Here is a 56,027-nt window from a genome sequence, read left to right as displayed (position 1 = left end):
TGGGACGTGCGCCTCGACGGCCGGGACAAGGACGAGGTCCGCGCCGAACTCGAAGCCCGCGGCGCCACCTTCCTCTGGACCGCCAGCCAGGGACCGCACGAATGGCACACCATGGCCGACCCCGAGGGCAACGAGTTCTGCATCAGCTGAGCCGATTACTAGACTTGGACGGTGAGCAACGAATTCCCCGCCAAGGTATCCGACGTCTTTGACCTGTCCCGCTGGCGCACCGTGTCCGGCTTCGACGACTTCCAGGACCTGACCTACCACCGGCAGGTGGAGCGTTCCGAGGACGGCACCGTCACGCGGGACCTGCCCACCGTCCGCATCGCGTTCAACCGTCCGGAGGTCCGTAACGCCTTCCGCCCGGGAACGGTGGACGAGCTGTACCGGGCCATGGACCACGCACGGATGACGCCGGATGTGGCCACCGTGCTGCTCACCGGCAACGGCCCCTCACCCAAGGATGGAGGGCATTCGTTCTGCTCGGGCGGGGACCAGCGGATCCGGGGACGCGATGGTTACAGGTATGCCGACGGCGAGACGCAGGAAACCATCGACCCTGCCCGCGCCGGCCGGCTCCACATCCTGGAGGTCCAGCGGCTCATGCGGACCATGCCCAAGGTGGTCATCGCCGTCGTTAATGGCTGGGCAGCGGGCGGCGGGCATTCCCTGCACGTGGTCTCGGACCTGACCATCGCCTCGCGCCAGTTCGGCAAGTTCAAGCAGACGGACGCCACCGTGGGAAGTTTCGACGCCGGCTACGGCTCGGCACTCCTGGCCCGGCAGATCGGCCAGAAGGCAGCGCGGGAAATCTTCTTCCTCGCGCGTGAATATTCCGCCGAGGACATGGTTCGGATGGGCGCCGTGAACGAGGCAGTGGACCACGAGCGCCTCGAGGAGGTGGCCCTGGAGTATGCCGCCGACATCGCCCGGCAGTCCCCGCAGGCCATCCGGATGCTCAAGTTTGCCTTCAACCTCGCCGATGACGGCCTCGCAGGCCAGCAGGTGTTCGCCGGCGAAGCCACCCGCCTGGCCTACATGACGGACGAGGCCGTGGAGGGCAAGGAGGCGTTCCTGCAGAAGCGCGACCCCGACTGGTCCAAGTTCCCGTACTACTTCTAAGCCCGCACTCGTCGGAAGGCACCCCATGCCCGCGCACCCCATGCCCACACAACACAGGCGCCCGCAGTGAATATCGAGCCGGCCCTCAAGGCGCTGGCGGCCGCGCTCCACGGTGAGGGTCCCGCCGTCGAACTCTCCGCCGGCCCGGACGGCGAGCCGGTGGTGACGCCGGTGGAGACACCCGGGTTCGAGGACGCCGTCGCTGTGGTCCGCACGTCCGGGTCCACCGGGACGCCCAAGGCGACGGTCCTGACGGTGGACGCGCTGGCGGCGTCGTCGATGGCCACCGCCTTCGCGCTCAAGGGCGAGGGCCAGTGGCTCCTGGCCCTGCCGCTGCAGTACGTAGCCGGCGTGCAGGTGCTGGTCCGGTCGCTGTTCGCAGGCACCCGGCCCTGGGCGATGGACCTGTCCGAAGGCTTTACCGCGAACGCCTTCACCGCGGCGGCACTGGAACTGACCGACAACATCCGTTTCACCTCGCTGGTGCCCACGCAGCTGCAGCGCCTGCTCGCGGACCCGTCGGCGGACACGCTCGCCGTGTTGCGCCGCTTCAACGGCATCCTGCTCGGCGGCGCGCCGGCCTCTGCCGAGCTCCTCGAGTCCGCCCGGGACGCAGGCCTCCGCGTGGTCACCACCTACGGCGCGGCCGAAACCTGCGGCGGCTGCGTGTACGACGGCTATCCGCTCGAGGGCGTGGCCCTGCGGCTCGCCGAGGACGGCCGGATCCACCTCGGCGGAGCCACCCTCGCAGCGGGCTACCTGGACGCGCCGTCGCTGACGGCCGAGGCTTTCGTCGAAGAGGACGGCAACCGCTGGTACCGGACCAACGACCTTGGTGCACTGGACGCCGACGGCCGGCTTACCGTGCTGGGCCGCGCCGACGACGTCATCATCACCGGCGGCGTCAAGGTTTCCGCCGCGCACGTGCAGGCTGAGCTGGAAAAGTCCGACGGCGTCACGGCGGCGTTCGTCGCCGGCGTCACGTCCGCGAAATGGGGCCAGGCCGTAGCGGCTTATGTTGCAGTCGCCCCCGTTTCCGGCGACGGGAGCTCTGCTCCCGCTGCCGGACGGGACGGGGCGGCCTGGGCCGAGGAATGGCACCGGACACTGGGGCTGCTGGCCCCGAAGACTGTCCTTCCGGCCAGTGAGCTGATCATGCTGCCGAACGGCAAGCCGGACCGGCTGGCGATGATTGAACGGCTCAACGCGCTCCATCAGGGAAAATAGAGTAGTTCTGCCGCGCCGCTGCGGCTTCGGTGTGCCCAGCGCATGCCCATGCTTTTCGAACGTACCACCGACCCAACACGAGGTATTACCGTGGCCACAGCCGCACAATGGATCCAAGGCGCCCGGCTCCGCACCCTGCCGGCCGCGATCGCCCCTGTCCTGATCGGCTCGGCAGCGGCCTATGAGATGGGTTCCTTCCTCCTGCTCAATGCGGTCCTGGCTGCCCTCGTGGCGCTGCTGCTGCAGGTCGGCGTCAACTACGCCAACGACTACTCGGACGGGATCCGCGGAACGGACGAGAACCGTGTGGGCCCGCTGCGGCTGGTCGGTTCCGGTGCTGCCCGGCCCGAACACGTGAAGTACGCCGCGTTCGGCGCCTTCGGCCTGGCGATGCTGGTGGGCCTGGTACTGGTCATCATCACCCAGACGTGGTGGCTCCTGCTGGTGGGCGTGGGCTGCGTGATGGCGGCGTGGGGCTACACGGGAGGCAAGAACCCGTACGGCTACATGGGCCTGGGCGACGTCTTCGTGTTCGTGTTCTTCGGGCTCGTGGCCACCCTTGGCACCACCTACACGCAGGCGGGGCAGATCGGGCTGCCCGCGGTGATCGGCGCGATCGGCACGGGCCTCATCGCCTGCGCCCTGCTGATGGCCAACAACGTGCGGGACATCCCGTCGGACATCCAGGCCGGAAAGAAGACCCTGGCGGTGCGGCTGGGCGACAAGCATGCCCGCGAAAGCTACGTGCTGATGCTTGCCGTGGCCATCCTGCTCGTGGTGATCCTCGCGCCGACGCGGCCGTGGATGCTGATCGTGCTGCTGCTGATCCCGGCCTGCCTGATGCCGGCCTGGCTGATGATCAACGGACGGAAGCGCAAGAGCCTGATCCCCGTCCTGAAGCAGACAGGCCTCATCAACCTCGGCTACGCCGTGCTGTTCTCGCTGGGACTCGTGCTGAGCACCGGACTGTAAGCCCGGGCGCCTTCAGGTCCGGGCATCTTCAGAGGCCGGACCCTACAGGGCTGGGAGACTGCAGGCGCGGGCGCCTCAGGGCTAGGCGTCCGCAGGCCCTTTCCAGTGCTAGGCGTCCTCGCCGCGCGGTTCGCGCTTCTTGACTTCGTTGCGGATGGTGACGTCCGGGTGGGTGTCCACGAGGTGGTCCTCGGCCTGGGCATCGTCGATCTCCCCGGCAGTGCGGATGGGCTTGGCCCGGCCGGAGAAGCGGGCGTGCAGTGACGCCGTCGCGGCATCGCGCTGCTTCTGGAAGAAGAGGTAGCTGATGGCAAAGGAAATCAGCCCTGCGCAGACGACTGCCAGGAACCACCCCAACTGCAGGAAGACGAACACCACGAACAGGGGCAGGAAGATCGCGAGCCGGATCAGGGAGTATTTCAGAAAAGCCACTATCCAAGTTTAGCCGTCCTGCCTGACCGTAGCCTGCGTCATCTGCGGCCCCGGTCCGGCGTTTTGCTGGCGCATGACTGTGGGCATACTGTAATCTCCGCCGGGGCATACGGCGGCTAGACTGATTGCATGCCTCGTGTTGTCCTCGCAGTCGTCATTCTCGCCATCTACGTCTACGGACTGGTGGACGTTATCCGAACCGACAAGCATCTGACCCGCGGGTTTTCCAAAACAACCTGGATCATCATGGTTGCCCTTCTGCCACTCATCGGCGCAGCGCTGTGGTTCCTGATCGGCCGCCCCCGTGCATCGGCCACGGCCCGGCCGGTTTACCCGCAGCATCCCACCGCCCCCGACGACGACCCCGACTTCCTGCGCAACCTCGAACAGCGCCGTCGCGAGGCGGAGCGGCTCCGCAAGCTGCGGAACGATGCTGCCGGAAAGAACCAGGCCGACGCCGGGCCGCACCGCACGGGCGCCACGGGATCTGCCCCAGGCACTGGCGCCGGCACCACGAGCAGCGGCAATTCAGGTACGGGCAACCCGCCCGCAGGCGAGCCGGGTCCGCGCAAGCCGGGCGCGGCGGGCGAGGCCAACGCCGAAGGCAACCCCGAGGCGAAGTAGACCCGCTCTTTCGCCAAAAAAGGCCGCCCAGCAGCTAGCTGAGCGGCCCTTTTTGGTAAATCGATGCCGTCGCCCATCTCTCCTGCCCGGCGGCGCCTCGATTACCAAAAACGGCCGCTCCCTAGAGTCGAATTGCCCAAAACGGCCGCTTCAGGGCTTCGGCAGGCGGCCCTTTGTGGCAATACCGCGAAGCATGGTGCTGGCCCGCTGGGGAGCGTGGCCACGGCGACTATCCCTCCACACCGGCCCAAAATTGTGGATATCGGCCTAAAGCCCCGCCCGGGCAGCAGAATCCTTCTATGCCGCGTCCATGCCCTCTGCCGCCCGCACTGCAGGCGCAGCCGTTCACCATCCGCCAGGCCTCAGCTGCGGGCCTGACTCGCAGACGCACACGCGCCCTCGACTTGGCCAGTCCCTGCCATGGGGTGCGCACGTCTGCGGCGGTGGAGATCACCCTCCTTGTCCGGGCGCGGGGGCTTGTACTCGCAACCGGAGCGGTCATAAGCCATCTCTCCGCCGCTGCACTCTGGGGTTTCCCTCTTCCGCTGTGTTTTGAGGATCACGCAGTAATCCATTTGACTAGCCGGGACGGCGCCAGGGCCGTGCGAAGGAAGAACGTCTGCGGCCACCAACTTCCGCTGCCCGAAGAGGACATCTTCGACGGCCGTTACGTGGCCTGCACGTCACCGCTTCGGACGTGGTTCGACCTTGCGGGCCTTCTGTCACTGAAGGACCTGGTGATTGCCGGTGACTTCCTTCTGCGCCGCAGGGATCCGCTTTCAACGCCAGGGGCAATGGACGCTTTCCTCGCTGAGAAGCAGGGCAGGGCCGGGTACCCCAAGGCAATGAAGGCCAGGGCTCTCATCCGCGCAAACACTGATTCTCCAAAAGAGACTGAGCTGAGGCTCCTACTGACGGCAGCCGGACTCCCCGAGCCAGGCATCAACGTACCTATGTTCGATGAGACCGGCGGCTGGGTGCAGGACCCCGACATGTCCTACGAGGAGTTCAAGGTTGCCCTTCAGTACGACGGCGGCCACCACGCAACCCCGGCCCAGCGGAGGAGCGACATCTACCGGGACGAAAAAGCCCGGAGCCTCGGCTGGCTCGTCCTGGTTCTGACGCAGTTGGATCTCGATCCCATCGTGCCGGGCGAGGAACCCACCGCCATCACCAAGGTCCGAGCAGCACTGACAAAGCGCGGCTGGAAACCATCACGCTAGCCTTCGACGTTTCGCCCTCCCCGCAGATACCCGCCTGGCTCCGCCCCGCGAAGCCTGCCGGCCGGCCCGCGTGCTCACCCTTTCGCCAAAAAGGGCCGCCCAGCAAGCAAGCTGAGCGGCCCATTTGGGTAAATGAACGTACCCATGCGGCCCTTTTTGGTAAATCGAAGAGTGCATGCGGCCATTATTGGTAAATCGGCAGACTTCGGCTGATCAGCAGCGGCGACCCGCAGCCCACCCGCCACGCAAAGCCCTCACCCGTCCCGCGGCTTCACCGTTTCGCCAAAAAAGGGCCGCCCAGCAAGCATGCAGGCGGCCCTTTTGGGTAAATCGACGAGCCCAAGCGGCCCATTTCGGTAAATCGGCGCAGGCGCCAGGCGCGACGGGACCCCTACAGCCCCGAGTACGAGTGCAGGCCGTTGAAGAACTGGTTCACGATGGTGAAGTTGAAGATTACGCACAGGTAGCCCACGATCGACAGCCAGGCCGCGCGGGTCCCCGTCCAGCCGCGGGTGGCCCGGGCATGCAGGTAACCGGCATAGACCACCCAGATCACGAACGTCCACACTTCCTTGGTGTCCCAGCCCCAGAAGCGGCCCCAGGCCTTCTCGGCCCAAATCGCACCGAACATGAGGGTGAAGGTCCAGCCGATGAAGGCGATTGCGTTGATGCGGTAGGACAGGTTCTCCAGGCTCAGCGCAGACGGCACCAGGCGCATGAACCCCAGCTTGTCGGCGCCCCCGGCTGCAATGGTCTTCTGCCGGTGTGACTGGACGAGCTGCAGCGCGGACATGGCAAACGTCAGTGTGAACAGTGCCGAGGACAGGACAGCGATGGAGACGTGGATGATCAGCCAGTAGCTCTGCAGCGCGGGCACCAGGTGGCCGACCGGCGTCCAGTACGCCACGGACGCGGCCACCAGCATGATGATCACCAGGCCCACCACGAACGTGCCGAGGAAGCGCAGGTCGCGCCGGACCAGCACCACGAGGAACACGGCCACAGCCACGAACGCGCCGGTGGTCAGGAACTCGTACATGTTGCCCCACGGCACTCGGCCGGCGCCCACCGCGCGGGTCAGCACGGCGGCGGCGTGGATCGCCGCGCCCAGGACGGTCAGTGCCACGCCCACACGGGCCGCCGCGCGGCGCTCCGCCGCGTACCGCATGCTGTCGTCGGCGGTCTGGCCGGCATGTACGGCGCCCGAGGAGTACGACGACGGCCGCTCGGCACGGTCTGCCGGTCCGGCCAGGCGGTCCCCGCCGCTGCCCTCGGTCCCCGAAGCGGCTGCAGCAGTGCCGGCCGCAACCGGAACCTTGGCGGACGTATCCGCGGTCGTTCCGGCGGCTGCGGCCTTGAGGTCGATCGCCTTGAGCGCCTTGCTGCTCCTGGCCAGGTCCCACGCGAACGCGATGAAGGCGACGGTGTACGTGCCGGCAGCAAGCAGCATGAACAGCTCGCTGTACTGGCCCATGGTCTCGTTGATGGGAAGCATTACTGGTCCTTCTTCGGCTCAGGCGAGCCGGCTGGTGAGGAGTTGGAAGGTGCTGTTTCGGGGGTGTCGTCGCCCAGGTTCCACCTGCGGAACAGGAGGCCACGCAGCGCTGCCGCCTCGCCGGCCAGCCGGTGGTCCTCGCCGCGCGCCAGGAGGCCGTATTCCACCATGGTCCGGCCGTCCTCGTGGGTGCCGGTGCGGACCCAGACCCGGCGGCGGTTCACGTAAAGCGAGACGATGAGCCCGGCCACCGCCAGCAGCGCGAAGATCAGCGCCGAGAGCTGGCCGGGGTTGTGGTGGATGTCCACGCCCACATACTTCTTCACGCCGTCGAACGTGATGGAACCCTTGCCCTCGGGCAGCGTGTAGGTGTTGCCCGGCGCCAGCGTGATGCCACCGGCTTCGAGGTTGCGGCTGTTGAGTTCCTTGAGGTCCTTGACGTCGAGCTCAAAGACGTTCTGCGGGGCACCCTTGTTCAGGCCCAGGTCGCCGTAGTACGAGTTCAGGCTCAGCTGCGGGTTGATGAGCTCCGGGTCGCCGCTGAAGGAGATGCCTTCCTCCGTCACGAACGCCGTGGGCAGGAAGAACCCGGCGAAGCCCAGCTGGTCAGGCTTGGCGTCGGGCACCTTGATCACCACGGAGGAGTAGTAGTTGTCGCCCTGCAGCTTGGCCACCACGGGCCCCTGCATGGCGATGTTGCCGTTGCCGTCCCGGACCGTGACCACGGGGGCGTAGCCGTTGCCCGTCAGGTAGATGCTGGTGCCGCCGAGCGTGACGGGGTCATTGACCTTGAGGACTTCCTTCTTGGCCGGGGCCCCGGGGTTTTCTTTGGTGGTGACGTCCGCCGTGAAGTCGATGGGCTGGCCGAACTTGCCCTGGGATTCACGGTCGAACGTGGCCTGGAACTTGTCCAGCTGGATCGAGTAGGGCTGGAGCTGGCTGCTCTGGAAGTTGGTGCCGGGATTGAACTGGTCGTAGCCCACCAGGGTGTTCACGAACGTGTCGCCCTCCACGAGGATCCGCTGGCCGCTGTACCCGAACAGGCCGCCGATGGCCACGGATACCAGCACGCCGATCAGCGAGGTGTGGAAAACAAGGTTTCCCACTTCCTTCAGGAAGCCGCGCTCGGCCCCCAAAGACGGCCGCGCGCCGTCGTCGTGCCTTACCTCAACGCGGTAGCCGCGCTTCTTCAGCAGCGCCGCCGCGTCCTCAATGGCGTCCGACGCCGGGATGCCGGCGTCCGCCGGCACCACCAGGGTGCCGTACTCGGGCAGCCGGGACAGGCGCTTCGGGGTGCGCGGGGGCAGGGACCGCATGGCCTTGTAGTGGGCGATGGCCCGGGGCACCACGCACCCGATCAGCGAGATGAACAGGAGGATGTAGATGGCCGAGAACCAGGCCGAGGAGTAGACGTCGTACAGCTGCAGCGAGTCCAGCACCTTGCCGTAGTCGGGGTGGTCCTTGATGTACTGCGTGACAACTGAAGGGTTGGCCGGCCGCTGCGGGAACAGCGATCCCGGCACCGCAGCCACTGCAAGCAGCAGCAGGAGGAACAGCGCGGTGCGCATGCTGGTCAGCTGCGTCCAGGCCCAGCGGAGCATGCCCAGGAAGCCCAGGGACGGGAGGGCTGCCCCCGCCTTGGCAGCCTTCAGGGCGTCTTTGGGCGCGGATTTCTGCTCAGCGCCGTCTTGGTCGGGCTGGCTGGACCCGGGCTGCGGGACGTCCCCGGCCGGGGATTTCTCGGTTGACTTCACACGCTCGCTCATCAGATCGGCAACTTCACGTCGGTTTGGAACCAGTACTGCAACTCGGTGACCCAGGCGCCCCACAGGCCCGTGGCCATCAGGATGCCCAAGGCAATCAGGACTCCGCCGCCGGTGCGCTGGATGGCCAGCCGGTGCTTGCGGAAGAAGGACATGACGCCGGCACCGCGGCGCACTGCAAGGGCAATCAGCAGAAACGGGATGCCCAGCCCAAGGCTATAGACGAAGGCCAGGAACGCACCCTTCGCGGCGGACGAGCCCCCGGACAGGCTCAGGAGCTGGACGGCGGAATAGGTGGGGCCGATGCAGGGCGCCCAGCCGAGGCCGAACGTGATTCCCAGCAGCGGCGCACCCCAGAGGCCAGCCGGCGGTTTCGCGTGGATCTTGGCGTCGCGCTGGAACCAGGAGAATCCGCCCATGAACACCACGCCCATCAGGATCACCAGGACGCCCAGGACCTGCGTGATCCAGGCGTTCTGCCCGCCGGAGATCAGGGACCCCAGCTGTCCGAAAGCGCCGCCAAGGAGCACGAAGATCACCGAGAAGCCGAGCACGAACAGGCCGATGCCCGCCAGCATGCGGCCGCGCTTCTGCTTCTGCAGGTCCACGCCCGTGAGTCCCGTGACGTAGCCCAGGTATCCGGGCACCAGCGGGAGCACGCACGGCGAAAGGAAGGACACGAGTCCGGCCAGCAGCGCCACCGGAATGGCGAGCAGCAGCGAACCGTTCAGGATGGCTTCGGCGAAGGGGCTGTTCACGGGAGGTTACTCTGCCACGGCGGTCTGGATGAGGGCTTTGAGCGTGCCCTTCTCGATCTCCCCCAGAACGCGCGACGCCACCCGGCCCTGCTTGTCCACCACGAGCGTGGTGGGGACGGCGCCCGGGGGCACCAGGCCGGACACGGCCAGCAGCACGCTGCCGTCCTTGTCGTCGAAGCTCGGGTAGGTGAGGCCGAAGGTCTTGTCGAAGGCGTCGGCCGTGGCCTTCTCATCGCGCAGGTTCACGCCAAAGAACTGCACGCCCTTGCTCTTGAACTCCTGGTGCAGCGCCTCCAGGGACGGCGCCTCCACGCGGCAGGGCGCGCAGGCGGCGAACCAGAAGTTCAGCACGGTGACCTTGCCCTGGAAGTCCTCGGGGGTCACGGTGGTGCCGTCAAACAGGGTGCCCTGGATCTGGATGCCGGATTTGCGCTCCGCTGCGGCGAACTCGGTCACCGAGCCGTCGCCGGCCACGTAGTTCTTGTTGTCCCCGGCCTTGGCCTGCTTGGCCAGGGCGTCCTCCTGGGCGCAGGCGGACAGGCCCAGGGTGATCGCCGTGAGGGCCAGGCCGCCGGCGGCGAGGACGCTGCGGCGGGAAGTATTGGGTGTTTCAGTCATAACTTAGGCTCCGGGGGTGCTCGAGGCACCGGGAAGAAGGGCGGCGGCGGGCTCGCTGTACTCCACGCGCAGCAGGGCGCCGTCGTCGCCGAACACCAGGGAGGTGAGGGAGGTCAGGGTGCATTCGCGCTTGCGGGGGTCGTGCCACAGGGGCTTGCCCTCGGCGCTGAGCCGGGTGGCCCAGATGGGAAGCTGGTGGCAGACCAGGATGGCCTCGGCGCCGTCGCCGCCGAGTTCGATGGCCTTGGCGCGGGCTTCCTGGACGGCCTCGGTCACGCGCGCTGCCTGCAGCTTGTAGGGCTCTCCCCAGGAGGGGCGGAAGGGGTTGATCAGGTGTGGCCAGTGCTTCGGCTTGCGCAGCTCGGCCTTGGTGACCTTCAGCCCTTCGAAGTGGTTTTCGGCCTCGATGATGCGGTTGTCGGTGTGGATGTCGAGCCCCAGCGCCTCCGACGTGGGCTGCGCAGTTTCCTGCGCGCGCGTGAGCGGGGACGCCACCAGGTACACGATGTTGGCGCCCTGGGATACGCGTTCGCGGAAGTGCTCGGCGAGCGTCTGCGCCATCTGCCGGCCAAGTTCGGAGAGGTGGAATTCAGGCAGCCTGCCGTACAGGACGCCGTCGGGGTTATGAACCTCGCCGTGGCGGAGCAAATGGACAGTGGCTTGGGGCATGTCTACCAGTTTCTCAAAGGGCAGGGGCAATGGCGAAATCTTCTACACCGAGTAGAACTCAGAAATTTTTCAAAAAGTTCCCTGCCAGTGGAATAAAAGATGCAAATGCATGTTTATACTGGATGCAGCAGTTAGTTGATGCTTCAACAAAAGCTTCAATGATCACCAGTACGACCACTGATACTAAGGAGAACCACCATGGCACTTTCCACCGAACTCACCCGCGGCACCTGGACCCTCGACAACTCCCACAGCGAAATCGCCTTCACTGTCCGCCACGCCGGCATCAGCAAGGTCCGCGGCCAGTTCAAGGACGCCACCGCCACCCTGGATCTTGCCGACGACGTGACGGCCAGCAAGGTCGAGGCCACCATCCAGACCGCCAGCTTCGACTCCGGTGACGCGAACCGCGACGGCCACGTCCGCGGCGAAGACTTCTTCGACGTCGAAAAGTTCCCCGAGATCAACTTCGTCTCCAGCGGCCTCGTTGCCAACGGCGACAGCTACGAACTCAAGGGCGACCTGACCATCAAGGGTGTCACCCGCCCTGTCTCCCTCGAGACCGAATTCAACGGCGTTGCAGTTGACCCCTTCGGCAACACCCGCGCCGGCGTTTCTGCCGAAACCACCATCAGCCGCAAGGACTTCGGCCTGACCTGGAACGCCGTGCTGGAAGCCGGCGGCGTCCTGGTCAGCGACAAGGTTGCCATCAACCTCGAGCTCGCCTTCATCGCACCGGCAGCCTAGGTTCCAGCGCGCAGCCACAGTTCCTGGCCCGAAATGCCCCGTCCGCGGATCTCCGCAGGCGGGGCGTTCGGCATTCCGGAGGTTTTCGAGTCGGCTGTCCCTGGCCCGACAGCTCCCCGGCCGGGCAGCGTTTCCGCAGGTTGGCACGGCTTTAATACCTCTCCGGAATGATCCACCGCACACCCGCTGAGGGGTACGGTGGGAAGTGAACCAGGCTGGGGAGGGCAGGTGTCTGAACCGGTAGCCGATTCAGTCGTCACTATGCAAAGGACCGCTCATGAGCAATCCTCCAGTCCCGCACTCCAATGACCCCGGCTCCAACGAGCCGGACAACGGTTCCCAGTCAGCCAACGGGCAGCCCCGCTACGGCCAGGACGCGCCCCAGTACGGGCAGAACATTCCCCAGTTTGGCCAGAACCAGAACCCGCCGCAGTACGGCCAGAACCCGCCCCAGTACGGGCAGTCCCCCTATGGCCAGAACCCGCCGCAGTATGGGCAGTCGCAGTATGGACAGTCGCAGTACGGCCAGAACCCGCCACAGTACGGCCAATCACCGTACGGCCAGAGCCCCTATGGCCAGTCCCCCTACGGGCAGTACCCCTCGGAGCAGGCCCAGGCGACCACGGGCGACGGCGTTCCGAAGCTCGTCAACTATTCCTTCTGGATGATCATCGCAGCCGGCGTCCTGTCGGTCCTGTCCGCCCTGCTCACGATTCCTGCCCTGGACGACCCGGCCATGCGGCGCACGTTCGAGGACCAGCTGCGCACCAGCGGTCAGGAGATTGCCTTCGAGGACATCAAGGGCTTCATTGTCGGATCCCTGGTGGTCTTTGCCCTGATCGGAGCGGGCCTCTATGCGCTGGTGGCCTTCAACATCCGGAAGGGCAAGAACTGGGCACGCATCCTGGGCACCGTCTTTGCGGCGCTGTCCGTTTTCAGCCTCTTCCCGGCGGGCCTGAACACCCTCGTGGGCCTGCTCGGCATCGCGGCGATCGTGATGCTGTACCTGCCGGGAGCGGCTCCGTACTTCCAGAAGCGGCAGCCGTTCGCCAACCCGTATTCGCAGCCCGGCCCGTACGGCCGCTAAAAGCGAAAACCGAGGCGCAGACAAGGCACCGCGGAGCAAAGCAACAGTCCTGAAACCGCCAGCGGGCGCGGATTCCTGGATAGCCGGAGTTACTCCGGCTGGCCGGGGGTCTGCGCCCGTTGTGCGTGGTAGGCCAGGATCTGCAGCTCGGTGGCCATGTCCACCTTCCGCAACGTCACGCCGTCGGGCACCTGGAGCATCACGGGCGCAAAGCTGAGGATGCTGCGCACGCCTGCGTTCACCACCCTGTCGCACACGCTTTGGGCGACGGCGGCCGGCAGCGCCAGCACCACCATGTTGGTGCCGGTCCGCGCCAGGACGGTCTCGAGGTCCGCGACGTCGCTGACCCGCAGCCAGCCCACCTCGTTGCCCACCACCATCTGGTCGGCGTCGAAGATGGCAACCACATCAAAGCCCCTGGATTCGAAGCCGCCGTAGCGTGCCAGCGCCTTGCCCAGGTTACCGGCACCGACGATCGCGACCTTCCAGTCATGGGTCAGGCCCAGCGCGGCGGCAATGTGGCGGCTGAGGTACTGCACCTCATAGCCCACGCCGCGGGTGCCGTAGGAGCCCACGTGGGACAGATCCTTGCGGAGGGTCGAGGAACTGACGCCGGAAAGTTCAGCCAGTGACTCGGAGGAAACCCGCTCGGTGCCTTCGGCCAGCAGGGAGTTCAGCGCGCGCAGGTAGATCGTCAGCCGGGCCACGGCCGCCGGCGGAATCTGCTTTCCGGCAGCCCCCGTGGGCCCGGGCACAGCCTGGGGAGGTGAATCGAGCGAAGTCACTATCTGCTCCGTTGCGTCGCGTTGTGAGTCCACTCTAGATCCCCATCAGTTATGTCAACAAAGCCAATGCCGCTGTTCGGAATGGGCTAATCCCCCGCCATGGCGCGGCGCAGGACACGCTCCAGGCGTGCCTCGTCGATCTTCCAGAAGTCACGCTGGATGCCGTCCACCAGCACCACCGGGATCTCCTCGGCGTAGCGGTCGCGCAGCTCATCGTCGGCGTCCAACTGCCGTTCCGACCACGAAAGTCCCAGCCCGGCAGTCACCCTTCCGACGGCGTCGCGCGCCGCGGCGCACAGGTGGCAGTCAGCTTTGGTGAGGAGAACGACGTCGGGGTTTGCCATGCTTCAACCGTAGCGCCGTTGACGGCGGGGAGCGACGCGGCGGCCGTCGGATGTGGCGTACTGCATTGACTAGACTCAGTGGCATGCCCGAGGAGAAGTACGTCGCTGTGGCCCACCGTCCGGTTGCGAAGCAGCAACACGGCGAGGCTGCCTTCTTCGACGTCGACAACACACTCATGCGGGGCGCAAGCCTGTTCCACGTGGCAAGGAAAATGCACCAGCGCGGGGCCTTCACCATTCCGCAGGCGGCGGGCATGGCATGGCAGCAGCTCAAGTTCATCCTCCGCGGCGAGAACCTCAATGACGTCCACGCGGTGCGGGATTCGGCGCTGCGGCTCGCCGCCGGCATCACGGAGGAGGACATCAAGGCCCTCGGCGAAGAAGTGTACGACGAGATGATCGCCTCCCGGATCTGGCCCGGAGCCAAGGCCCTGGCCGAGCAGCACCTGCGCGTCGGACGGAAGGTCTGGCTGGTCACGGCCACCCCCATCGAGGTGGCCACGGTGATTTCCACCAGGCTGGGGCTGACCGGCGCCCTCGGGACCGTGGGCGAAACCAAGGACGGCTTCTACACGGGCCGGCTCGTCGGGGACATCCTGCACGGCGCCGCCAAGGCCGTGGCGGTCCAGGGCATCGCGGACGCGCACGGGCTGGACCTGAAACGCTGCTGGGCCTACAGCGACTCCTACAACGACATCCCGCTGCTGACGATGGTGGGCCACCCGGTGGCGATCAACCCCGACAGCCGGCTGCGCAAGCACGCCCGCGAACACAACTGGCCGGTCTACGATTTCCGCTCCGGCCGCCGCGCCGCCACCCTGGGCCTGAAGGCAGCCACGGCAGGCGGAGCGGTCTACGGCCTCTGGCGCGGCTACACGAGGTTCCGCGGCCCCCGGGCCTGACGCTGCCTTTCCCTTCCGACGCGGTTTTTCCCTTGAGACGCGCGAAGGTCCCCTCGACACCGGAATTCGCGTAGCGCCGGGGATTTGGCGTGTCGCCGGGCATTTGGCGCGTCGCAGGGCATTTGGCGCGTCGCAGGGCGGACTGGGGTCGGAGACGCAAAAATGCCCGCACCCCCGGAAGGGAACGGGCATTGAAGCGTAGAGCGGACTCTACTTCTTGTTGCGGCGCTGGTGGCGGGTCTTACGAAGCAACTTGCGGTGCTTCTTCTTGGCCATACGCTTGCGACGCTTCTTAATAACTGAACCCACGAAAGTTCCTTACAAACTAGATGCAGTACCTGTCTGATGGAGAAGGTCCGTGGACTGAGCAACAGACTGAACAACTGACAGATTCTTACAATGACGTAAAACGTTCCTTAACAGGGTACCGCCTATCCGGAGCACCCCCTGACCAGCACAGCTCCCGTGGCGTGCAGCGGCCCCCAAGGCGGCTGCAGAACCACGGGATCGGTGCGGTCAGTCGGGTCCGGTCAGGCGGTGCCCGTGTGACCATCCACGACAGCACCCTTGAGGTACTGTTCGACGGCGGTCTCCGGGACGCGGTAGGAGCGGCCGAACCTCACGGCGGGCATCTCCCCCGAATGGACAAGGCGGTACACGGTCATTTTGGAGACACGCATTACCTCAGCCACCTCGGCCACGGTCAAGAACTTGGCGTTCGAGAAGTTCGACTCTGCGGACATTACCCATATTCCTTTGCTCTCAGCAACGACGCCGGTCTATCTGCGGTGTGCGCCGATGCTGAGCCATCGAACAACCGTGTTCTAGTTACTCTAGATGCTCACGTGGCCATTGTGAAAGCCCGGCGCTTCCGCGACGACGCGGCCAGCTGTTCGAGGACCGACGCCGTCACATCCCACTCCATGCAGGCATCCGTAACGCTCTGGCCGTAGACCAGCTCCGAGTGGCCGGCGGCGTGTTCGGCCACGTCCAGGTTCTGCGCGCCGCCCACCAGGAAGCTCTCCAGCATCACGCCGGCGATCGCCCCGGCGGCGGTTCCGCCGTCTTCGAGCTGGGCGCCGATCTCGAGCGCCACCTCGGCCTGGCGGTGGTGGCTCTTGCCGCTGTTGGCGTGGCTGGCGTCCACGATCAGCCGCGGGTTGAGGTTCTTGGCCGCGAGCTTGGCCGAGGCCGCCTCGACGTCGGCCGAGGAGTAGTTGGGGCCCTTCCGGCCGCCGCGCAGGATCACGTGGGTGTCGGGGTTGCCGGCGGTGGACACCAGCGCGGCCCGGCCGTCGCCGTCGATCCCGAGGAAGGCCTGGGCAGACGCGGCTGCGCTGCAGGCGTCGACTGCCACCTGTAGGTCGCCGTCGGTCCCGTTCTTGAAGCCGATGGGCATGGACAGGCCGGAGGCGAGCTGGCGGTGGATCTGGCTTTCCGTGGTCCGCGCGCCGATGGCGCCCCAGGAGATGAGGTCGGCCATGTACTGCGGGCTGATGGGTTCGAGGAACTCGGTGGCGGTGGGCAGCCCCAGCGCGGTGACCTGCTGCAGGAAGCTGCGGGCGGCGCGCAGGCCGCCGGCGATGTCGTGGCTGCCGTCCAGGTGCGGATCGTTGATGAGGCCCTTCCACCCCACGGTGGTCCGCGGCTTTTCGAAGTACGCGCGCAGGACGATGAGCAGGTCTTCCTTGTGCTTCTCGGCCTGGCTCACCAGCCGGCGGGCGTATTCCAGGCCCGCCTTGGGGTCGTGGATGGAGCAGGGGCCAACAATCACCAGCAGACGGTCGTCCACGCCGTCCATGATGGCGCGGACTTCGTCGCGGCCGCGTTCGACGACGCCGGCAGCCTTCGCGTCCAGCGGCAGTTCCGCAATCATCTCCTGGGGAGTGGGCAACGCGGTGATTTCACTGACCCTGAGGTTGGACGTGGACTGGCGTTTCGACGTCGGCTGCTGGGTTTCGGTGGCTGTTGCGCTCATGTGGGGGTCCTGTTCCGGGTCGGAGCGGGCCCCTGGTCAGAACCCGCCGCAGATATGGCGAAGGGCAGAGAATGATCTCTGCCCTGTTGGCTCTGAAGGAAAAGTTGGATGCGTGTCAGTTAGACGCGGGCCCCTCCAGAGCCAACGAAAAATACGCATACCAACGGTTAGTCATAGCCACACCATAGCCGCGGGTTTGCCGGCACCGCAAATCGGTTACGCACGGCGGGACGAGCGCGAACGGACAGTTGTGGCCCCAAGGAAGCGCTTTCCAAGGGCCCCAAGTGTACGTTCGCGCTCAGCCAGGAGGTGGGTCCGCCTCAGCCCAGCAGCTTGCGGAGGTACTGCAACTGCCGGATCCAGTGGTGCTCCTGGCCGCCCTCGTGGTTGTTGAAGCGGTACACCTCGATGTCCTTCGCGCCTGCGGCCGGGCCAGCGTCCGCCCCGTAGGCGTTGTAGCTGGCAAAGACTGTCGACGGCGGGCAGACGTCATCCATCTGGGCCACGGAGAACAGCGCGGGGACCGTCGCGGACCTGCCCAGGTTGACGCCGTCGAAGTAGTTCAGCACGGCCAGCATGGGTTCATATTTCCCGCGGTGCCGGCCGAGGAATTCTGCGATCTCGGGGTAGGGGCCCCGCGGCGCAATATCGATGGCGCGCGGGAAATCCTGGAGGAACGGGACGTCGGGCAGGGCGGCGATGACGCCGTCGAGCCTTCCGGCCGCGAGCCCGGCGACGGCGACGGCCATGCCGCCGCCCTGGCTGATGCCCGCCACCACCACCCGGGCGGCGTCCACGTCCGGATGCGACTGCGCCGCCTCGACGGCGCGGAACGCGTCCATGTACACGCGGCGGTAGTAGTAATCCTCGCGGCTGGCCACGCCACGCGTCATGAGTCCCGCATACGCCACCTCCCCGGCCGACGGGTGCGGGTCCGCGGTGTCGCCGACCGCTCCGCGGTAACCCTGGCCCCGGGTGTCCATGATGAAGTGCGCGTAGCCTGCCTGAGCCCACCGCGTGTCCTGGTTGGCCAGCCCGCGGCCGCCCGAATAGCCGGCATACTGCACGACGGCGGGCAGCTCGGTCCCGGCTTCCCGGGTCACCGGCAGGTGCAGCCACCCTTTCACCGGGGCACCGCCGAAGCCGGCGAAGGTGACGTCGAAGGTATCCACGACGGTCAGGTAGTTCTCGACCGGCTCGAAAACAGCGTCCAGCGGAAAGGCCCGTGTTTCGTCGACCGTGCGGTCCCAAAAAGCCTCAAAATCGGGCGGCACTGCCACTGCGGACGTGTACCGGCGGAGCTCCTCGAGGGGCAGATCGAACAGCGGCATGGGTTTTCCGTTCTTCCTGGGACTGGCTTCCTGCGTGCGTCCTAATCAGACCAGCGCCGCCTCGAACCTGTCGAGCCTGTGTGACGCCCGGACCACCTCCCGGAGCGCATCGAGTCCGCCGGCGAGCGCGCCTGCTGCGCGGGCCTGGACGAGGATGTTGCCGAGAGCCGTGGCTTCGATCGGGCCGGCGATGACAGGTTTTCCGGTGGCCCGGGCGGTGAGCCGGCACAGCAACTTGTTTTGTGAGCCGCCGCCAACGATGTGCACCACGTCCACGGGCTGGCCGGCGAGGCGTTCGGCGTCGGCGATGGTGCGCGCGTAGCCCGCCGCGAGGCTGTCCAGGATGCAACGCACGATCGCGGCCGGTTCACCGGGAAGGACGGCACCGCTGGCGCGGACAGCGGCGCGGATCCGGTCCGGCATGTTGTCCGGGGCGATGAAGGCGGGGTCATCGGGGTTGATCCGGGGTCCGCCGGGCGGCAGCGCCGCGGCGGCGTCGAGCAGGTCCCCGATTTCTGGCCGGTAGCCGTCTGCGGCCCAGGCGCGCTGGCATTCACTGAGCAGCCAGAGTCCCCCGACGTTGCGAAGGTACCTGACCGTGCCGTCGACGCCGCGTTCGTTGGTGAAGTTGGCGGCGCGGCTGGCTTCGGTGAGCACCGGCTGCTGCAGTTCGAGCCCCACGAGGGACCAGGTGCCGGAGGAGATGTAGGCAAAGTTTTCCTGCTCCGCGGGAACGGCCGCAACGGCGGAGGCGGTGTCGTGCGAGCCGACGGCCACCACCTCCGTTGCCGCGGGCAGTCCGGTCCGTTCGGCGATGCCGGGCAGCAGGGCGCCCAGGGTTTCGCCGGGCCGGATCAGCGGCGGAAAGAGGTCCTCCGGAAAGCCGAGTGCCGTGAAGAATCCGGTGGCCCACGTCCCGGTGGGGGCATCGAGCAGGCCCGTGGTGGAGGCGTTGGTGGCCTCGGTCCGCCGGACACCCGTGAGCAGGTACCCGATCAGGTCCGGGATCAGCAGGGCCTGCAGCCCGTCCAGGTCCGGTTCTGTGGCGAGCTGGTAGAGGGTGTTGAACTGCAGGAACTGCAGGCCGGTGGTGGCGTAGAGCCGGGCCGGGTCCAGTTTTTCGTGGACCCGGGCGACGGCGGCACGGCTGCGTTCGTCCCGGTAGCTGTAGGGCTGGGCAATGAGTTCGCCGGCTTTGTTGACCAGGCCGTAGTCCACCGCCCAGGTGTCGATGCCGATGCTGGTGACCGTTTGCCCGTGGCCAGCCGCCGCCTTGGCGGCGGCAGCGAGGCCGGTGAGCACCTCGGTGAAGAGGGCGTCAAAATCCCAGCGGAGGCCGCCGTCGGATTGCACTACACCGTTGGGGAACCGGTGGACGGTTTCCATCTCCGCCGTGCCGGCGCTGATCCGTCCGAGGATGACCCGGCCGGAGGAGGCGCCAATATCGACAGCGGCGAACACACTGCCGGCGAACAGGCCGCCGTCGACATCGGTCAGATGTGCGGTGCTCACCGGAGGAATGCTGCCGCGACGCCGGCGTCCACGGGGATGTGCAGGCCGGTGGTGTGGGAGAGTTCGTTGCTGGTGAGCACGGCCGCGGCGTTGGCGACGTGCTCGGGCAGGACCTCGCGCTTGAGCAGGGTGCGCTGGGCGTAGTACTCGCCCAGTTTTTCCTCGTCCACGCCGTAGACGGCGGCGCGCTTGGCGCCCCATCCGCCGGCGAAGATCCCGGAGCCGCGGACCACGCCGTCGGGGTTGATGCCGTTGACGCGGACGCCGTACTCCCCCAGTTCCGCGGCGAGCAGGCGGACCTGGTGCGCCTGGTCGGCCTTGGTGGCGGAGTAGGCGATGTTGTTCGGGCCGGCGAACACGGAGTTCTTGGAGGAGATGTAGACGATGTCCCCGCCCAGGCCTTGGTCGATCATGACCTTGGCGGCGGCCTTGGCCACCAGGAAGGAGCCCTTGGCCATCACGTTGTGCTGCAGGTCCCAGTCCTTCCCGGTGGTTTCCAGCAGCGGCTTGGAGATGGACAGGCCGGCGTTGTTCACGATCAGGTCGAGGCCGCCGAAGGCCAGCACGGCTTCGTCGATGGCTGCGGCGACCTGGGCTTCGTTGGTGACGTCGGCCTGGACGCCGACGGCGACATCCGGGCCGCCGAGTTCTTCGGCGACCTTCTGTGCGTTTTCGAGGTTCAGGTCGGCGATGACCACGCAGGCACCGTCGGTGGCGAGGCGGGTGGCGATGGCCTTGCCGATGCCCGACGCCGCGCCGGTGACCAGGGCGATGCGGGTGGCGTGGGATTTGGGCTTGGGCATCCGGGCGAGCTTGGCCTCCTCCAGGGCCCAGTATTCGATGCGGAACTTCTCGGCCTCATCGATCGGGGCGTAGGTGGAGATCGCTTCGGCGCCGCGCATCACGTTGATCGCGTTCAGGTAGAACTCCCCTGCCACGCGGGCGGTCTGCTTGTCCTTGCCGTAGGAGAACATGCCCACCCCCGGGACCAGCACGATCGCCGGGTCTGCGCCGCGCAGGGCGGGTGAGTCGGATACCTTGTGGCGGTCGTAGTACGCCTGGTAGTCCTTCCGGTATTCGGCGTGCAGTTCCTTCAGCCGGGCCATGGAATCCTCGATCGAGGCGCCGGCGGGCAGGTCCAGGATGAGGGGCTTGACCTTGGTGCGCAGGAAATGGTCCGGGCACGAGGTCCCCAAAGCGCCCAGGCGCGGGTGCTCTGCGGCCTCAAGGAATTCCAGCACCGCGGGGTCGTCGCTGAAGTGGCCCACCTGCGGCTTGTCCGCCGAGGCCAGACCCCGGATCACCGGGGCCAGCGCTGCGGCTTTCGCCCGCCGTTCGGTTTCAGCCAGCGGGGCGTAGCCGGGCAGCTTCGGGCCGAAGGGTTCGGCCTTGCCGTTCTCGCGGATGTACTGTTCGGCCTGGTGGATGATCCAGAGCGAGTTGGCTTCTGCTTCCTCGCTGGTCTCACCCCAGGCGGTGATGCCGTGCCCGCCGAGGATGGTGCCGACGGCCTGCGGGTTGGCGTCCTTGATCGCGGCGATGTCCAGGCCCAGCTGGAACCCTGGCCGGCGCCACGGCACCCACACCACCTTGTCGCCGAAGATCTTGGTGGTGAGCGTTTCACCGTCGGCAGCGGTGGCGATGGCGATGCCCGAGTCCGGGTGCAGGTGGTCCACGTGCGCTGCGTCCACGAGCCCGTGCATGGCAGTGTCGATCGATGGCGCGGCGCCGCCCTTGCCGTGCAGGCAGTAATCAAACGCCGCCACCATCTCGTCTTCGCGCTCGACGCCGGGGTAGACGTTCTTCAGCGCCTGCAGCCGGTCCAGGCGGAGCACGGCGAGGTTGTGGGCCTTCAGGGTGCCGAGGTCCCCGCCGGAGCCCTTCACGCAGAGAAGCTCGACGTCCTCGCCCGTGACCGGGTCCTTCTCCAAACCCTTCGCCGAGGTGTTGCCGCCGGCGAAATTGGTGTTCCGCTTGTCCGCGCCCAGCCGGTTGGAACGGGCGATCAGGTCTTCAATGGTCTTGTTCGTCATAACTTTTATGCGCCCCATCCGGATTGCTGGCCGCCTGCGCGGTCCTCGTTGATCTGTTTCTGGTAGCCGCAGGCCTTGTAGGCAGCGATCGGGTCAGCGGGCAGGCCGCGGGCTTCGCGCCACTCGGCCAGGACCGGCCGGACGTCGGTGTAGAAGGCGTCGTTGAACGCCGCATTCGCGGCCAGCACATCGCCGGCCCGCTGCGCCTCGGCCAAAGCAACCGTGTCGATGAGCAGGGCCCGGGCCGTCATCTCCTGCACGTTCAGGACCGAGCGGATCTGGCCCGGGATCTTCTCCTCCAGGTTGTGGCACTGGTCCAGCATCAACGCCACAGCGGAATTCCCTGCAGCGTCCTTGCCGAACCCGCCCCCGCGGATCACCTCGTGCATGATGCGGAACAGCTGGAACGGATCCGCGGCACCCACGATCAGGTCGTCGTCGGCGTAGAAGCGCGAGTTGAAGTCGAACGAGCCCAGCTTGCCCAGCCGCAGCAGCTGCATCACGATGAACTCGATGTTGGTGCCCGGGGCGTGGTGGCCGGTGTCCAGGCAGACAAACGCCTTCTCTCCCAGGGCCAGGGTCTGCGCGTACGAGGTGCCCCAGTCCGGGACGTCCGTGTGGTAGAAAGCCGGCTCGAAGAACTTGTACTCCAGCACCAGGCGCTGGTCCTCGCCGAGGCGGGCGTAGATCTCCTGCAGCGACTCCGCCAACCGGTCCTGCCGGCCGCGCAGGTCATCCTGGCCCGGGTAGTTCGTGCCGTCCGCGAGCCAGATCTTCAGGTCCCGGGACCCGGTGGCGTGCATGATGTCGATGCACTCGAAGTGGTGGTCGATCGCCCGGCGGCGCACGGCCTCATCCGAGGACGTCAGCGAACCGAACTTGTACTCGTCATCCTGGAACGTATTCGAGTTGATCGTGCCCAGCCCCACGCCGAGGCCGGCCGCGTACTCCTTCAGTGCGGCATAGTCGTCCACCTTGTCCCACGGGATGTGCAGCGCTACCGTGGGCGCCAGACCCGTGAGCTCGTGGACTTTCGCGGCGTCGGCCAGCTTCTCCTGGACAGTGCGGGGGGTACCGGGAGTGCCGAACACCTTGAACCTGGTGCCCGAGTTGCCGTAAGCCCACGAAGGGACCTCAATCGCCAGCTCCGAAAGCCGGTCCAGCGCCGATGCTGTGTTGTTCATGATCTTTCTTTCGTCAGTGTTGGGAAGCCCTGTGCTTGGAAGATTTAGTGCTGGGCGGCGCTGCTGCCGGTGGCCGCAGCCAGCTGTTCGTCGAGGTTGAACACCTCGTCGAGGACCCGGAAGCCCTCGTCAGGCGGAACATCGCTGTTCCGGAAGAGTGTGGCCATTTCCGCCTGCCAGCGGGCGTTGACGTCCGTGAGTGCCATCCGGGCACGCACCGCGTCAAAGTCGTCGCATTCGAGGTAGCCGACCAGCAGCCCGTCCTCGTCCAGGAACAGCGAGTAGTTGTTCCAGCCCGCGCCCTTGAGTGCGGCGAGCATCTCCGGCCAGACGGCCGCGTGCCGCCAGCGGTACTCCGCCAGCAGCTCCGGCTGGACGGAGGATCGGAAGCAAACCTTCATGTGGCACTCCTGTGGACGTCTCGGTGGTGGGGAAGCAGCCAGAACAGAATTCATTCAGGTCGCTGAGCTCTTGAATCGTTTCATTGACACGATTCAAAGTACGCTGGAGGAAAGAAGGGTGTCAAGCGTTTTCACCTGGATGGGCAATCGGTCTTCGGAGGAACAGCAGAATGTCGCGGGCAGCCAGCATCAAGGACGTCGCCAACCACGCACAGGTTGCGGTGGGCACGGTCTCCAACGTCCTCAACAATCCCGACCGCGTGTCCGCGCGCACCAGGGACAGGGTTCTGAAGGCCATCGATGAACTGGGGTTCGTCCGCAACGACGCCGCCCGCCAGCTGCGCGCCGGGCACAGCCGCACCATCGGCGTCGTGGTCCTGGACGTCGGCAACCCGTTCTTCACCTCAGTGGTCCGCGCCGCCGAGGATGCGGCGGCAGTAAACGGCAGCGCCGTGCTGCTGGGTGACAGCGGCCACGACGCGAAACGGGAATCGCACTACATCGACCTCTTCCAGGAGCAGCGGGTCCAGGGTCTTCTCATCTCACCGGTAGGGGACGTGGCGGACCGGCTGGACGCCCTGCGGCAGCGCGGGGTCCCGACGGTCCTGGTAGACCGGCTGGCCGACGAGGACCGGTTCAGTTCCGTCTCGGTGGATGACGACGCCGGCGGGTACCTTGCCGCCCGGCACCTCCTTGATCTGGGACGCCGGACTCTGGCCTTCGTGGGCGGGCCGCTGTCCATCCGCCAGGTGGCCGACCGCCTCGCGGGGGCCCGCCGGGCCGTGGCCGAAGTGGACGGGGCAATCCTGGAGGTGCTCGACTCCGACGGCCAGTCCGTACTCGCCGGACGCGGCGTGGGCAACAATCTCGTGGAGCGGGGCACCGGGAATCTGCCGGACGGGATCTTCTGCGCCAACGACCTGCTGGCGCTCGGGGTGATGCAGTCGCTGACCATGATGAACGGCGTGCGCATCCCGGAGGACGTGGCCCTGATCGGCTACGACGACATCGACTTCGCGGTGTCCGCGGTCGTACCGCTCTCCTCCATCCGCCAGCCCACGGACGATATCGGCAGAACCGCCATTGAACTCCTGACGGAGGAACTGGACGCCCAGCATCCGCGGCACCGCACCGTCGTTTTCACGCCAGAACTGGTAGTCCGGCAGAGCACTGCCGGCGCTCCAGCCCGCTGACCTGTACGGGCGATGCGAGTGGCGGGCACCGGCCCCGGACGAAACCGGGCACGGGAACCGGACGCGCTCACCCCGGCGGGCGGGAGGACCTTTTGAAACGTTACATAAATCGGTCGCGACGAGTACACTTACACAGAAAGTCCCGGAAAGCGCTTGCTGGTCCTCCGGCAAGGCACGCTCCCCCGGACAGGAATGACGATGGCGTCGCGCGGCAGGGCAGCGCCGGACAGGAGCACGATGGAGACGCCTCCCATGACGGACGCTGCAAACCCAGGCGCGCAGGATGAGCACGCCGCGTCACGCGGGCGCACCAGTCCGGCACGGGTTGCCCTGGTCGGCGTCCACGGCTTCGGGGCCATCCATCTGAAGAACCTCGAACGGCTGCGGCAGGCCGGAACGGTGGAGCTGGTGGCCGTGGCGGACCCCAATCCCCCGTCCCCGGGTGCGCTGCCGTCCACCACCGCGGTCCACCCCGACCTGCAGTCCCTCCTTGCGGGCAATCACAGCCCCGACGTTGTCATCGTGGCCACGCCCATCCAGACGCACGCGCCTCTCGCCCTCGCTGCCCTGGCATCCGGCGCCGACCTCTACCTGGAGAAACCGCCGGTGGCCTCCCTGGCCCACTTCCGGCAGCTGCAGGAGGCTGCCGAGGCATCCGGGCGGAGCGTGCAGGTCGGTTTCCAAAGCCTGGGGTCGCAAGCGCTGCCCGCCATCGAAAAACTCCTCAGGGACGGCACCATCGGCACCCTGGAGGGAATCGGCGCAACCGGGCGCTGGGTACGGGACCGCGCGTACTACAGGCGCTCGCGCTGGGCAGGCAAGCGCACGCTCGACGGAATTGATGTGGTGGACGGCGTGGCCACCAATCCCCTGGCGCATGCCATTGCCACCGCCCTGCGGATCGCAGGCGCCCGGACGGTGGAGGACGTGGCCTCCGTGCAGACGGACCTCTACCGGGCGAACGACATTGAATCCGACGACACGTCGGTCATCCGGATCCGCACCGCCGCCGGGCTGCCGATCACCTGCGCCCTGACGCTGTGCGCCTCGGAATCGGTGGAGCCATACATCACGCTGCAGGGCTCGGAGGGGACGGCTGTTTTCCATTACACCGAGGACCGGCTGCAGATCAGCAACGCGGCCGGCGAGCAGTCGATGGAATTCGGCCGCGATGACCTGACCGAAAACCTGCTGGAGCACCTGGCCGGAGGCACGGAACTCACCAGCGCCCTCAACGACTCTGGTGCGTTCATGCTGGTGCTCGAAGCGGTCCGCACGGCCGAGCCGCCGGCGCCAATCGGCCCCGCCCACGTGCTCTGGGAGGGCGAGGGAGACGCCGCCCGTGCGGTGATTCCCGGCATTGAGGACGCCCTGCAGCGGGCCATCCGGGCCCACGCCACCTTCAGTGAGCTGGGCCTGCCGTGGGCGCGCCCCGCCGATCCGCTTGGGACCGGAGTCCTGTTCGACGCCGGCGGCAGGACTCTCGCCGTCCAGCGCACCGGGGCAGGCCTCAATGCGGGGCTGTCCCCGCGCCCCTACCTGCACCCCGTCACCACCCTCGGCGGAACCGTGGTGACGGACCATCTGCCCGCGGACCACCCCTGGCACTTGGGCGCGGGCTTCGCCCTCCAGGACGTCAACGGCACCAACTTCTGGGGCGGAAAGACCTACCTGCGCGACGCCGGAGCGTACGTGTCCCGGCAGGACCACGGCAGGATCGAGCTGCTGCCTGCCAACGCCGGGGACGCGCTGCCGGGCGAACCCGCCATATGGCAGCTCCGCTGGCTCAGCGCCGAAGACCAGCCGCTGCTGACAGAACAGCGGATCCTCGGCCGCGAGATCCTGGGCGAGCGCGCATGGCGCCTGGACCTGCGCAGTGAACTGACCGCCGACGTCGATGTTTCACTGGGCAGTCCCGGCTCCAACGGTGCCGCAGGCAGCGGCTACGGCGGCTTCTTCTGGCGCCTCCCGGCCTGCAGCGGTGCCCGCGTTTTCACGTCCGACGCCGATGGGGAACCGGCCGTCCACGGTTCCGTGGCGCCGTGGCTGGCATGGACGGCCTCCTTCGGCGAGGTTCCCGGCATCCGCTCCGGGCAGGGCGCGACGCTGGTGTTCGGTGCGCCCGCCGAGTCGGACGATCCGTGGTTTGTCCGTTCCTCCGGGTATCCGGGGGTCGGGTCTGCCCTGGCCTGGGACAGGCCGGTGACGCTGGCCGCCGGCGAATCGCTCCGGCGGAGCCTCAGCGTCTGGGTGTGCGACGGCGAACTGTCACCGTCCGCCGTCGAATCCCTGGTGGTGTCCGGGCGTCACGAACTAGGCTGACCACCATCCCGAGGACTGATCACGTCCCGAGTAAGGAGCGGCATGCCCGAGCACCAAGCCTCTTCCCGCGCTCCCGGATGGAACAGCGCTCCCCGATGGAACAGCGGCCCCGGCCTGGCATTCGGCGGTGACTACAATCCCGAGCAGTGGCCGGCTGACGTGCGGCGGGAGGACATCGGCCTCATGAAGGAGGCCGGCGTAACCCTCCTCAGCGTGGCCATCTTTTCCTGGGCGCTCCTGGAGCCCCGCGAAGGGGAGTACGACTTCGGCTGGCTGGACGAGGTGCTGGACAGCCTGGCCGGCGCCGGCATCAAGGTTGCCCTCGCCACGGCGACGGCCGCTCCCCCGGCCTGGCTGGTGCGGAGGCATCCGGGGGTCCTGCCGGTAACCGCCGAGGGCACCGTCCTGGAACGTGGATCCCGGCGGCACTACTCGCCGTCGTCCGCTGCTTACCGCCGGTACGCCACGGGCATCACCCGGAAGCTGGCCGAACGGTACAAGGACCACCCGGCCCTGGCGCTGTGGCACGTGGACAACGAGCTGGGCTGCCACGTGTCAGAGTTTTACGGCGACGAGGACGCCGCGGCGTTCCGGCGCTGGCTGGAGCAGCGCTATGGCAGCATCGAGGCGCTGAACGAGGCGTGGGGCACGGCTTTCTGGTCCCAGCACTATGAGTCATTCCAGGAGATCATTCCGCCCCGGGCCGCCCCCGCCATCCTCAACCCGACGCAGCGGCTGGACTTCCAGCGGTTCAGCTCCTGGGCGCTGCTGGACTACTACCGCTGCCTGCTGGCCGTGATCCGGGAAGTGACCCCGGACGTTCCGGCCACCACCAACCTCATGGTGTCCAGCGCCACCAAGTCCCTGGACTACTTCGACTGGGCCAGGGCCCTGGACGTGGTGGCCAACGACCACTACCTGGTGGCCGCTGATCCGGAGCGGGAAATCGAACTGGCGTTCAGCGCGGACCTGACGCGGGGCATTGCGGGCAACCGGCCATGGATCCTGATGGAGCATTCGGCGTCGGCCGTGAACTGGCAGCCGCGCAACCAGCCGAAGATGCCCGGCGAGATGCTGCGCAATTCGCTGGCGCACGTGGCCCGCGGCGCCGACGCCGTCATGTTCTTCCAGTGGCGGCAGAGCGTTGCCGGCGCCGAGAAATTCCACTCGGCCATGGTGCCGCACGGCGGCCGGGACACCCGGGTGTGGCGGGAAGTGGTGGCCCTGGGTGAAGCCCTTGGCAAACTCGGGGCAGTCAAGGGCTCCACCGTGGAATCCCGGGTGGCCATTGTCTTCGACTACGAGGCGTGGTGGGCCGGCGAACTGGACTCGCACCCGAGCGTGGACGTGAAGTACCTCGACCTGATGCGCGAATTCCACCGTTCGCTGTTCCTGCGCGGCGTCGGCGTGGACTTCGTGCATCCCACAGCGGACCTCACCGGCTACGGCCTGGTGCTGGTCTGCACGCTGTACTGCGTCACTGACACCGCCGCGGCCAACATCGCGGGCGCCGCCGAAGCCGGTGCCACGGTGCTGGTCAGCTACTTCAGCGGCATCGTCGACGAACGCGACCACGTCCGGCTGGGCGGCTACCCGGGCGCCTTCCGCGAACTGCTGGGAATCCGGACGGAGGAGTTCCACCCGCTGCTCGAGGATTACCAGGTTGCCCTGAGCGACGGCACCACGGGCAGGATCTGGAGCGAACACGTGCACGCCGAGGGCGCAGAAACCCTGGCCACCTTCACCGGCTACCCGCTCGCCGGCGTTCCGGCACTCACCAGAAGGACCACCGGCAGCGGCGCGGCCTGGTATCTGGCAACTCTCCCCGACCGGGACGGCATCGAAAACCTCCTGGACAAGCTCCTGGCCGAAGCGGGAGTGGCAGCCGTCGCGGAGGCCGCTGCCGGCGTCGAGCTCACCCGGCGCGTCTCCTCCGACGGGCGCCGCTTCCTTTTCGCCATCAACCACGGCCGGGCGGATGCGGCGGTGAAGGCCGACGGCGAGGACCTGTTGGGCAGCGGACGTTTCGCCGGCTTCGTGCCCGGCGGAGGGGTGGCGGTGATCGCCGAGGACTGAAGGTGCCGCGGCCACGCAGAAACCCCGGACCGCCTCCCTTGAGAGACTGCCCGGGGTTTCTTTGAGTGGAGCTAGCTGCTGATGGCCGACGTCATCTCGTCCACCGCCTTCTTGCCCGCTTCATCTGCCGAGAGCCTGTTGAACAGCACTTCCGAGGTGTAGCGCTTGATGATCTCCTGGATGGCACCTGCACCCTTCGGCGGCGGGGCAGGAGCCTCACCGAGTTCGGTCTTGATCTGGTCGATGAACTTCACGACCTTGACGTCCGCGGGGGTCAGCTTGGAGGAGATCGCCGCGCGGACATCGGTGTTCGGGTAGACACCGCGGTCGGCCAGGAGCGCTTCGCCTGCCTTGGCGTCGTTCGCGAGGAAGTTGATGAACTTGGCCACTTCCTCGGGGTGCTTGGTCCTGGAGGATGCCGACCAGAACTGCGAGGCCTTGTACCAGAGCTGGGCATCCGCAGCGGAGCCGGTCTTGGTGGGGAACCTCAAAATCTTCAGTTCTGAGCCGGCGGCCTTTTCCAGGGCGGGAAGCTGGTTGGACCACCAGAAGGCGAGCCCGTTCTTGCCCGTTGCGAGCCCGCTCTGGTCCAGGGGCGCTGCTTCAGCCTCAACAACCTCCGACGCCGAAGGAACTGCCTTGCCCTCACTCATCTGTTTAAGGAAGGCCCACCAGGCGGCAATGTCTGCCGGTTCGAAGCCGAGCTTGCCGTCTTCGGTGTAGAGGGACTTTCCGTTCTGCCGTAGCCACACCCCGAGGGATGCCTCATCGGTCCCGTAGGCGGCCGCCCCGTAGGTTCCCTTCGGGGACTTCGCCGTCACCTCGGCGGAGATCCGTTCGAAGTCTTCCCACGTCCAGGTCGCGTCGTCGGGCAATGCCACACCTGCAGCCTTGAACACGGCTGGGTTCGCAAGGATGGTGGCTGCATTGATGCCAGCCGGGATGCCCGTCAGGCCGTCGTCGCTCTGGCCCGCTTTGAGGGTGGCCTCGTCGAGCTTGGACGTGTCGATGCCGTACTTCGAGAAGTCAAGCAGCGCTCCGCGGCTGGAGTACTCGGTGATGTACTTCTCGTCCATCTGGATGATGTCGGGGGCGTCATTGGCAGCCACCTGCGTGGCCAGCTTGTCCCAGTAACCGCTCCAGTCGCCATACTCCGGCTTGATCTTGATGTTCGGGTTCTCGGCTTCGAAGGCCTTGATGGCTTCCTGGGTCACCTGTGCCCGCTTGTCGCTGCCCCACCAGGAGAAACGGAGTTCAACCTTTCCATCGGCGCTCTGGGCGGGGGATCCCCCGCCGCACGCGCTGAGTGCAAGGACGACGGCGGCTGCCGCAGCAACCGCTCCCGCCTTTCGAAGGCTTCGGGGGGTCTTGGAGGATGCCTTGGGCCGGTCGGCCCCGGCACCGGGGGCCGACTTGGGGAACAGTTTCACAGTTCACTCCGATCTTCTTTGATCCTGAAAGGTGAGGAAAACGCTTTCCAACTAATGTTATAAGTAACCAACTTGTATTACAAGAGATGCCGCCGACTGATACCGGAGCCTGGCACTGGATAAGACCGCTCGCGCCTACTTGATGCCGGTCGTGGCGATTCCCCTGATGAGGAACCTTTGCCCGAAAAGGAAAACCAGGAACACGGGCAGAAGGGAAACGATGGACATGGCGAAGAGCGAGCCCCAACTGGTGGCGGACTGTGAATCCACGAACGCCCGCAGCGCGACGGGAACGGTGAACATGTCGGGGTCCGTCAGGTAGATGAGGGCTCCGAAGAAGTCGTTCCAGGTCCAGATGAAGGTAAAGATGGTGGTGGTGGCCAGCGCGGGGACCATCAGCGGCAGAATCACGCGCAGGAAGATCCGCGGATGGCCGGCGCCGTCGATCCTTGCGGCCTCATCCAGTTCCCTGGGAATGCCGCGGATGAACTGGACCATGAGGAACACGAAGAACGCGTCTGTTGCCAGGAGTTTCGGCACGATGAGCGGCCAGAAGGTGTTCACCCAGCCGATCTGCGAGAACAGGATGTACTGCGGGACAATCACCACGTGGAACGGCAGCATGATGGTGAGCAGCATGATGCCGAAGAAGATCTTCTGCCCTGTGAACTGGAGCCTCGCGAATGCGTAAGCAGCCATGGAGCAGGAGATCAGGTTGCCCAGGATGGATCCGAGCACAACCACCGCGGAATTGATCATGTAGTGGCCGAACGGGTGGGTCAGCGCCGACCACCCGTCGGTGTAGTTGCCCATTTCGAGGCTGTTGAGCCACAGGCCGGGCTCGCGGAAGATGAGCTCATTGGAACGCAGCGAGGAAACAACCATCCACAGCAGCGGATAGATCATGACTCCGCCGGTGACGATCAGGATCGCGTGCTTGATCAGTGCCTTGGACCGCGCCTGGCGGCTAAAGGCCAGGGTGCCGGGCGATTCACGGTTTTTGCGTGGCCGTCGGGGGTTCGTTGGCTTGCCGGCCGGAGCTTTCTTGCTCGGGGCGGGCAGCGTCTCCAGCTTAGTCGTCATAGAAAACCCAATACTTTGCAGCGATGAAGTTGATGGCGGTGAAGGCACCGATGATGACCAGCAGGAACCAGGCCATGGCGGAGGCGTATCCCATATCGAACTGGCCGAAGCCCTTTTGGTAGAGGTAAAGCGTGAAGAACATGGTCGAATCCGAAGGGCCGCCGTTGCCGCCGGAGACGATGAACGCCTGGGTGAACGACTGGAAGGATCCGATGATCTGCAGCACAAGGTTGAAGAAGATGATGGGGCTCAGGAGCGGAAGCGTGATGCGCCAGAACCGCTGGAGCTTGGTGGCCCCGTCCACCTCGGCGGCTTCGTAGTACATGTTGGGTATCTGGCGCAGGCCGGCCAGGAAGATGATCATCGGAGCACCGAACGTCCAGACGTGGAGCAGGATGATCGACCCCAGCGCCGTGCTCGGGTCCGAGATCCACCCCGGCCCCTCGACGCCGGCAAGGGCAAGCACTTGGTTCACCAGGCCCGTGGTACCGAAGATCTGCTTCCACAGGATCGCGATGGCCACCGAGCCGCCCAGCAGCGACGGCAAGTAGAAGATCGAGCGGTAGAACGGCAGGCCGCGCAGGCCTTTGTCGAGCACCAGGGCGATCAGCAGGGCAACCGCCAGCTGCAGCGGAACACCGACGAGCACGTACGTAAACGTCACACCGAGCGAATTGTGCAGCCTCGCATCGGTGAACATCCGCTGAAAGTTCTCCAGGCCTACCCACTCCGGGGCCTGAATCAGGTTGTAGTCGGTGAAAGAGAGATACAGCGACATAAGCATGGGACCGACCGTGATGGCCACCAGTCCCACCAGCCAGGGCAGCAGGAAGATATAGGCGGCCTTGTTGTCGCGGCCGTTTGCCTTCTTCTCTTCGGCAGTCTTCGGCCCCTTTCGGCGTGAGAGGGACGTGAGTTCGGTGATGGCACTCACGGGGCACACCTCGCTCGCTGCGGCTTGGGTATGTTTTGAGCGGCCATGCGGTCTCCTTTGGTCATCGTGGCCATTCCCGCGGGGGCGGTCCGTCCCGGGAAGTCCCAGGGCCGCTCTTTGCCGCGGTTTTAAGCTTCGGTCAAGTGGAGGACTTTGTGCCCTTCGTCACTTTTGCGGAGCGGTCGGTACAACGGTAAACGCTTTCCAAGATGATGTACAGATTATTTCGGAACTTTTGGAAAACGCTTTCCTCTGCTGGGCGAACGGAGCAGGTCCCGCACCAAAATGATCGCAAGCCAGCCCGCAAACACGAGCCAGAAAACGTTTTCTCGGATACGATGCTAGTGCTTCCGTTTCCTCCCTGTCCAGCAGTTACTTACCGGCAAGGATCAACCGCATGTCACAATCTTCCGCTTACGCTCCCTCCCCTACTGATGTACGCCCAAGGCCACAGAACCCAGTGCCCCGGATCGCCCTCGTCGGCGTGCACGGTTTCGGCGCCCGGCACCTGGCCAACCTGGCTCGCCTGCAGGCCGCCGGAATGCTCGACTTCGTGGCTGTAGCGGACCCCCGCCCTCCCGGTAAGGGAGTCCTGAAGGAATCCGTGGCCGTTTTCGAGACTCTCGATCACCTCCTTCGGGCCGGAACCGCCCCGGATGTGGTCATCCTGGCTACCCCCATCCAGACGCATGTTCCCCTCGCCGTGGCTGCCATATCTGCAGGCGCGGACGTGTATGTTGAGAAGCCTCCGGCGGCGTCCCTGCAGCAGTTCCGGGAACTGCTGCAGGCCGCCGAGTCAGCAGGGCGCCTCGTCCAGGTTGGCTTCCAAAGCCTGGGATCTGATGCGCTGCCCGCCATCCGGCGGCTCATCGCGAACGGCGAAATCGGTGACGTGCTGGGACTCGGCGCCAAGGGAACCTGGCTCAGGACGCGGGGCTACTTCAAGCGCTCACGGTGGGCCGGCAAGCGGGCAATCAATGGAACCGATGTTGTTGACGGCGTCGCCACCAACGCGTTGGCACACGCCGTTGTGACGGGTCTCAGCGTCGCCGCTGCCCGAACCCTTGATGATGTGGCCGGTGTGGACACCGATCTCTACCGTGCCCACCCAACTGAAAGCGACGACACGTCAGTAGTCAGGGTGCGCACTTCCGCGGGACAGGTTCTCACGTGCGCGCTGACCCTTTGCGCTGCCCGGCAGACACGTCCGTCCGTAACTGTCTTCGGCACGGCAGGCAAGGCAGAGCTCTTCTACACCGAGGATGAACTGGTGGTGCGCACTGCCCACGGCGAGCGCCGGGAAGTATTCGAGCGCGTGGACCTGCTGGAGAATCTGCTGGAAGTGCGCGCCTCGGGCGGAGAGCTGCTCAGCCCGCTGTCCGGCTCGGGAGCCTTTATGGCTGTGCTCGAAGCAATCCGCACGGCACCCTCACCCCGGCAGATCGACAACAAGTACATCACGTGGGAAGGCAGCGGTGATGATGCCCATGCGGTCGTGGAGGGAATCGCTGAACTGACAAACCGGGCCCTCCTCGCCCAGGCAACGTTCTCGGAACTCGGCGCACCATGGGCCAAACTGCTGGAGACGGCAGCCACTTGCAACGTCGGTGGACGCGAAGTAGCAAGCCATCAGGACGGCAGCCGCATCCGCCCCAGCTCATCCCCGCGGCCTTACCTGCATCCTGTCCGGACTCTTGCCGGCACCGTGGTGACCGACCACCAGCCCACCGATCATGTATGGCATCTTGGCGCCGGCGTGGCAATCCAGGACGTTGCCGGCGTGAACTTCTGGGGCGGTCGGACTTATACGCGCGAGGCCGGCGGGTACGTGTGGCGTGACGACCACGGCCGCATCGAAATAACGGATACAACCGAGTCCCCCGGGGCCCTGGTTCAGTCACTGCGCTGGTTCGGACCCGACGGTACGCCGCTGCTGACCGAACAGCGGCGCTGGCGGTATGACGCCGTCGGCCCGTCCGTGTGGCGGCTGCGCCTCGACTCTGAACTTGCACCCGCAGGACCGGAGCCCGTGCCGCTTGGCAGCCCGGGCTCCAACGGCCGGGAAAACGGCGGCTATGGTGGCTTCTTCTGGCGCCTGCCGCCTGTTACCGGCGCGCGCATTTGGACGGCTGCGGCCGCAGGCGAGGAGGCCGTGCACGGAAGCGTGGCGCCGTGGCTGGCATGCAGCGGCGTGTTCGGGCCAGCCGGAATGTCCGAAACAGAAGGGGCAGCCACCCTCGTGTTCCTCGCCGCTCCGCAGGCACCGGATCCATGGTTCGTGCGGCTGGCCGGCTACCCGGGCGTCGGGCTGTCGCTCGCCTGGGACAGGCCTGTCCTCGCAAGCCGGGACAAACCGGTCCGGCGCACCGTCACGGTCCTGATCGCCGACGGCATCCTGAGCACCACAGACGTCTCACGGCTCACTGACTCTTTGGGGGAAACCGCATGAACGTTCCTGCAACCGCCCTGAATGAAACCGCCCTGTCTGGAACCGCGCCGGCCAGAGCTATGCTGCCCGCGGCACCGTCAGCCCCCGCGGATATCAGCCTGCCCGGAAACCCGGACGACCGGGCCGCCAAACGGCAACGCGTCCTCGACATACTGGACGCCAAGGGCCACGATTCCGTGCTCCTGACCAGCCACACCGCCCTTACCTGGTACCTCGACGGCAGCCGCGTGCACATCAGCCTGGCCGGAGACCCGATAGCCGCCCTTCTCGTGGACCGCACCGGCGACCACCTCATCACCTTCAGCAACGAGGCGGAACGCCTCGCCGCCGAAGAGCTGCCGCCCGGCGTCGGACTTCACATGGTTCCGTGGCACGGACAGTTGGCCCACGCTGCCGGTGCACTGGCCGGAGCCGGCGTACCGCTGGCGGAGAAGTCCGTGGCAGCTGAGCTGCGGGCGGCGCGGCAGTCCATGCTGCCCGGTGAGAGTGCGCGGTATGCGCGGCTGTGCGCCGATGCCGCCGGCGCCATGACCGAGGTCCTGTCCGGGGCAACGCCGGACACCACGGAGTTCGAGATCGCTTCCGCCCTGGCGGCCCGGATCGTCGCGGCCGGTGCCGAGCCGCTGGTCCTGCTGTGCAGCGGCAGTTCACGCAGCGCGTTCCGGCACCCGCTCGCCAAGCATGCGCCCCTGGGGCGGCGGGCGATGGCCGTGGTCTGCGCCCGGCGGCACGGCCTGGTGGCAAACCTGACCAGGTGGGTGCGGTTCGACGCCGGCACTCCGGACGAGCGGGACGCCGAGGCCCGCATCGCGGCAGTTGAAGCGGATGTTTTCGCGGCCACGGTCCCGGGCGCCCGGCTCAGCGGCATCTTCGCCGAGATCCAGGCAGCCTACACCCGGCACGGCTTCGGGGCCGACCAGTGGACGCGGCACCACCAGGGCGGGCCGGCCGGGTACGCGGGACGTGATCCCCGTGCCACTCCCGCAACCGACGACCCCGTGGTGCCCAACCAGACCTTCACCTGGAATCCTTCCGGCCCTGGCGTCAAGATCGAGGACACGGTCCAGCTGACCCTGGCTGGCAAAAACGTGCTGACACTGGATCCGCGGTGGCCGTCGGCGGACGTCAACGGACTCCCCCGGCCGCTGACGCTGCAGCTGTAGCCGTAAACAGCAGAGGGCGTTCCCGGATCCGGGAACGCCCTCTTCTTGTTAGGTGGATGGAGAGTTACGAGAGCCGGAACGCAGGGTCCGCCGGCAGGTCGAAGGCGCGGTCCCGCGGTTCGGGTGCGAGTCCGGCGGTGAAGCTGAACCCAAGGCCCGGCCGGTCCTCGCTATAGAGGCGGCTGTCGCGGATCCGGACCGGTGACGGGTCGGCCAGGATGCCCAGCTGTTCGAAGGACGCGTCCTCCACGTCCTCCACGCTGACAGCCTCGGCGAGGGTCAGGGCCAGCTGGCCGGACAGCTCCGGCAGCAGGTGCGGCGCCACCCGGGTGCTGTTGGCGCGGGCCAGCTCGACGATGCGCCGGAACGGCGTAATGCCGCCCACGCGGACGACGTTGGGCTGGATGATGTCCACCGCTTCGGCCTCGATGAAGTCGCGGAAACGGTAGATGGTGTGGACGTTCTCACCCAGGGCGATGGGCACCGGCGACTGCTTCCGCAGGCGGCGGTAGGCCGAAAGGTCGTCGGCGCGCAGCGGTTCCTCCAGCCAGTCCAGGCCGAACTGGCCCAGCACGTCCAGGGCGCGGAGGGCAGCGGGCAGGTCCCAGCGCTGGTTCGCGTCGATCATCAGCCGGCGATCGGGACCGAGCACTGACCGGACCGCCGCCACCCGTTCGGCGTCCTCGGCGAGGTCCTGCTTGCCCACCTTGATCTTTACGGCCTGGTGGCCGGCCGCCACCCACCGTTCGGTCTGCGCCACGAGTTCGTCCAGGGTGTAGTGCAGGTTCACGCCGGAGCCGTAGACCTCCACTGATTCGTGCCGCTGGCCCAGCAGCCCGGCCACTGACGACCCCGCGTTGCGGGCCGCCAGGTCCCATAGGGCGAGGTCGACGCCGGCCATCGCGATGGTGGTCAGCCCGCCCCCGCCTGCCTCATGCAGGCGCTTCCAGAGCTGGTCCCAGACCACTTCCGGCTTCGCGTCCAGACCGGTGATGAACGAGGCGATGTCGTGGTCAAGGAGGGCCTTGACCGCCTGCGGCCCGATGGTGGGGGTCCAGGAAAAACCGTGCCCCGCGCCGCCGTCATCGGTAAAAAGGCTGGTGGCAATGATGTGGTTCTCGGGCGCCTCCGCTCCCCAGCTGCGCCGCAGCGGCACCGTGATCAGGCGCGTGTGCAGCCCCGTGATCCTGACCGGCATCAGCGGCCGGCCAGTTCGTGGCCCTTGGCCAGGATCGCCTTGAGCTCCACGAGCTGCTCTTCGGTGGGGTCCACCAGCGGGGGCCGCACCGGCCCGACCGCCAGGCCGTTGAGCCGCAGCCCGGCCTTGATAAGGGAGACACCGAAGCCCGGCGTCTGGTCCCGCAGGCGGACCAGGGGCGCATAGAAGCCGTCGAGCAGGGCCTGCCGGCGGTCCTCGTCGCCGCTGGCGTAGGCGTCGTAGTAGGCCATGGCGATTTCCGGTGCCATGGCGAAGGCGGCCGAGGAGTACAGCGGGATGCCGAGTCCGCGGTAGGCGCCCTGGGTCAGTTCGGCGGTCAAGAGCCCGTTGAAGAGCAGGAAGTCCTCGCGTCCTCTGGCTTTGACGGCGGAGACGATCTCCTGGGCCAATCCGACGTCGCCGATGCCGTCCTTGAAGCCGATCACCTTGGGGTTGCCGGCGAGCCGGGCGATGGCCTTGGCCGTGAATTTGGCCGTGCCGCGGTGGTACACGATCACCGGAAGGCTGCTCGCCCCGGCCACCGCCTCGATGTAGGCCACCACTCCGTCGGTGGGTCCGGTGACCAGGTACGGCGGCAGGACCAGCAGGGCGTCGGCACCCGACTCCTCGGCCGCACGGGCCGCGGCAAGGGCATGGCCCAGGGGTCCCCCGGCGCCGGCGATGACTGGCACCTGCCCGTTGACGGTTTCGACGGCGGCGGCCACCACGGTGCGCACCTCGTCGATGCTCAGGGCATGGAACTCACCGGTTCCGCACGCCGGGAACACTCCTCCCGGACGGTGCTCCAGGCGCGAGGCGATGTGCTGCCTCAGGACTTCTACGTCCACTGCGCCGTCGGCGCCGAAAGGGGTGACGGGAAAGAAGAGTACGCCGTCGAGTTTCATTTGGTCTCCTGTGGTGTGGGTGATCCTGTGCTGGCTGATGCTGCGGCGGCGCCGACCAAGGTTTCCTCTTCACTGATTTCACCGGCAACCCCCAGCTCGCTGCGCCACGTGCGTTTCGGTTCCCAGCCGAGCAGCCGCCTGGCTTTGGCGATGGAAAAGGCGGGGCTGGTGCCCGTAAGTCCGGCGGCAAGCTCGGCGCTGCCCGTCAAGAACCGGGGCAGCAGCGTGGCCAGCGGTTCGGTGGCCAGCGCGTCGGCCGCGCCCACGAAGAACGTCTCGCCGTTGGGGATGGTGTCCATGTTCCGCAGGAGCACGTCCAGGAAGTCGGCCACGTCACGGGCGTCCACGTAGTTGAAGAGGGCCGGTGCGGACAGCGCCGGGTCGGCGAGCCTTTCGCGGACCGTGTGCCCCTGCTGCGTGGGGGCACCGTCCCATTCTTCCGGCGAGATGACGTAGCACGGCCGGAAGGCAGCGTAGCGGATCCGGCTGCCTTGGGCGGCGGCGAACATCTGCACCGTCTGCTCGGCGATCAGCTTGGACAAGGCGTAGGCGTTCCAGGGCCGGGGCGTCGTGTCCTCGTCCACCGGAAAGGACTCCGGCAACCAGCCGGCCGGGGAGCCGTAGCCCAGCACAGTGGGGCTGCTGGCCGTGACAATCTTGCCGATCCCGAGTTCTGTGGCCGCGCTGACCACCGTGAACGCGAGACGGGTGTTCGTGCTGAGGATGACCTCCTCGGGTGCACTGAAAGGCACGGCAATAGCAGCGAGGTGGACGACGGCGTCGGGCGCTGTGCGTTCCAGGAGGCGGAACGCCTCACCGGGGGCCAGCAGGTCCGCGGTTTCCTGTTCGACGCCTGCCGGGAACGTGCCGGCCGGAACGGCGTCCCGGTCCGCCGAGATGACGTTGTGGCCCGCCCCGGCAAGGCCGGCGACCACGCTGCGGCCCAGGCGTCCGGCGCCGCCGGTGACAAGGATTCTGCTCATGGGTGTTCTTGTCCTGCTCTGCTCAGGCCCGGCCGCGGCGCAGTTCCACGCCCAGGCCAAGCTCGCTGATGCGGACGGGGAGTTCGGTTTCCAGCGACGCGTTGCCCGCGATGCCGACGGCCACGGAGCGCACCCCGTCCAGGTAGCCGGAGGGCCGCCCCAGCGGGTCCTCGCCGGGGCCGTTGAACAGGTCGGAGAGCAGGAGGTTGTCGCCGCCGCCGTGGCCTCCTTCGCCGTTGACGATGGGCACCTCATATGCGGGCTCCCAGTGGCGCTGGACCACGAGGCGCTCACCGTTCCGGCGTACGGCGTCGTCTTCCTCGACGGGAGTGGCGGAGGGGTCCACCACCGTTTTCTTGTCGGTGCTGTGGACGACGGCGGCACGTTCCACCACCTCCAGCTCGGCCCTTCCTTCGGTTCCGTTGACGGCAACCCGGTAGCCCTCCCAGGGGCTGTGGGCGTTCAGGGAGTAGCTGAGCGTGGCCCCGCCGTCGTAGTCCACGGTGAGGGCCAGGTTGTCCTCGATGGTGATGCCGTCAGTGAAGACGTCCTGGTCCCGGCGGTAGCCGTCAAACTTCTCGTTGTCGTAGTACAGCCCGCGCAGCCGCTCGTCCTCGCGGAGGTCCAGGGCGAACGGGTCCCGGGTTTCCGGGGTGCTGCCTTCTGTGGTGCCGCGATCGGGCCTGGCTCCAAGGCCGCGCTCCGCGGCGTTTTTGGCGCCGTAGAACCGCAGGCCGCCCGAAGCATAGACCCGCTCGGGTACATCGTCGATCCACCAGTTCACCAGGTCGAAGTGGTGCGATGCCTTGTGGATGAGCAGCCCGCCGGAGTTTTGCTTGTCGCGGTGCCAGCGGCGGAAGTAGTCGGCGCCGTGGACCGTGTCCAGGACCCAGCTGAAGTCGATGGAGGTGACCTTGCCGATTACGCCGTCCTGGATCACCTGCTTCAGCGCGCTGTTCCGGGGCGAGTAGCGGTAGTTAAAGGTAACCACCACGTTCCGGCCGGTGGCCGCCACCGCCGAGGTGATCCGGCGGCAACCCTCGGCGTCGATGGTCAGGGGCTTTTCCACCACGACGTCGGCCCCCGCCTCGAGTGCCTCGACGATGTAGTACGCGTGGGTGTAGTCGGGCGTGGTAACGATGACACGGTCGATGGCGTTGGCCCTGATGTATTCGGTCAGGCTGCCGGGCTCGAACGAGTCCGCCGGTCCCTCCGCGCCCAGTTCCTGCATAAGCCGCTGGTAGTACTCCACACGGCCGGTATTCGCATCCGAGAGGGCCACCAGTTCGGCCACATCCGCGTGCTGGCCAAGGATTGCGCGGATGTACATTTCCGAGCGGCCCCCGGTGCCGATCAGCGCGATGCGCGACCGCTTCGTTGCTGCGGCAGTCCCCGGTTGATGCGGGCGGGCGGTGTCGACGTTGACCATGGGTGGGCCCCTTTCCAAAGGCGGTAGGCGGGCCGCTTGACGCCCTGCCCACATGAAGGAAGAATCCTGAGAAAGCGTTTTCTCGAAACGTTATAAGCTTTGTATCAAGACAGCGGCGAGCACGTCAACCGTCTTTTAGAAGCCGCACGGGCCGCGACTCAGGCCGTTGCCATCTCAGTGGCGCCGGGCTGCGGCACAGGACATAGGGAAGGAAGTTATGGCCAGGAGAACGGGCACCCGGCGCATCGGCATTGCGGACGTTGCCAGTAAGGCCGGCGTCTCGCATGCCACCGTTTCCCGCGTCATGAACGGCAATTTCACGGTGGACCCCGCCATCGCCCAGCGCGTGCGGGACGCCGCGGCGGAACTGAACTACCAGCCAAACCCGGTGGGCCGCAGCCTCGCCCTGGGGAAGACCGACACCATCGGCATCGTGGTGCCCGATCTCGCCAACCCCACGTTCCAGGCCATCCTCCGGGGGGTGAGCATGGCCGCAGCCCAAGACGGCTACCGGGTGCTGATCGCCGACTCCTCGGAAGTCTCCAGCGAGGAGGCCATTCTGGCCGGAGAGGCGCGGCGGCGCTGCGACGGCCTGGTGCTGTGCGCGCCGCGCATGGGTGACGCCGAACTCGAGGAGCTGGCGCCCTCACTACACCCCATGGTCCTGATCAACCGCAGCACCAGGGAAACCCGAGTGCCAAGCCTTGAGGTGGATTACAGCCAGGGCGTCCAGGAACTCGCCGAACATCTTGTGGGCCTGGGGCATACCAGCGTCGCGTTCCTGGCCGGTCCCGCCCGAAGCGCCTCCAACCGGGCCCGCATGGCCGGACTGGACAAGTTCCGGGCAGCGAATCCGGGCGTCGAACTCCTGATGCTTGAGGGCGGGTCCAGCTTCGAAACCGGCCATGAAGCGGTGGACGCGGTGCTGGCCAGCGGGGCCACGGGCGTCCTGGCCTTCAACGACCTCGTGGCCATGGGACTGCTCAGCGGACTGCACGAGCGCGGCGTCCGCGTCCCCGAGGACATCTCGGTCACCGGATTCGATGACATCCCCTTCGCCCGGTACACCACCCCGCCGCTCACCACCGCCGCGGTACCCATCACGGAGCTCGGCGAACGGGCCTGGCACCGGCTGCTGGCGCTCATCCGCAACGCCGAAGCCCCGGACGAGGAGAGCACCTTCCAGCCGCGGCTCGAAATCCGCGGGAGCTCCGGCCCGGCCGCAACATAGCCCGCTCCTATGGAGTTTTTGTACGGATAATGGCCGCTGAATGTCCCTGAAATCGTGACACGTGGACAAAGCTCCACGCACGATGCGGACTTAGGGCGGCGTGCGACCCTAGGGGCCGCCGTCCTTATCGCCGGGCCGGCGCCAGCAGCACGTCAACGAGCTCCGCCAGGCCGCCGGCCATGTCCACCTTCTTGTCGTACAGCCACTGCAGCTGCAGGCCGTCGAACGCGGCGATGACCAGCCGCGCGAGCGACTCTGCCCCGGCGTCGGCCCGGACCTCCCCCGCGTCCTGGCGGCGGCGGATATCGAGCGCCAGCTCCTCCACCAGCCGTGCGTACCTGTCCTGGAAGTATCCGTGGGACGCGTGGTCCGGGTCATTGGCCGTGGCCGACGCCACGGCGTAGAGCGTGGTCAGGCCCGGCTCGTTCGTGTTCCGCTCCGCCACAGAGGCCAATGCTGCCAGCCCGGACTCATCCAGGCTGCCGGTCTCCCGGCTGCGGCGGTCGCGCTCGGCAAGTACCGCCGTCAGGAGCTCCTGCTTGCCGCTGAAATAGTGGAAGAGCGTGGCCTCTTTGACGCCCACGAGCTCGGCCACGCGTTTCAGGGCCGTCCGCTCAAAGCCTTCGGTGGCAAAGACATCCGTGGCGGTTTGGATGATCTGCTCGCGGCGTTCGGCACCTTTCGCGTACTGCCCGCGGGGTTTTGAGGGCGACATTCCGCCAGTTTATTTCAACGTCCTGCTCCACCGGGGGCAGGGATGTCTGCAAAAACACAGTCCCGCTACGGGTGCGCGTGCCCCGCGTCCTTCCCCTCGAGCCCGGCTTCTTTGTAGTACCCCCTGATGTGGGCGGCAACAAGCTCGGCTGCCCGGCCGCCGTCGTCCTTCCGGATGGCGGCCAGAATCTCCCGGTGCTCTGTCCGGAGACGCGAGGCGGTGTTGTCCCAGTCCGGCAGGTTGGCGGTCAGCTGCCCGGCGTAGCCCTGGATGGCCTCGCGCAATGACCCCATCATGGCGCTGACGACGGCGTTGCCGGCGGCATCCGCCAGGGCCAGATGGAAGCGGACGTCGAGGGCCAGGAAGTCGTCGATGCCGTGGTCCTCGTCCATGTCGTCGAGCAGTGCCGCGGCGAGGTCAAGTTCGGCGGCGTCCGGCCTGGCCCGGCCCGCCGCCCAGGACTCGAGCAACACACGGGTTTCCACCACGTCCTCCACCGGCAGGTGCTGCGTGGCCACGTGCAGCCGCAGTGCGGAGCCGAGTGCCGCCGTCGGGTCCGAGATCACCACGGTCCCAGCCTCGGGGCCGGAACCCACCCCCGCCCGGACCACACCCATGGCCTCAAGGACGCGGATGGCCTCACGGACGGAGGTGCGGGAGACGCCGAGCTGCTCGGCCAGTGTCCGCTCGGCCGGAAGGCGTCCGCCGACGGCGAGCCCGCCGCCGGAGAGCTGGTCCTCGATCCACCGCAGGACAAGTTGGTGCGTGCGCATGGTCCCCATGGTACTTGATGTGGTTGGACCACATCCCTTAGAGTGTGGTTAGACCACACCGGGGAGGCTCTGGCTGTTCAGCACCTCCCGGCATGCCCACGGAGGAAAGCCATGACCCACACCATCCAGCCGAGCAACCCCGAGACCACCCCCGCCCCGGACGCAACGGACATCCCGGCCACCCGGCCCGGCACCGGCGCCGCGGGCGTCCCCGTCCCAGCCGCCGCGGGGACCGCCGCCCTGCCGGCCGCCCTGAAGCGCCGCATCCCGAAGTACTCGGACCTGGCCCCGCTGATGCAGTTCAAGAAGCCCCAGTTCAGCAAGGAAGCCCGGCTCAAGCGCGCCAGCACGGTGTGGGAACTGCGCGACATCGCCAAGCGCCGCACCCCGCAGGCCCCCTTCGACTACACGGACGGCGCGGCGGAGGGCGAGATCACCCTGCGGCGGGCCCGCGAGGCGTTCCTGGACATCGAGTTCCGCCCGGGCATCCTGCGGAATGTGTCCAGCATCGACCTGAGCACCGGCATTCTGGGCAAGCCTTCCCGGCTCCCCGTGGGCATCGCCCCCACCGGCTTCACCAGGATGATGCAGTCCGAAGGCGAATACGCCGGCTCCCAGGCCGCCGAGGCCGCGGGCATCCCCTACACGCTTTCCACGATGGGCACTGCGTCGATCGAGGACGTGGCCGCCGCGGCACCCAACGGCCGGAACTGGTTCCAGCTGTACCTCTGGACGGACCGGGACCGCTCCCTCGAACTGATCGAGCGCGCGGCCAGGGCCGGCAACGACACCCTGATGGTCACCGTTGACACGGCCGTGGCGGGGGCGCGTCTGCGTGACGTCCGCAACGGCATGACCATTCCGCCGGCGCTGACGCTGAAGACCGTGCTCGACGCCTCCTACCGCCCGGCCTGGTGGTTCAACTTCCTCACCCACGAGCCGCTCACCTTCGCCTCGCTCTCCCGGTACACGGGCACGGTGGCGGAGCTCATCAACTCCATGTTCGACCCCACCCTCACCTTCGAGGACCTGGATTGGCTGCGCGAGACCTGGAAGGGCAAGCTCGTGGTCAAGGGAATCCAGACCGTGGAGGACGCCCGCAAGGTGGTGGATCACGGCGCCGACGGCATCGTCCTGTCCAACCACGGCGGCCGCCAGCTCGACCGTGCCCCCATCCCCTTCCACCTGCTTCCCGAGGTGTCGAAGGCACTCAAGGCGGACAACAGCAATGCCGCGGTCATGCTGGACACGGGCATCATGAGCGGCGCGGACATCATCGCCGCGCTGGCCCTCGGCGCAGATTTCACGCTCATCGGCCGTGCCTACCTGTACGGGCTCATGGCGGGCGGCCGGGCCGGGGTTGACCGCGTGCTGCAGATCCTCGAGAAGGACATGGCCCGCACCATGGCCCTCCTCGGCGTCAGCAGCATCTCCGAGCTGACCCCGGACCACGTGCGGATCCTCGGCAAGTAACCTGGATCAACCCAACTGGCTCGCGGTTGTTGTCGTTCTGAGTCGTCAAAACGACAACAACTGCGAGCCATGGGAGAGGTTTACTTTTTGCGGCCGAACTTGGGCAGGTTGGCCAGCAGGTCGGCGGCCTTCGTCGCGGCGCGGCCCACGGTGCGGCCGATCTGCTGAGGGACGGTGTCGTCCTGGCCGGCGCTTCCGGCCACCTGTCCGCCGGGAACCACGACGGCGGGACTCAGCTGTCCGCTCGACGGTCGCCCGGGCGCGTGGGTTGCGGCCTCCGGCGTGCCGCCAGCGGGTGCCGCGACGGCTGCAGCGAACGCGTCCGGGACCTCGGCGGCCGGGCCGGCAGCGCCGGTCGAGGCTGCGGCGGCTGCGGTGGCGGGGCTTCCGGCACCCGCCGCCGTCCGTGCGGTGCCGGTCTGGGTTTCGTCGGCACGCTGTGCTGCGGCCTGCTGTGTTGCGGCTTCCGGTGACGCTGCGGCGGGAGCCGCGCGTCCGACGTCGAACGTCTCAAGCCAGCTGGCGACCCCCTCAAGCGGCTTGGTGTTGATCGCGTAATAGCGCTTCTGACCCTGGGCGCGCATGCTGACGAGGTCTGCTTCCCGCAGGACCTTGAGGTGTTTGGAGATGGTGGGCTGGCTCGCCGCGAGCTCCTCGACCAGCTCCCCCACAGCTTTGTCCCCCGCCTGGAGGGACACGAGAATGTCCCGCCGCGTTGCCTCAGCAATGACGGCAAATACGTCGTCTGTCACCATGAGACCCACCCTAGCGACATATACGCCTAATGGCATCTACTATTTCGCGGGCGTCAGCTCCCGTGAAGAACTAATCGAACCAGGGGTCCAGCCCGTGGAGCGGGAAGACTTCCTTGCGGGTAGCCATCACGGTGCGGTCGACGTCGTCGTTGGGGTCGAAGCCCACCTCCCACGAGCGCCACCAGACATCGGCGTCATCGCCCATGCTCTCGGGCGTGTCCACGCCGTAGCGCTCCTGCACATATGTCCGCCACGCCCCGGGCACCAGGGTCCGCAGCGGCACCGGGCGGTTCGCGGCGATGCCGATCAGGTGGCTCCAGGTCCGCGGCACCACGCCCGTGATGTGGTATCCGCCGCCGCCGGTGGCGATCCAGCGGTTTTCGCAGTACCGCGCGGCGAGATTTGCGACGGCGGCGGCGGCCTCGCGCTGTCCGTCCACGCTCACGCTGAGATGGGTCAGCGGATCGAGCCGGTGAGAGTCGCAGCCGTGCTGGCTGACGATGACCTCGGGCCCGAAGGCGCCCACGAGCTGCGGGACCACGGCGTGGAAGGCCCGCAGCCAGCCGGCGTCGCCCGTTCCCGCCGGCAGTGCCACGTTAACGGCACTCCCCAGGGCTTCGGGACCGCCGATCTCGTTGGCGAAGCCGGTGCCGGGGAAAAGGGTCATGCCGGTCTCGTGGAGGGAAATGGTGAGCACGCGGGGATCGTCCCAGAAGATGCTTTGCGTCCCGTCCCCGTGGTGCGCGTCGACGTCGATATATGCCACGCGCTGCACGCCGCCGTCGAGCAGTTTCCGCACCGCCAGGGCGGCGTCGTTGTAGACGCAAAAGCCGCTGGCGCGCTCCCTGGAGGCGTGGTGCAACCCGCCGCCGAAGTTCACAGCCCGCACGGCCGAGCCGTCCAGGATCGTACGCGCGGCGAGGAGCGAGCCGCCGGCCAGCCGGGCCGCGGCCTCGTGCATGCCGGCAAAGGCCGGATCGTCTTCGGTGCCGAGCCCGTAGGACTCGTCTGCAGCGGCAGGGTTGTCGCTGGCCCGGCGGACGGCAGCCACGAAGTCGGCGCTGTGGACGGTGGTGAGCTCGCCGTCGCCTGCCACGTCCGGGGCCGACAGTGTGACGTGGTCAAGGTCCAGCAGGCCCAGGCTCCGGGCCAGCCGGGCGGTCAGGTCCAGGCGCTCGGGCGCCATCGGGTGGCCGGGGCCGAAGTTGTACGCCGTCATGGCGGCGTCCCACACCACCGTCGTTGGCAGTGCGGGGAGGCTGAGTCCGGACTGGAATGTCATCACTCACAGGCTACCCGAGCCAGGTTCGCTCCCGACCCGGCCATTGGCCCGGGGTTTAGTGGTTTACTACTTGAGGAAGCAGAGAGTCAACCTAGGAACAGCCGCACATGACCCAAAGCCAGTCGAGGTCCAAAAGCCCGGCCAACTGGCACCCCGGAGCGCCGGAGCGCGAGGGCCTTTGGATATTCACGGGCATCCGTGACTTCATCGACGACATCGCCAACACGTCGCCGGCCCGCCTTGCCCTGAGCGCGTTCGTGGTGGTCATCCTCCTCTTCACCGGCCTCCTGTCGCTGCCCGCGTCCTCGGCAACCGGCGACTTCACCCCGATCCACCAGGCCCTCTTCACCGCCGTCTCGGCTGTCTGCGTCACGGGCCTGACCGTGGTGTCCACCGCCGTGCACTGGTCCTTCTTCGGGCAGCTCATCATTCTGATCGGCATCTTCGTCGGCGGCCTCGGCACGCTGACCCTGGCTTCGCTGCTGGCCCTGATGGTGAGCAAGAAGCTTGGTGTCCGCGGCAAGCTCATCGCCCAGGAAGCCATGAACGCCGGCCGCCTTGGCGAGGTGGGTACGCTGCTGCGCATTGTCATCACCACCTCGGTGGTCATCGAGGCCGCCCTGGCGATCGCCCTGATCCCGCGCTTCATGGTCCTCGGCGAGCCGTTCTGGCAGTCCGTCTGGCACGGCGTCTTCTATGCCATCTCGTCCTTCAACAACGCCGGCTTCACCCCGCACTCGGACGGCATCGTCCCCTACGAAACAGACCTCTGGATCCTCGTCCCCCTGATGCTGGGCGTGTTCCTGGGCAGCCTGGGCTTCCCCGTGGTCATGGTCCTGCAGCAGAACGGGCTGAACTGGCACAAGTGGAACCTGCACACGAAGCTCACCATCCAGGTCTCGTTCATCCTGCTCGCTGCCGGCACGGTGCTGTGGGCCCTCATGGAGTGGGACAACGCCCGCACCATCGGTGGCATGAGCCTGGGCGACAAGATCACGCACTCCCTTTTCGCCTCCGTTATGACCCGCTCCGGCGGCTTCAACCTGGTGGACCAGAACCAGATGGAATCCACCACCATGCTGCTGACGGACGCCCTCATGTTCGCCGGCGGTGGCTCTGCTTCAACGGCCGGCGGCATCAAGGTGACCACCATCGCCGTCATGTTCCTGGCCATCATCGCCGAAGCCCGCGGCGACGCGGACGTCAAGGTCTACGGCCGCACCATCCCCGAGGGGACCATGCGCGTGGCGATCTCGGTGATCGTGGCAGGCGCCACGCTGGTTTCCGCATCCGCGTTCCTGCTTCTGCAGATCAGCGGGGCGTCGCTGGACCGGGTGCTGTTCGAAACCATCTCGGCGTTTGCCACCGTCGGCCTGAGCACCAACCTCAGCGCCGAGCTGCCGCCGTCGGGCGTGTATGTCCTGTCCGCCCTGATGTTCGCCGGCCGCGTCGGCACCGTCACCCTCGCCGCTGCCCTGGCACTGCGCCAGCGCAGCCAGCTGTACCACTACCCGGAAGAGAGGCCCATCATTGGCTAATTCCTCAGGCGCCCCCGCCCGCCCCGCCCACAACGCACCGGTACTGGTGATCGGGCTGGGCCGCTTCGGCTCCTCCACTGCCGAGCAGCTGGTGAAGCAGGGACGCGAGGTGCTGGCCATCGAGCGCGACAGGTCCCTCGTCCAGAAGTGGGCCCCTCTCCTGACCCATGTGGTGGAGGCCGACGCCACCAACATTGACGCGCTGCGCCAGCTGGGTGCGCAGGAGTTCAGTTCTGCCGTCGTCGGCGTCGGCACGTCCATTGAGTCCTCGGTGCTCATCACCGTGAACCTGGTCGACCTCGGCATCGAGCACCTGTGGGTCAAGGCCATCACACCGTCCCACGGCAAAATCCTCACCCGCATCGGCGCCAACCACGTCATCTACCCCGAGGCCGACGCCGGCGTCCGCGCCGCGCACCTGGTCTCCGGGCGGATGCTGGACTTCATCGAGTTCGACGACGACTTCGCGATCGTCAAGATGTATCCTCCGCGTGAAACAGTAGGTTTCACGCTGGACGAGTCCAAGGTGCGGTCCAAGTACGGAGTGACCATCGTGGGCGTGAAGTCCCCGGGTGAGGACTTCACCTATGCCCGTCCCGAGACGAAGGTTTCAGCCCGCGACATGCTGATCGTCTCCGGCCACGTGGACCTGCTGGAGCGGTTCGCCGCGCGGCCGTAGTGGGCCCACGCCCGCAGGGTTCCCGGACCGAGCCTGCGGGGGCTGGGAGCAGTGCGGACTTGCGAGGTTAGGGTGCGGGTGGGGACTAGCCGAGCTGTTTGGTGATCTCGGCCGCACGGTCGGCCGCGGCGCGGGCGCCGGCGGCGATGATGGCCGGCATGCCGCGGTCATCGAACGTTGCGATGGCCCGTTCGGTGGTGCCGTTGGGGCTTGTTACGGCTTTGCGCAGGGCGCTGGGTTCGGCGCCGGGTTCGGCCAGCATGAGGCCGGCCCCCGCCACGGTTTCGCGTGCGAGCAGGAGCGCCAGCTCCTGGTCAAGGCCGAGTTCGACGCCGGCGGCGGCCATGGCCTCGGCCAGGTAAAACGCATAGGCCGGACCGGAACCGCTGATGGCGCTGAGGGCGTCCACCTGCTCCTCAGGGATTTCGACGACGGTCCCCACGGCGCCGAGGATGTCTTTCGCCCGCTGGAGCTGCTCGGGCGTGCAGTGGGTGCCGGGAGACACCGAGACCACGCCGCGGCCCAGCTTCGCGGGCGTGTTGGGCATCGTCCGGATCACCGGCTGCCCTGCGGGCAGGGCGGCTTCGAGCTGGGCGATGGAGACGGCGGCAGCAACACTGATGACGATCGCATCGGGTGACAGAGAGCCGCTGATTTCCCGGGCGAGCTCGGCGATGCCTACGGGCTTCACGCCGAGGATGACAATGCCTGCAGCCTTCGCGGCCTGCTTGTTGTTGTCAGGTTCCTCGCTGCCGGCGATGGCCGTGATGCCGGCGTGCCGTTCCGCCAGCTCCGCTGCACGTTCCGCGCGGCGGACAGTGGCCACGATCTCCATGGGATCCATGCCGCCCTCCAGCAGGCCGCCCAATATGGCCTCGTTCATTGATCCACAGCCAAGGAATGCGATTCGGTTGCTCATTGCTCCATCATTGCAGTTCGTTGCTGCGGATGCAGACGGCGTCCATTCAGCGGAGACTGCCCATTCACAGGAAGCTCACATGTTTGTTGGAGCATTCACACACTTTCAGCCCCTAACTTAGGTAATACCTCATTGAGGGTGCGAGTGATGAAGCAAGCATGGGGATGCTTGTCAGGCACCGGCGGTCTGCAGTGGTTTTGCCCATTTTTCTGCAGCAGGCTGTCGGTGTCTTTCTTTTAAAGCCCAGGTGTCCCTGCTTGCAAGAGCCTAAGGGCCTCCCAGCGGGCGTTCAGGCAGCTCCCCAGGAACACCCATACTTCCTCGCTAGAGTTCTAAACGCCTCACAGGTGCGAGTGATGGAACCGGCCCTACGGGGCCGGCGCGGCGCCGGTCGGTTGCAGAAGCATTCCCCCCAGCTTCTTCTGCGTAACCGGCCGGCGCTTACTCGTTAAGGCGGCGTCCACTCGTTAGGGCGCCGGCTCTCTTTAGGGCGCCGGTGAATCCTAAAGCGCAGGCAGAGCGGAGGCCTGCTGGATGCCCACGTGCGGGGCGGGTTCCAGCGGGCCGTCGAACACCAGCTGGTCGAGCCGCCGCAGGATGAGGCCCTCGCGCAGTGCCCATGGGCAGATCTTGATTTTCTTGTACTCAAAAAGCTCCAGCGCCGCCTCGGCCACCAGCGCACCGGCGAGGAGCTGGTTGGCGCGGGCCTCGGAGACGCCCGGCAGGTGGAGCCGATCCTCGGACTTCATGGCGGAAATCCGCTGCGCCCAGATGCCCAGGTCGGTGCGGTTCAGGTCGCGCTTCACGTAGGGCCCGGCGGCGCTGGGGGCTGCCCCGGCGATCCGCGCCAGGGAACGGAAGGTCTTGGAGGTGCCCGCCACGACGTTCGCCCTGCCCACCTCGTTGAAGCCGCGGACCACCGGCTTGAGGGTGGCCCGGATGTAGCGGCGCAGTTCCTTGACGCTCTTCGCGGACGGCGGGTCCTCATGCAGCCAGTCCCGGGTCAGCCGGCTCGCGCCGAGGGGCACGGACGTGGCCAGTTCCGGGAGCTCGTCCTGCCCGAGCGCCATTTCAAACGAACCGCCGCCGATGTCGAAGTTCAGGACGGTGCCGGCGGCCCAGCCATACCAGCGTCGGACGGCGAAGAAGGTCATGGACGCTTCCTCGCTGCCCGTGAGCTCCTGCAGCGTCACCGTGGTTTCGTGCTTGACCCGGGCCAGGACCGCGGGCCCGTTGGTGGCCTCGCGGATGGCCGATGTACAGAAAGCCAGCAGGTCTTCGGCCTTGTGGCGGGCCGCGAACTCCCAGGCCTCCAGCACGAACTCCGTGAGCTCGTGCTGGCCGGCGTCCGTGATGTTGCCGTCCGCATCGAGGTACTGCACCAGCGACAGGGGCCGCTTGTGCGAGGCGAATGGCACAGGCCGTGCGCCGGGGTGGGCGTCCACCAGCAGGAGGTGGACAGTGTTGGAACCGATGTCGAGGACGCCTAGCCGCATCCTGCCATTATTCCTCCCGCCGGCACAGCGGACGCAACCCGACGCTTACATTGCGCAAATCCACATTGCGCCCATCGGCTTGCTGTCCGCGCTGCCCCGCCTTGTCCGCCGGGATTCCGGAGAGCCGGCCGGAGTTACTCGCCTTCCAGCCCTGCGGGGTTGGGGTCCACCTCGTCGGCGCGCTTGAAGTCGCGCTTGATGTTGGCGATGCCTTCGGGATTGATCTCGAAACCATAGGCCGCGCCGGGGTTGATCACCATGCCGAGCTCATCGCCGATGTTGGCGATGATCGCCGCGCCCTGTGTGCCGAGCACGTTGGGGGCGGCCTCGAGGTACTGGGCGTCCACCCGGCTGGGGTGCGAGAACACGGCAAGGACCGGCTGGCCGTCCGCGTTGCCCAGCACGAGCGGCTCGACCTGGGAGTCCTCGCCCTCGAGCGTGTCGGAGCTGATGATGTAGACCTCGTTGTTGAGGAACGACAGGATGACGTCCACCGGGTCGGCGTCCGGATGGCCGCCCCGGGCCAGCTTCTCCTCGAGGTCGTTCAGCGGCGTGGTGTCTGCGGGTTCCGGCTGTTCAGTCATGTATCTACTCGACCACGATGCCGGGCGCGAAGCAATTCGTCCCCTGCCGCACCCCGTTACTTCTTCGCCGCAGCCTTCTTTGCCGGGGCCTTGCGCGTGGTGGTGCGCTTGACCGGGCCCTTGGCCCGCTTTTCGGCCAGAAGTTCGACGGCGCGTTCCCGGGTCAGTTCCTCCAGTGACGTGCTGCGGGGCACCGTGATGTTGGTGATGCCGTCGGTGATGTACGGACCGAAGCGGCCCTCCTTCACCACGATGTTCTTCTCCGACACCGGGTCCGGACCGAATTCGGCCAGCGGCGGCACGGCCGCGCGGGCACCGCGCTGCTTGGGCTGGGAGTAGATCTCCAATGCCTGTTCCAGCGTGATGGTGAAGATTTCCTCTTCCGAGCCGATGGACCGCGAGTCCGTGCCCTTCTTCAGGTACGGCCCGAAACGGCCGTTCTGCACCGTGATCGGGTTGCCCTCGGCGTCCTCACCGAGCACGCGCGGAAGGCTCATCAGCTGCAGCGCCTCGTCCAGGGTCACAGATTCCACGGTCATGGATTTGAACAGCGAACCGGTGCGCGGCTTGGCCTTGACGGGCTTCTTCGGCGGCTTGGGCTTGCCGTTCTTGTAGTACTCCACGGGCAGGCTGGCCAGCTGATCCTCGGTCATCTCGGGGATAATCTCGGTGACATAGGCGCCGTACCGGCCGTTCTTGGCTACAACCGTGTGCCCGGTGTGCGGGTCGGCGCCCAGGACCCGTTCCTCGGGAGCCGCGGTTTCCATGAGCTCCACGGCCTTCTCGGCCGTCAGCTCGTCCGGGGCAAGATCGTCCGGGACGTTGGCGCGGGCGGACTCCACCACTTCGCCGGTCTTGGGGTCCACAGTGGGCAGCGAGCTCTCCAGGTACGGCCCGAACTTGCCGACCCGCAGCGTGATGCCGTCGGCGATGGGCACGGAGTTGATCTCCCGGGCGTCGATCTCACCCAGGTTGTTCACGATGCTCAGCAGGCCGGGATCGGTGTCCTCGCCGTAGTAGAAATGCTTGAGCCAGGCGGCACCCACGGCCTGGCCGTTGGCGATCTTGTCCAGGTCGCCTTCCATGTCGGCAGTGAACTCGTAATCCACATAATCCGTGAAGTGCTGTTCGAGGAGCCGCACCACGGAGAAGGCGATCCAGCTCGGCACCAAGGCAGAGCCCTGCTTCCGCACGTAGCCGCGGTCCTGGATAGTGGAGATCGTGGAGGCGTAGGTCGACGGGCGTCCGATGCCCTTCTTCTCCAGCTCGGCCGTCAGGGAAGCTTCCGTGTAGCGCGGCGGCGGCGATGTCTCGTGGCCGACGGCGACGATCTCCGAGGCGGTCAGCCCGTCACCCTTGGCGACGTTCGGCAGCCGGCGGCCCTCGTCGGAATCGTCGTCGCCGCGGCTTTCGTCCTTGCCTTCCTCGTAGGCGGCCAGGAAGCCGGGGAACGTGATGACCGTGCCGGAGGCGGAGAATTCGGCGTCGCGACCGTCGGAGGCCACCGCACCCAGCCGGATGGTGGCCGTGGAGCCCTTGGCATCGGCCATCTGGGACGCGACGGTGCGCTTCCAGATCAGCTCGTACAGCCGGAACTCGTCACCGCTGAGCTGCTGGGCAACCTGTGCCGGGGTGCGGAAGGAGTCACCGGCGGGACGGATGGCCTCGTGGGCCTCCTGCGCGTTCGCGGCCTTGCTGGTGTAGACGCGCGGCGACTGCGGCACGTATTCGGGGCCGTACAGCTCGGAAGCCTGGCGGCGGGCGGCCGTCACGGCCTCGTCGCTCAGCGCCGAGGAGTCCGTACGCATATACGTGATGTAGCCGTTCTCGTACAGCCGCTGGGCGATCTGCATGGTGCTCTTGGACGAGAACCGCAGCTTGCGGCCGGCCTCCTGCTGCAGCGTGGAGGTGGTGAACGGCGCCGCCGGGCGGCGCGTGTACGGCTTGGTGTCCACCGAGCGGACGCGGAAATCGGCGTCCTGCAGGGCGGCCGCCAGGGAGGTGGCGAGTTCCTCGTTCAGGTGCGCCACATTGCGCGAGGTGAGTTCGCCGTCGTCGTTAAAATCCCGGCCGGTGGCGACCTTGGCGCCGTCAACGGCGGCGAGCTTCGCCTTGAAGGAGCCGGCGTCCGCCCCGAACTGCCCGGTGAGGTCCCAGTAGGACGCGGCCTTGAACGCCATGCGCTCCCGTTCGCGGTCCACCACCATGCGGGTGACAACGGACTGCACGCGGCCGGCGGACAGTCCGCGCGCCACTTTGCGCCACAGCACCGGGGAGATCTCGTAGCCGTAAAGGCGGTCCAGGATGCGGCGGGTTTCCTGGGCGTCTACCAGGGCGGCATCGACGTCACGCAGGTTGTCCATGGCCCGGTGGATGGCTTCCTTGGTGATTTCGCCGAAGGTCATCCGGTACACGGGAACCTTGGGCTTCAGGACCTCCAGGAGGTGCCACGCGATGGCTTCGCCCTCGCGGTCCCCATCGGTTGCGAGATAGAGCGCGTCGGCGTCTTTGAGCTGGGCCTTGAGCTCGGCCACCTTTTTCTTCTTGTCCGGGGAGACGACGTAGTAGGGCTTGAAGTCGTTTTCGACGTCGACGGCGAACTTGCCCAGGGAGGTTTTCTTCAGGTCCGCGGGGAGCTCGGACGGCTGCGGCAGGTCGCGGATGTGACCGATGGAGGCCTCAACGATGAAGCCCTCGCCCAGGTACTTGGCGATGGTCTTGCTCTTGGCCGGAGACTCCACAATCACGAGTTTCTTGCCGGTTTTGGCCTTGCTTGGCACAGTGCTCCTACAGAAAAAGATTGCTCGGGCAGATCAGCCCATATTGGCCTAGTTCACCATATTTTGCAGAATTCTGCGCTGTCATGTGGAAAACGGTGGCCCCCGTCACGGCTCCGGCAGCGTGCGGTCATCGGGAATCATGGACCACATGGTGGCAATCCGCTCGGCACCCGGCGGAATGCTGGTGGGATCCTCCAGTTCATAGCCCCGGAGCAGCTCAAAGACCCTTTCCGTCAGCTCGCCGCGTTGTTCTGCCGTGAGGTAAAGGAGGTTGCTGGCGAGCAGCACAGCCGGCGGCGCCTCCTCCGCCCCGCCGCGCTGGCGATGTTCGTCCCGGGCGCGGGCGTAGGCGCTGGCCCGGCGCCGGAACGCATCAAGTTCGATGTCGATCACGGCAAAGTCCGGGCCGGCCACAGCGCCGCCCGAGTTGATCGCAAAGTCCGTGCCCGCCGCTTTCCACCGGCGTTCACGGGCATCGTCCGACGCCTCGGCCGGAACCACGATGCCCCACTTCTGCAGCGCGCGGAGGTGGTAGCTCATGGCACTGGGAGTGAGTCCGGTCTGCTGCGCGAGTTCGGTTGCTGTCCGGCTGGACTGTGTGGAGTACAGCTCGGAGATGACCTCCAGCCGGGCGGCATGGGCCAGCGCGCGGATCGCTTTGGGATCGGTGATTTCCACCTTCTTTTCCGGCCGGTTCCTGCGCCGCGGCGCACCCGCAGGTTCGGGTCCCGCCGCAGCCGCGGATTCCGGTTCCGGCGCGGCCGCTTCAACCGCGGCCGCAGGGGTTTCCGGCGGCTCCGGCGACGGCCTGTCAGTCCTCATTTCTTCAGTCTACGCAGGCGGCCAGGGCTCTGAAAGAAGTGCTTGATATCCGCCCGCCGCAGCCGTTCGGTTTGCCCCGGAATTAGTAAGCATGCTTTGCTTACTTCCGTAAGCAGACCTCCCGCAAGCAGTTTCGCGGCGGGGCGGCCACCGATGGCAGCCCCGTGAAAAGCCCAAAGGAAGACCATGATTACCCTCGACGAAGACATATTGACGCCGGCGTCCCAGCCCGCCGGCCACTTGGCGGACGCCAGCCTGGAAACGGGCGCAGCCCCCCGCAACTCGCTGCTGGCCGGCACCGGCGCCCCGCGGCACTGCCGGCGGCCCATGAAGCGGCTGGATCAGGAATTCTCCCTGGAAATGGCCATCAGGGTGGATGGCCAGCGCCTGATCCGCTCGATGAAGGCCGTGGGCGCAGCCGACGCCGTGACCTACCGCTGCATGTGCGGCTTCACCATCGACGTGCCCGCTCCCGGAATGCAGCGCGCCCACATTAACTGACTCCTTAACTGACACCGTCCAGCGCGAACGGACAGTTGTGGCCCCAGATCCGCAGGGATTTGGGGCCGCCCCCATCATCGAGACGATGCACGACACCCCGGACC

Annotated in this window: 51 protein-coding genes (1 of these 51 running past the window's edge); 19 read left to right on the top strand and 32 right to left on the bottom strand. The window is 66.9% G+C overall.

Annotated elements, in window-relative coordinates; all coding sequences use genetic code 11:
- From ACFTR6_RS08205 to ACFTR6_RS08190, 4 genes are all read left to right on the top strand, one after another.
- Positions 1-150: the final stretch of a VOC family protein gene (locus ACFTR6_RS08205; protein ID WP_377957532.1), read on the top strand. 291 nt of this gene lie to the left of the window's left edge; the window shows 150 of its 441 coding nt (coding positions 292-441); its start codon lies off the left edge, out of view; its stop codon occupies positions 148-150.
- Between the two features lie 21 nt (positions 151-171).
- On the top strand, positions 172-1,125 hold the full coding sequence (locus ACFTR6_RS08200; protein ID WP_377957531.1) for a 1,4-dihydroxy-2-naphthoyl-CoA synthase: 954 nt from the start codon (positions 172-174) through the stop codon (positions 1,123-1,125).
- Positions 1,126-1,191: 66 nt separating this feature from the next.
- A complete protein-coding gene (locus tag ACFTR6_RS08195) occupies positions 1,192-2,352 on the top strand; it encodes an AMP-binding protein (RefSeq protein ID WP_377957530.1) in 1,161 nt (386 codons plus the stop codon).
- 90 nt (positions 2,353-2,442) lie between these two features.
- Positions 2,443-3,324, top strand: coding sequence for a 1,4-dihydroxy-2-naphthoate polyprenyltransferase (locus tag ACFTR6_RS08190; protein WP_377957529.1), 882 nt, complete (start codon positions 2,443-2,445; stop codon positions 3,322-3,324).
- 108 nt (positions 3,325-3,432) lie between these two features.
- On the opposite strand, the gene ACFTR6_RS08185 is transcribed toward ACFTR6_RS08190, so the two are convergent.
- Positions 3,433-3,756, bottom strand: coding sequence for a DUF4229 domain-containing protein (locus ACFTR6_RS08185; protein ID WP_377957528.1), 324 nt, complete (start codon positions 3,754-3,756; stop codon positions 3,433-3,435).
- Between the two features lie 129 nt (positions 3,757-3,885).
- Between ACFTR6_RS08185 and ACFTR6_RS08180 the strand changes: the two genes are divergently transcribed.
- Both ACFTR6_RS08180 and ACFTR6_RS08175 read left to right on the top strand, forming a co-directional pair.
- Complete coding sequence (locus ACFTR6_RS08180) at positions 3,886-4,380, top strand: PLD nuclease N-terminal domain-containing protein (protein ID WP_087873788.1); 495 nt, start codon at positions 3,886-3,888, stop codon at positions 4,378-4,380.
- A 602-nt stretch (positions 4,381-4,982) separates the two neighbouring features.
- Entirely contained in the window at positions 4,983-5,603 is a 621-nt protein-coding gene (locus ACFTR6_RS08175; protein ID WP_377957527.1) for a hypothetical protein, read from the top strand.
- A 391-nt stretch (positions 5,604-5,994) separates the two neighbouring features.
- On the opposite strand, the gene ccsB is transcribed toward ACFTR6_RS08175, so the two are convergent.
- From ccsB to ACFTR6_RS08150, 5 genes are all read right to left on the bottom strand, one after another.
- Positions 5,995-7,098: a c-type cytochrome biogenesis protein CcsB gene (gene ccsB, locus ACFTR6_RS08170; RefSeq protein ID WP_377957526.1), complete on the bottom strand. Its 1,104-nt coding sequence runs from the start codon at positions 7,096-7,098 to the stop codon at positions 5,995-5,997.
- Positions 7,098-8,699, bottom strand: coding sequence for a cytochrome c biogenesis protein ResB (locus tag ACFTR6_RS08165; RefSeq protein ID WP_377957666.1), 1,602 nt, complete (start codon positions 8,697-8,699; stop codon positions 7,098-7,100). The genes ccsB and ACFTR6_RS08165 overlap by 1 nt, the downstream gene beginning before the upstream one ends.
- Before the next feature lie 164 nt (positions 8,700-8,863).
- Entirely contained in the window at positions 8,864-9,619 is a 756-nt protein-coding gene (locus ACFTR6_RS08160) for a cytochrome c biogenesis CcdA family protein (RefSeq protein WP_076800534.1), read from the bottom strand.
- Positions 9,620-9,625: 6 nt separating this feature from the next.
- The gene (locus ACFTR6_RS08155) at positions 9,626-10,237 is read right to left on the bottom strand and encodes a TlpA family protein disulfide reductase (RefSeq protein ID WP_377957525.1); all 612 of its coding nucleotides are present in this window, start codon (positions 10,235-10,237) and stop codon (positions 9,626-9,628) included.
- Positions 10,238-10,240: 3 nt separating this feature from the next.
- Positions 10,241-10,906: a histidine phosphatase family protein gene (locus tag ACFTR6_RS08150; protein WP_377957524.1), complete on the bottom strand. Its 666-nt coding sequence runs from the start codon at positions 10,904-10,906 to the stop codon at positions 10,241-10,243.
- A 198-nt stretch (positions 10,907-11,104) separates the two neighbouring features.
- On the opposite strand from ACFTR6_RS08150, the gene ACFTR6_RS08145 reads away from it, so the two are divergent.
- Together ACFTR6_RS08145 and ACFTR6_RS08140 are read left to right on the top strand one after the other, a co-directional pair.
- A complete protein-coding gene (locus ACFTR6_RS08145) occupies positions 11,105-11,653 on the top strand; it encodes a YceI family protein (RefSeq protein ID WP_076800530.1) in 549 nt (182 codons plus the stop codon).
- A 277-nt stretch (positions 11,654-11,930) separates the two neighbouring features.
- Entirely contained in the window at positions 11,931-12,740 is an 810-nt protein-coding gene (locus ACFTR6_RS08140) for a hypothetical protein (RefSeq protein ID WP_377957523.1), read from the top strand.
- 89 nt (positions 12,741-12,829) lie between these two features.
- Here the strand turns inward: ACFTR6_RS08140 and ACFTR6_RS08135 are convergent, their stop codons facing one another.
- Together ACFTR6_RS08135 and ACFTR6_RS08130 are read right to left on the bottom strand one after the other, a co-directional pair.
- On the bottom strand, positions 12,830-13,525 hold the full coding sequence (locus ACFTR6_RS08135; RefSeq protein ID WP_076800526.1) for a redox-sensing transcriptional repressor Rex: 696 nt from the start codon (positions 13,523-13,525) through the stop codon (positions 12,830-12,832).
- A gap of 86 nt (positions 13,526-13,611) precedes the next feature.
- Positions 13,612-13,869, bottom strand: a complete 258-nt coding sequence (locus ACFTR6_RS08130) for a glutaredoxin family protein (RefSeq protein WP_076800524.1) — start codon at positions 13,867-13,869, stop codon at positions 13,612-13,614.
- A gap of 83 nt (positions 13,870-13,952) precedes the next feature.
- Between ACFTR6_RS08130 and ACFTR6_RS08125 the strand changes: the two genes are divergently transcribed.
- Positions 13,953-14,771 carry an HAD family phosphatase gene (locus ACFTR6_RS08125; RefSeq protein WP_076800522.1) on the top strand — a complete coding sequence of 273 codons (819 nt, stop codon included), beginning with the start codon at positions 13,953-13,955 and terminating at the stop codon, positions 14,769-14,771.
- A gap of 210 nt (positions 14,772-14,981) precedes the next feature.
- Here ACFTR6_RS08125 and ACFTR6_RS08120 read toward each other — a convergent pair whose 3' ends face one another.
- The 8 genes from ACFTR6_RS08120 to ACFTR6_RS08085 form a co-directional block, all read right to left on the bottom strand.
- Positions 14,982-15,080 carry a 30S ribosomal protein bS22 gene (locus ACFTR6_RS08120; RefSeq protein ID WP_003792170.1) on the bottom strand — a complete coding sequence of 33 codons (99 nt, stop codon included), beginning with the start codon at positions 15,078-15,080 and terminating at the stop codon, positions 14,982-14,984.
- A 221-nt stretch (positions 15,081-15,301) separates the two neighbouring features.
- Complete coding sequence (locus tag ACFTR6_RS08115) at positions 15,302-15,514, bottom strand: helix-turn-helix domain-containing protein (protein ID WP_003797758.1); 213 nt, start codon at positions 15,512-15,514, stop codon at positions 15,302-15,304.
- A gap of 98 nt (positions 15,515-15,612) precedes the next feature.
- On the bottom strand, positions 15,613-16,749 hold the full coding sequence (locus tag ACFTR6_RS08110) for a 3-deoxy-7-phosphoheptulonate synthase (protein ID WP_377957522.1): 1,137 nt from the start codon (positions 16,747-16,749) through the stop codon (positions 15,613-15,615).
- A gap of 320 nt (positions 16,750-17,069) precedes the next feature.
- The gene (locus ACFTR6_RS08105) at positions 17,070-18,080 is read right to left on the bottom strand and encodes an acetylxylan esterase (RefSeq protein ID WP_377957521.1); all 1,011 of its coding nucleotides are present in this window, start codon (positions 18,078-18,080) and stop codon (positions 17,070-17,072) included.
- Between the two features lie 45 nt (positions 18,081-18,125).
- Positions 18,126-19,592 (bottom strand): rhamnulokinase family protein, encoded by a 1,467-nt coding sequence (locus ACFTR6_RS08100; protein WP_377957520.1) that lies wholly within the window; start codon positions 19,590-19,592, stop codon positions 18,126-18,128.
- Positions 19,589-21,625 carry a bifunctional aldolase/short-chain dehydrogenase gene (locus ACFTR6_RS08095; RefSeq protein ID WP_377957519.1) on the bottom strand — a complete coding sequence of 679 codons (2,037 nt, stop codon included), beginning with the start codon at positions 21,623-21,625 and terminating at the stop codon, positions 19,589-19,591. The genes ACFTR6_RS08100 and ACFTR6_RS08095 overlap by 4 nt, the downstream gene beginning before the upstream one ends.
- 5 nt (positions 21,626-21,630) lie before the next feature.
- Entirely contained in the window at positions 21,631-22,809 is a 1,179-nt protein-coding gene (gene rhaI, locus ACFTR6_RS08090) for an L-rhamnose isomerase (protein ID WP_377957518.1), read from the bottom strand.
- Between the two features lie 44 nt (positions 22,810-22,853).
- Positions 22,854-23,210: an L-rhamnose mutarotase gene (locus ACFTR6_RS08085; RefSeq protein ID WP_377957517.1), complete on the bottom strand. Its 357-nt coding sequence runs from the start codon at positions 23,208-23,210 to the stop codon at positions 22,854-22,856.
- Between the two features lie 170 nt (positions 23,211-23,380).
- On the opposite strand from ACFTR6_RS08085, the gene ACFTR6_RS08080 reads away from it, so the two are divergent.
- The 3 genes from ACFTR6_RS08080 to ACFTR6_RS08070 all read left to right on the top strand — a co-directional run bounded on the left by ACFTR6_RS08080 (position 23,381) and on the right by ACFTR6_RS08070 (position 28,801).
- Positions 23,381-24,403 (top strand): LacI family DNA-binding transcriptional regulator, encoded by a 1,023-nt coding sequence (locus ACFTR6_RS08080; protein WP_377957516.1) that lies wholly within the window; start codon positions 23,381-23,383, stop codon positions 24,401-24,403.
- Between the two features lie 252 nt (positions 24,404-24,655).
- Complete coding sequence (locus tag ACFTR6_RS08075) at positions 24,656-26,725, top strand: DUF6807 family protein (RefSeq protein WP_377957515.1); 2,070 nt, start codon at positions 24,656-24,658, stop codon at positions 26,723-26,725.
- A gap of 42 nt (positions 26,726-26,767) precedes the next feature.
- Positions 26,768-28,801, top strand: coding sequence for a beta-galactosidase (locus ACFTR6_RS08070; protein ID WP_377957514.1), 2,034 nt, complete (start codon positions 26,768-26,770; stop codon positions 28,799-28,801).
- A gap of 71 nt (positions 28,802-28,872) precedes the next feature.
- On the opposite strand, the gene ACFTR6_RS08065 is transcribed toward ACFTR6_RS08070, so the two are convergent.
- From ACFTR6_RS08065 to ACFTR6_RS08055, 3 genes are all read right to left on the bottom strand, one after another.
- Positions 28,873-30,231, bottom strand: a complete 1,359-nt coding sequence (locus ACFTR6_RS08065; protein ID WP_377957513.1) for an ABC transporter substrate-binding protein — start codon at positions 30,229-30,231, stop codon at positions 28,873-28,875.
- 135 nt (positions 30,232-30,366) lie between these two features.
- A complete protein-coding gene (locus ACFTR6_RS08060) occupies positions 30,367-31,314 on the bottom strand; it encodes a carbohydrate ABC transporter permease (protein ID WP_377957512.1) in 948 nt (315 codons plus the stop codon).
- Complete coding sequence (locus ACFTR6_RS08055; protein ID WP_377957511.1) at positions 31,304-32,248, bottom strand: carbohydrate ABC transporter permease; 945 nt, start codon at positions 32,246-32,248, stop codon at positions 31,304-31,306. Before ACFTR6_RS08055 ends, ACFTR6_RS08060 begins: the two co-directional genes overlap by 11 nt.
- A 397-nt stretch (positions 32,249-32,645) precedes the next feature.
- On the opposite strand from ACFTR6_RS08055, the gene ACFTR6_RS08050 reads away from it, so the two are divergent.
- Both ACFTR6_RS08050 and ACFTR6_RS08045 read left to right on the top strand, forming a co-directional pair.
- The gene (locus ACFTR6_RS08050; RefSeq protein WP_377957510.1) at positions 32,646-34,697 is read left to right on the top strand and encodes a DUF6807 family protein; all 2,052 of its coding nucleotides are present in this window, start codon (positions 32,646-32,648) and stop codon (positions 34,695-34,697) included.
- Positions 34,698-34,756: 59 nt separating this feature from the next.
- On the top strand, positions 34,757-35,860 hold the full coding sequence (locus tag ACFTR6_RS08045; protein ID WP_377957665.1) for a M24 family metallopeptidase: 1,104 nt from the start codon (positions 34,757-34,759) through the stop codon (positions 35,858-35,860).
- Between the two features lie 64 nt (positions 35,861-35,924).
- Here ACFTR6_RS08045 and ACFTR6_RS08040 read toward each other — a convergent pair whose 3' ends face one another.
- The 4 genes from ACFTR6_RS08040 to ACFTR6_RS08025 are packed head-to-tail and all read right to left on the bottom strand — an operon-like array spanning position 35,925 to position 40,375.
- On the bottom strand, positions 35,925-37,058 hold the full coding sequence (locus ACFTR6_RS08040) for a mandelate racemase/muconate lactonizing enzyme family protein (RefSeq protein ID WP_377957509.1): 1,134 nt from the start codon (positions 37,056-37,058) through the stop codon (positions 35,925-35,927).
- Positions 37,058-37,963, bottom strand: coding sequence for a 5-dehydro-4-deoxyglucarate dehydratase (locus ACFTR6_RS08035; protein WP_377957508.1), 906 nt, complete (start codon positions 37,961-37,963; stop codon positions 37,058-37,060). Before ACFTR6_RS08035 ends, ACFTR6_RS08040 begins: the two co-directional genes overlap by 1 nt.
- Positions 37,960-38,946 (bottom strand): NAD(P)-dependent oxidoreductase, encoded by a 987-nt coding sequence (locus tag ACFTR6_RS08030; RefSeq protein ID WP_076800492.1) that lies wholly within the window; start codon positions 38,944-38,946, stop codon positions 37,960-37,962. The genes ACFTR6_RS08035 and ACFTR6_RS08030 overlap by 4 nt, the downstream gene beginning before the upstream one ends.
- A gap of 22 nt (positions 38,947-38,968) precedes the next feature.
- Positions 38,969-40,375, bottom strand: a complete 1,407-nt coding sequence (locus tag ACFTR6_RS08025; RefSeq protein WP_377957507.1) for a Gfo/Idh/MocA family protein — start codon at positions 40,373-40,375, stop codon at positions 38,969-38,971.
- Positions 40,376-40,592: 217 nt separating this feature from the next.
- Here ACFTR6_RS08025 and ACFTR6_RS08020 point away from each other — a divergent pair, with 217 nt between their 5' ends.
- Complete coding sequence (locus ACFTR6_RS08020) at positions 40,593-41,606, top strand: LacI family DNA-binding transcriptional regulator (RefSeq protein WP_076800488.1); 1,014 nt, start codon at positions 40,593-40,595, stop codon at positions 41,604-41,606.
- 124 nt (positions 41,607-41,730) lie between these two features.
- Here ACFTR6_RS08020 and ACFTR6_RS08015 read toward each other — a convergent pair whose 3' ends face one another.
- Together ACFTR6_RS08015 and ACFTR6_RS08010 are read right to left on the bottom strand one after the other, a co-directional pair.
- Positions 41,731-42,321 carry a TetR/AcrR family transcriptional regulator gene (locus ACFTR6_RS08015; protein WP_377957506.1) on the bottom strand — a complete coding sequence of 197 codons (591 nt, stop codon included), beginning with the start codon at positions 42,319-42,321 and terminating at the stop codon, positions 41,731-41,733.
- Between the two features lie 65 nt (positions 42,322-42,386).
- Positions 42,387-43,094, bottom strand: a complete 708-nt coding sequence (locus ACFTR6_RS08010; RefSeq protein ID WP_377957505.1) for a FadR/GntR family transcriptional regulator — start codon at positions 43,092-43,094, stop codon at positions 42,387-42,389.
- Between the two features lie 111 nt (positions 43,095-43,205).
- On the opposite strand from ACFTR6_RS08010, the gene ACFTR6_RS08005 reads away from it, so the two are divergent.
- On the top strand, positions 43,206-44,567 hold the full coding sequence (locus ACFTR6_RS08005; protein ID WP_377957504.1) for an alpha-hydroxy-acid oxidizing protein: 1,362 nt from the start codon (positions 43,206-43,208) through the stop codon (positions 44,565-44,567).
- An 80-nt stretch (positions 44,568-44,647) separates the two neighbouring features.
- Here ACFTR6_RS08005 and ACFTR6_RS08000 read toward each other — a convergent pair whose 3' ends face one another.
- Positions 44,648-45,322, bottom strand: coding sequence for an ArsR/SmtB family transcription factor (locus ACFTR6_RS08000; RefSeq protein ID WP_377957503.1), 675 nt, complete (start codon positions 45,320-45,322; stop codon positions 44,648-44,650).
- 70 nt (positions 45,323-45,392) lie between these two features.
- Positions 45,393-46,604, bottom strand: a complete 1,212-nt coding sequence (locus tag ACFTR6_RS07995) for an acetoin utilization protein AcuC (protein ID WP_377957502.1) — start codon at positions 46,602-46,604, stop codon at positions 45,393-45,395.
- Between the two features lie 107 nt (positions 46,605-46,711).
- Between ACFTR6_RS07995 and ACFTR6_RS07990 the strand changes: the two genes are divergently transcribed.
- Both ACFTR6_RS07990 and ACFTR6_RS07985 read left to right on the top strand, forming a co-directional pair.
- The gene (locus ACFTR6_RS07990; protein WP_377957501.1) at positions 46,712-48,142 is read left to right on the top strand and encodes a TrkH family potassium uptake protein; all 1,431 of its coding nucleotides are present in this window, start codon (positions 46,712-46,714) and stop codon (positions 48,140-48,142) included.
- Positions 48,135-48,821 carry a TrkA family potassium uptake protein gene (locus ACFTR6_RS07985; RefSeq protein WP_076800477.1) on the top strand — a complete coding sequence of 229 codons (687 nt, stop codon included), beginning with the start codon at positions 48,135-48,137 and terminating at the stop codon, positions 48,819-48,821. The genes ACFTR6_RS07990 and ACFTR6_RS07985 overlap by 8 nt, the downstream gene beginning before the upstream one ends.
- A gap of 85 nt (positions 48,822-48,906) precedes the next feature.
- Here the strand turns inward: ACFTR6_RS07985 and proC are convergent, their stop codons facing one another.
- The 5 genes from proC to ACFTR6_RS07960 form a co-directional block, all read right to left on the bottom strand.
- Positions 48,907-49,740: a pyrroline-5-carboxylate reductase gene (proC, locus tag ACFTR6_RS07980; RefSeq protein WP_377957500.1), complete on the bottom strand. Its 834-nt coding sequence runs from the start codon at positions 49,738-49,740 to the stop codon at positions 48,907-48,909.
- Between the two features lie 503 nt (positions 49,741-50,243).
- A complete protein-coding gene (locus tag ACFTR6_RS07975) occupies positions 50,244-51,236 on the bottom strand; it encodes a Ppx/GppA phosphatase family protein (RefSeq protein ID WP_377957499.1) in 993 nt (330 codons plus the stop codon).
- Between the two features lie 134 nt (positions 51,237-51,370).
- Positions 51,371-51,820, bottom strand: a complete 450-nt coding sequence (locus ACFTR6_RS07970; protein ID WP_076800471.1) for an SseB family protein — start codon at positions 51,818-51,820, stop codon at positions 51,371-51,373.
- 56 nt (positions 51,821-51,876) lie between these two features.
- Positions 51,877-54,600: a type I DNA topoisomerase gene (topA, locus tag ACFTR6_RS07965; RefSeq protein ID WP_377957498.1), complete on the bottom strand. Its 2,724-nt coding sequence runs from the start codon at positions 54,598-54,600 to the stop codon at positions 51,877-51,879.
- Between the two features lie 105 nt (positions 54,601-54,705).
- Complete coding sequence (locus ACFTR6_RS07960; protein ID WP_377957497.1) at positions 54,706-55,422, bottom strand: ArsR/SmtB family transcription factor; 717 nt, start codon at positions 55,420-55,422, stop codon at positions 54,706-54,708.
- Between the two features lie 186 nt (positions 55,423-55,608).
- Between ACFTR6_RS07960 and ACFTR6_RS07955 the strand changes: the two genes are divergently transcribed.
- On the top strand, positions 55,609-55,923 hold the full coding sequence (locus ACFTR6_RS07955; RefSeq protein WP_377957496.1) for a hypothetical protein: 315 nt from the start codon (positions 55,609-55,611) through the stop codon (positions 55,921-55,923).
- The last annotated feature ends 104 nt before the right edge of the window (positions 55,924-56,027 follow it).

Source organism: Arthrobacter sp. NPDC057009 (assembly GCF_042673905.1).
Taxonomy (GTDB): Bacteria; Actinomycetota; Actinomycetes; order Actinomycetales; family Micrococcaceae; genus Arthrobacter.
This window is presented reverse-complemented; position numbering and strand designations above follow the sequence as displayed.

Bases quoted from the DNA above. Each gene is read 5' to 3' on its own strand.
- ACFTR6_RS08080 (WP_377957516.1), top strand. From the start codon at position 23,381: ATGTCGCGGGCAGCCAGCATCAAGGACGTCGCCAACCACGCACAGGTT.
- ACFTR6_RS08125 (WP_076800522.1), top strand. From the start codon at position 13,953: ATGCCCGAGGAGAAGTACGTCGCTGTGGCCCACCGTCCGGTTGCGAAG.
- ACFTR6_RS07960 (WP_377957497.1), bottom strand. From the start codon at position 55,422: ATGAGGACTGACAGGCCGTCGCCGGAGCCGCCGGAAACCCCTGCGGCC.
- ccsB (WP_377957526.1), bottom strand. From the start codon at position 7,098: ATGCTTCCCATCAACGAGACCATGGGCCAGTACAGCGAGCTGTTCATG.
- ACFTR6_RS08060 (WP_377957512.1), bottom strand. From the start codon at position 31,314: ATGACGACTAAGCTGGAGACGCTGCCCGCCCCGAGCAAGAAAGCTCCG.
- ACFTR6_RS08140 (WP_377957523.1), top strand. From the start codon at position 11,931: ATGAGCAATCCTCCAGTCCCGCACTCCAATGACCCCGGCTCCAACGAG.
- ACFTR6_RS08030 (WP_076800492.1), bottom strand. From the start codon at position 38,946: ATGAGCAGAATCCTTGTCACCGGCGGCGCCGGACGCCTGGGCCGCAGC.
- ACFTR6_RS08150 (WP_377957524.1), bottom strand. From the start codon at position 10,906: ATGCCCCAAGCCACTGTCCATTTGCTCCGCCACGGCGAGGTTCATAAC.
- ACFTR6_RS07995 (WP_377957502.1), bottom strand. From the start codon at position 46,604: ATGACATTCCAGTCCGGACTCAGCCTCCCCGCACTGCCAACGACGGTG.
- ACFTR6_RS08180 (WP_087873788.1), top strand. From the start codon at position 3,886: ATGCCTCGTGTTGTCCTCGCAGTCGTCATTCTCGCCATCTACGTCTAC.
- ACFTR6_RS07975 (WP_377957499.1), bottom strand. From the start codon at position 51,236: ATGCGGCTAGGCGTCCTCGACATCGGTTCCAACACTGTCCACCTCCTG.
- ACFTR6_RS08010 (WP_377957505.1), bottom strand. From the start codon at position 43,094: ATGCGCACGCACCAACTTGTCCTGCGGTGGATCGAGGACCAGCTCTCC.
- ACFTR6_RS08025 (WP_377957507.1), bottom strand. From the start codon at position 40,375: ATGGTCAACGTCGACACCGCCCGCCCGCATCAACCGGGGACTGCCGCA.
- ACFTR6_RS08105 (WP_377957521.1), bottom strand. From the start codon at position 18,080: ATGCCGCTGTTCGATCTGCCCCTCGAGGAGCTCCGCCGGTACACGTCC.
- ACFTR6_RS08015 (WP_377957506.1), bottom strand. From the start codon at position 42,321: ATGTCGCCCTCAAAACCCCGCGGGCAGTACGCGAAAGGTGCCGAACGC.
- ACFTR6_RS08000 (WP_377957503.1), bottom strand. From the start codon at position 45,322: ATGGTGACAGACGACGTATTTGCCGTCATTGCTGAGGCAACGCGGCGG.
- ACFTR6_RS08165 (WP_377957666.1), bottom strand. From the start codon at position 8,699: ATGCTCCGCTGGGCCTGGACGCAGCTGACCAGCATGCGCACCGCGCTG.
- ACFTR6_RS08045 (WP_377957665.1), top strand. From the start codon at position 34,757: ATGCTGCCCGCGGCACCGTCAGCCCCCGCGGATATCAGCCTGCCCGGA.
- ACFTR6_RS08040 (WP_377957509.1), bottom strand. From the start codon at position 37,058: ATGCCGGTCAGGATCACGGGGCTGCACACGCGCCTGATCACGGTGCCG.
- ACFTR6_RS08035 (WP_377957508.1), bottom strand. From the start codon at position 37,963: ATGAAACTCGACGGCGTACTCTTCTTTCCCGTCACCCCTTTCGGCGCC.
- proC (WP_377957500.1), bottom strand. From the start codon at position 49,740: ATGAGCAACCGAATCGCATTCCTTGGCTGTGGATCAATGAACGAGGCC.
- ACFTR6_RS08130 (WP_076800524.1), bottom strand. From the start codon at position 13,869: ATGGCAAACCCCGACGTCGTTCTCCTCACCAAAGCTGACTGCCACCTG.
- ACFTR6_RS08085 (WP_377957517.1), bottom strand. From the start codon at position 23,210: ATGAAGGTTTGCTTCCGATCCTCCGTCCAGCCGGAGCTGCTGGCGGAG.
- rhaI (WP_377957518.1), bottom strand. From the start codon at position 22,809: ATGAACAACACAGCATCGGCGCTGGACCGGCTTTCGGAGCTGGCGATT.
- ACFTR6_RS08095 (WP_377957519.1), bottom strand. From the start codon at position 21,625: ATGACGAACAAGACCATTGAAGACCTGATCGCCCGTTCCAACCGGCTG.
- ACFTR6_RS08075 (WP_377957515.1), top strand. From the start codon at position 24,656: ATGACGGACGCTGCAAACCCAGGCGCGCAGGATGAGCACGCCGCGTCA.
- ACFTR6_RS08005 (WP_377957504.1), top strand. From the start codon at position 43,206: ATGACCCACACCATCCAGCCGAGCAACCCCGAGACCACCCCCGCCCCG.
- ACFTR6_RS08115 (WP_003797758.1), bottom strand. From the start codon at position 15,514: ATGTCCGCAGAGTCGAACTTCTCGAACGCCAAGTTCTTGACCGTGGCC.
- ACFTR6_RS08110 (WP_377957522.1), bottom strand. From the start codon at position 16,749: ATGAGCGCAACAGCCACCGAAACCCAGCAGCCGACGTCGAAACGCCAG.
- ACFTR6_RS07990 (WP_377957501.1), top strand. From the start codon at position 46,712: ATGACCCAAAGCCAGTCGAGGTCCAAAAGCCCGGCCAACTGGCACCCC.
- ACFTR6_RS07955 (WP_377957496.1), top strand. From the start codon at position 55,609: ATGATTACCCTCGACGAAGACATATTGACGCCGGCGTCCCAGCCCGCC.
- ACFTR6_RS07970 (WP_076800471.1), bottom strand. From the start codon at position 51,820: ATGACTGAACAGCCGGAACCCGCAGACACCACGCCGCTGAACGACCTC.
- ACFTR6_RS08020 (WP_076800488.1), top strand. From the start codon at position 40,593: ATGGCCAGGAGAACGGGCACCCGGCGCATCGGCATTGCGGACGTTGCC.
- ACFTR6_RS08155 (WP_377957525.1), bottom strand. From the start codon at position 10,237: ATGACTGAAACACCCAATACTTCCCGCCGCAGCGTCCTCGCCGCCGGC.
- ACFTR6_RS08070 (WP_377957514.1), top strand. From the start codon at position 26,768: ATGCCCGAGCACCAAGCCTCTTCCCGCGCTCCCGGATGGAACAGCGCT.
- ACFTR6_RS08145 (WP_076800530.1), top strand. From the start codon at position 11,105: ATGGCACTTTCCACCGAACTCACCCGCGGCACCTGGACCCTCGACAAC.
- ACFTR6_RS08050 (WP_377957510.1), top strand. From the start codon at position 32,646: ATGTCACAATCTTCCGCTTACGCTCCCTCCCCTACTGATGTACGCCCA.